This window comes from Pseudoalteromonas sp. SR43-3, from assembly GCF_014163875.1.
In the GTDB taxonomy this organism is placed as follows: Bacteria; Pseudomonadota; Gammaproteobacteria; order Enterobacterales; family Alteromonadaceae; genus Pseudoalteromonas; species Pseudoalteromonas distincta.
Genome location: NZ_JACJEC010000020.1, coordinates 1 through 57,671, shown reverse-complemented (window position 1 = coordinate 57,671; position 57,671 = coordinate 1). Strand labels below are relative to the sequence as shown.

Annotated in this window: 50 protein-coding genes, 1 tRNA gene and 1 riboswitch (1 of these 52 running past the window's edge); of the genes, 38 read left to right on the top strand and 13 right to left on the bottom strand. The window is 38.9% G+C overall.

Going from position 1 to position 57,671, the window contains the following annotated elements; genetic code table 11:
- Together cysE and H5088_RS17200 are read left to right on the top strand one after the other, a co-directional pair.
- On the top strand, nucleotides 1-86 hold the final stretch of the coding sequence (gene cysE, locus H5088_RS17205) for a serine O-acetyltransferase (protein ID WP_002958786.1). 733 nt of this gene lie to the left of the window's left edge; 86 of the gene's 819 nt are visible here — the last part of the coding sequence; its start codon lies off the left edge, out of view; the stop codon is at nucleotides 84-86.
- A 35-nt stretch (nucleotides 87-121) separates the two neighbouring features.
- Nucleotides 122-802 (top strand): hypothetical protein, encoded by a 681-nt coding sequence (locus H5088_RS17200; protein WP_182753907.1) that lies wholly within the window; start codon nucleotides 122-124, stop codon nucleotides 800-802.
- On the opposite strand, the gene xseA is transcribed toward H5088_RS17200, so the two are convergent.
- Nucleotides 799-2,130 carry an exodeoxyribonuclease VII large subunit gene (xseA, locus tag H5088_RS17195; RefSeq protein WP_149602214.1) on the bottom strand — a complete coding sequence of 444 codons (1,332 nt, stop codon included), beginning with the start codon at nucleotides 2,128-2,130 and terminating at the stop codon, nucleotides 799-801. The genes H5088_RS17200 and xseA overlap by 4 nt on opposite strands.
- 135 nt (nucleotides 2,131-2,265) lie before the next feature.
- Between xseA and guaB the strand changes: the two genes are divergently transcribed.
- The 5 genes from guaB to rimI all read left to right on the top strand — a co-directional run bounded on the left by guaB (nucleotide 2,266) and on the right by rimI (nucleotide 6,471).
- A complete protein-coding gene (gene guaB / locus H5088_RS17190) occupies nucleotides 2,266-3,735 on the top strand; it encodes an IMP dehydrogenase (protein ID WP_002958783.1) in 1,470 nt (489 codons plus the stop codon).
- 102 nt (nucleotides 3,736-3,837) lie between these two features.
- Entirely contained in the window at nucleotides 3,838-5,415 is a 1,578-nt protein-coding gene (gene guaA / locus H5088_RS17185) for a glutamine-hydrolyzing GMP synthase (protein ID WP_002958782.1), read from the top strand.
- Nucleotides 5,416-5,570: 155 nt separating this feature from the next.
- Nucleotides 5,571-5,647: transfer RNA gene (locus H5088_RS17180), tRNA-Trp, on the top strand.
- Nucleotides 5,648-5,711: 64 nt separating this feature from the next.
- Nucleotides 5,712-6,017 carry a hypothetical protein gene (locus H5088_RS17175; protein WP_182694285.1) on the top strand — a complete coding sequence of 102 codons (306 nt, stop codon included), beginning with the start codon at nucleotides 5,712-5,714 and terminating at the stop codon, nucleotides 6,015-6,017.
- On the top strand, nucleotides 6,004-6,471 hold the full coding sequence (rimI, locus tag H5088_RS17170) for a ribosomal protein S18-alanine N-acetyltransferase (RefSeq protein WP_182694287.1): 468 nt from the start codon (nucleotides 6,004-6,006) through the stop codon (nucleotides 6,469-6,471). Before H5088_RS17175 ends, rimI begins: the two co-directional genes overlap by 14 nt.
- Before the next feature lie 73 nt (nucleotides 6,472-6,544).
- On the opposite strand, the gene H5088_RS17165 is transcribed toward rimI, so the two are convergent.
- Both H5088_RS17165 and H5088_RS17160 read right to left on the bottom strand, forming a co-directional pair.
- Nucleotides 6,545-9,211: an ATP-binding protein gene (locus tag H5088_RS17165; protein WP_024596082.1), complete on the bottom strand. Its 2,667-nt coding sequence runs from the start codon at nucleotides 9,209-9,211 to the stop codon at nucleotides 6,545-6,547.
- 408 nt (nucleotides 9,212-9,619) lie between these two features.
- Nucleotides 9,620-10,270 carry a TetR/AcrR family transcriptional regulator gene (locus H5088_RS17160; RefSeq protein WP_182753905.1) on the bottom strand — a complete coding sequence of 217 codons (651 nt, stop codon included), beginning with the start codon at nucleotides 10,268-10,270 and terminating at the stop codon, nucleotides 9,620-9,622.
- A 246-nt stretch (nucleotides 10,271-10,516) separates the two neighbouring features.
- Between H5088_RS17160 and H5088_RS17155 the strand changes: the two genes are divergently transcribed.
- The 7 genes from H5088_RS17155 (at nucleotide 10,517) to H5088_RS17125 (ending at nucleotide 20,095) form a co-directional block, all read left to right on the top strand.
- The gene (locus H5088_RS17155; protein ID WP_182753903.1) at nucleotides 10,517-12,028 is read left to right on the top strand and encodes an efflux transporter outer membrane subunit; all 1,512 of its coding nucleotides are present in this window, start codon (nucleotides 10,517-10,519) and stop codon (nucleotides 12,026-12,028) included.
- Nucleotides 12,028-13,572, top strand: coding sequence for an MFS transporter (locus tag H5088_RS17150; protein ID WP_182753901.1), 1,545 nt, complete (start codon nucleotides 12,028-12,030; stop codon nucleotides 13,570-13,572). The genes H5088_RS17155 and H5088_RS17150 overlap by 1 nt, the downstream gene beginning before the upstream one ends.
- A gap of 29 nt (nucleotides 13,573-13,601) precedes the next feature.
- The gene (locus tag H5088_RS17145; protein WP_182753899.1) at nucleotides 13,602-14,636 is read left to right on the top strand and encodes an HlyD family secretion protein; all 1,035 of its coding nucleotides are present in this window, start codon (nucleotides 13,602-13,604) and stop codon (nucleotides 14,634-14,636) included.
- Between the two features lie 292 nt (nucleotides 14,637-14,928).
- Complete coding sequence (prfC, locus tag H5088_RS17140) at nucleotides 14,929-16,518, top strand: peptide chain release factor 3 (protein ID WP_002958776.1); 1,590 nt, start codon at nucleotides 14,929-14,931, stop codon at nucleotides 16,516-16,518.
- 60 nt (nucleotides 16,519-16,578) lie between these two features.
- On the top strand, nucleotides 16,579-18,321 hold the full coding sequence (gene argS, locus H5088_RS17135) for an arginine--tRNA ligase (protein ID WP_182753897.1): 1,743 nt from the start codon (nucleotides 16,579-16,581) through the stop codon (nucleotides 18,319-18,321).
- Nucleotides 18,322-18,667: 346 nt separating this feature from the next.
- Nucleotides 18,668-19,306 carry a pyridoxamine 5'-phosphate oxidase gene (pdxH, locus tag H5088_RS17130; RefSeq protein WP_002958774.1) on the top strand — a complete coding sequence of 213 codons (639 nt, stop codon included), beginning with the start codon at nucleotides 18,668-18,670 and terminating at the stop codon, nucleotides 19,304-19,306.
- Between the two features lie 21 nt (nucleotides 19,307-19,327).
- Nucleotides 19,328-20,095 (top strand): TatD family hydrolase, encoded by a 768-nt coding sequence (locus H5088_RS17125; protein ID WP_182753895.1) that lies wholly within the window; start codon nucleotides 19,328-19,330, stop codon nucleotides 20,093-20,095.
- On the opposite strand, the gene H5088_RS17120 is transcribed toward H5088_RS17125, so the two are convergent.
- Nucleotides 20,062-20,682, bottom strand: coding sequence for an AhpA/YtjB family protein (locus H5088_RS17120; protein ID WP_002958772.1), 621 nt, complete (start codon nucleotides 20,680-20,682; stop codon nucleotides 20,062-20,064). The two genes, H5088_RS17125 and H5088_RS17120, sit on opposite strands and share 34 nt — an antisense overlap.
- A gap of 152 nt (nucleotides 20,683-20,834) precedes the next feature.
- On the opposite strand from H5088_RS17120, the gene serB reads away from it, so the two are divergent.
- Nucleotides 20,835-21,863 (top strand): phosphoserine phosphatase SerB, encoded by a 1,029-nt coding sequence (gene serB / locus H5088_RS17115; protein ID WP_182753893.1) that lies wholly within the window; start codon nucleotides 20,835-20,837, stop codon nucleotides 21,861-21,863.
- Between the two features lie 20 nt (nucleotides 21,864-21,883).
- On the opposite strand, the gene H5088_RS17110 is transcribed toward serB, so the two are convergent.
- Complete coding sequence (locus tag H5088_RS17110) at nucleotides 21,884-24,361, bottom strand: PilZ domain-containing protein (RefSeq protein WP_024596075.1); 2,478 nt, start codon at nucleotides 24,359-24,361, stop codon at nucleotides 21,884-21,886.
- Nucleotides 24,362-24,725: 364 nt separating this feature from the next.
- Between H5088_RS17110 and radA the strand changes: the two genes are divergently transcribed.
- Together radA and H5088_RS17100 are read left to right on the top strand one after the other, a co-directional pair.
- Nucleotides 24,726-26,111, top strand: coding sequence for a DNA repair protein RadA (gene radA, locus H5088_RS17105; RefSeq protein WP_076923598.1), 1,386 nt, complete (start codon nucleotides 24,726-24,728; stop codon nucleotides 26,109-26,111).
- Between the two features lie 75 nt (nucleotides 26,112-26,186).
- On the top strand, nucleotides 26,187-27,119 hold the full coding sequence (locus H5088_RS17100; RefSeq protein WP_182753891.1) for a hypothetical protein: 933 nt from the start codon (nucleotides 26,187-26,189) through the stop codon (nucleotides 27,117-27,119).
- Nucleotides 27,120-27,172: 53 nt separating this feature from the next.
- On the opposite strand, the gene argE is transcribed toward H5088_RS17100, so the two are convergent.
- Nucleotides 27,173-28,321 carry an acetylornithine deacetylase gene (gene argE, locus H5088_RS17095; protein ID WP_182753889.1) on the bottom strand — a complete coding sequence of 383 codons (1,149 nt, stop codon included), beginning with the start codon at nucleotides 28,319-28,321 and terminating at the stop codon, nucleotides 27,173-27,175.
- Between the two features lie 224 nt (nucleotides 28,322-28,545).
- Here argE and argC point away from each other — a divergent pair, with 224 nt between their 5' ends.
- From argC to H5088_RS17045, 10 genes are all read left to right on the top strand, one after another.
- Nucleotides 28,546-29,556, top strand: a complete 1,011-nt coding sequence (gene argC, locus H5088_RS17090) for an N-acetyl-gamma-glutamyl-phosphate reductase (RefSeq protein WP_024596072.1) — start codon at nucleotides 28,546-28,548, stop codon at nucleotides 29,554-29,556.
- A complete protein-coding gene (argB, locus tag H5088_RS17085) occupies nucleotides 29,557-30,324 on the top strand; it encodes an acetylglutamate kinase (RefSeq protein ID WP_002958765.1) in 768 nt (255 codons plus the stop codon). It begins immediately after the preceding gene.
- Nucleotides 30,325-30,331: 7 nt separating this feature from the next.
- Nucleotides 30,332-31,264: an ornithine carbamoyltransferase gene (locus tag H5088_RS17080; RefSeq protein WP_002958764.1), complete on the top strand. Its 933-nt coding sequence runs from the start codon at nucleotides 30,332-30,334 to the stop codon at nucleotides 31,262-31,264.
- Nucleotides 31,261-32,463 (top strand): argininosuccinate synthase, encoded by a 1,203-nt coding sequence (locus H5088_RS17075; protein ID WP_007377844.1) that lies wholly within the window; start codon nucleotides 31,261-31,263, stop codon nucleotides 32,461-32,463. Before H5088_RS17080 ends, H5088_RS17075 begins: the two co-directional genes overlap by 4 nt.
- A gap of 51 nt (nucleotides 32,464-32,514) precedes the next feature.
- Nucleotides 32,515-34,380: an argininosuccinate lyase gene (gene argH / locus H5088_RS17070; protein WP_002958762.1), complete on the top strand. Its 1,866-nt coding sequence runs from the start codon at nucleotides 32,515-32,517 to the stop codon at nucleotides 34,378-34,380.
- A 258-nt stretch (nucleotides 34,381-34,638) separates the two neighbouring features.
- A complete protein-coding gene (locus tag H5088_RS17065; protein WP_182196484.1) occupies nucleotides 34,639-34,842 on the top strand; it encodes a hypothetical protein in 204 nt (67 codons plus the stop codon).
- A gap of 14 nt (nucleotides 34,843-34,856) precedes the next feature.
- Complete coding sequence (locus H5088_RS17060; protein ID WP_182753887.1) at nucleotides 34,857-35,390, top strand: hypothetical protein; 534 nt, start codon at nucleotides 34,857-34,859, stop codon at nucleotides 35,388-35,390.
- A 5-nt stretch (nucleotides 35,391-35,395) separates the two neighbouring features.
- On the top strand, nucleotides 35,396-35,854 hold the full coding sequence (locus H5088_RS17055; RefSeq protein ID WP_182753886.1) for a hypothetical protein: 459 nt from the start codon (nucleotides 35,396-35,398) through the stop codon (nucleotides 35,852-35,854).
- Nucleotides 35,847-36,356 (top strand): hypothetical protein, encoded by a 510-nt coding sequence (locus H5088_RS17050; RefSeq protein ID WP_182753884.1) that lies wholly within the window; start codon nucleotides 35,847-35,849, stop codon nucleotides 36,354-36,356. The genes H5088_RS17055 and H5088_RS17050 overlap by 8 nt, the downstream gene beginning before the upstream one ends.
- A 600-nt stretch (nucleotides 36,357-36,956) precedes the next feature.
- Nucleotides 36,957-37,463: a hypothetical protein gene (locus H5088_RS17045; protein ID WP_182753882.1), complete on the top strand. Its 507-nt coding sequence runs from the start codon at nucleotides 36,957-36,959 to the stop codon at nucleotides 37,461-37,463.
- A gap of 35 nt (nucleotides 37,464-37,498) precedes the next feature.
- Here the strand turns inward: H5088_RS17045 and coaD are convergent, their stop codons facing one another.
- Nucleotides 37,499-37,990: a pantetheine-phosphate adenylyltransferase gene (gene coaD / locus H5088_RS17040; RefSeq protein ID WP_024595945.1), complete on the bottom strand. Its 492-nt coding sequence runs from the start codon at nucleotides 37,988-37,990 to the stop codon at nucleotides 37,499-37,501.
- A gap of 198 nt (nucleotides 37,991-38,188) precedes the next feature.
- Here coaD and H5088_RS17035 point away from each other — a divergent pair, with 198 nt between their 5' ends.
- Nucleotides 38,189-38,854, top strand: a complete 666-nt coding sequence (locus H5088_RS17035; protein ID WP_165744837.1) for a TetR/AcrR family transcriptional regulator — start codon at nucleotides 38,189-38,191, stop codon at nucleotides 38,852-38,854.
- Between the two features lie 375 nt (nucleotides 38,855-39,229).
- Nucleotides 39,230-40,687: a tRNA uracil 4-sulfurtransferase ThiI gene (thiI, locus tag H5088_RS17030; protein WP_149602230.1), complete on the top strand. Its 1,458-nt coding sequence runs from the start codon at nucleotides 39,230-39,232 to the stop codon at nucleotides 40,685-40,687.
- Between the two features lie 25 nt (nucleotides 40,688-40,712).
- Here thiI and H5088_RS17025 read toward each other — a convergent pair whose 3' ends face one another.
- Complete coding sequence (locus tag H5088_RS17025; protein ID WP_182753880.1) at nucleotides 40,713-41,615, bottom strand: ketopantoate reductase family protein; 903 nt, start codon at nucleotides 41,613-41,615, stop codon at nucleotides 40,713-40,715.
- Nucleotides 41,608-41,961 (bottom strand): VanZ family protein, encoded by a 354-nt coding sequence (locus H5088_RS17020; RefSeq protein ID WP_002958754.1) that lies wholly within the window; start codon nucleotides 41,959-41,961, stop codon nucleotides 41,608-41,610. Before H5088_RS17020 ends, H5088_RS17025 begins: the two co-directional genes overlap by 8 nt.
- A 152-nt stretch (nucleotides 41,962-42,113) precedes the next feature.
- On the opposite strand from H5088_RS17020, the gene H5088_RS17015 reads away from it, so the two are divergent.
- The 3 genes from H5088_RS17015 (at nucleotide 42,114) to H5088_RS17005 (ending at nucleotide 45,683) form a co-directional block, all read left to right on the top strand.
- The gene (locus tag H5088_RS17015; RefSeq protein ID WP_002958753.1) at nucleotides 42,114-42,596 is read left to right on the top strand and encodes a YajQ family cyclic di-GMP-binding protein; all 483 of its coding nucleotides are present in this window, start codon (nucleotides 42,114-42,116) and stop codon (nucleotides 42,594-42,596) included.
- A gap of 188 nt (nucleotides 42,597-42,784) precedes the next feature.
- The gene (locus tag H5088_RS17010; protein ID WP_182753878.1) at nucleotides 42,785-43,579 is read left to right on the top strand and encodes an ABC transporter substrate-binding protein; all 795 of its coding nucleotides are present in this window, start codon (nucleotides 42,785-42,787) and stop codon (nucleotides 43,577-43,579) included.
- A gap of 54 nt (nucleotides 43,580-43,633) precedes the next feature.
- Nucleotides 43,634-43,818: riboswitch (cobalamin riboswitch) on the top strand.
- 35 nt (nucleotides 43,819-43,853) lie between these two features.
- Nucleotides 43,854-45,683 (top strand): TonB-dependent receptor domain-containing protein, encoded by a 1,830-nt coding sequence (locus H5088_RS17005; RefSeq protein ID WP_182753876.1) that lies wholly within the window; start codon nucleotides 43,854-43,856, stop codon nucleotides 45,681-45,683.
- A 77-nt stretch (nucleotides 45,684-45,760) separates the two neighbouring features.
- Here the strand turns inward: H5088_RS17005 and msrA are convergent, their stop codons facing one another.
- From msrA to H5088_RS16990, 3 genes are all read right to left on the bottom strand, one after another.
- On the bottom strand, nucleotides 45,761-46,297 hold the full coding sequence (gene msrA, locus H5088_RS17000; RefSeq protein ID WP_182753874.1) for a peptide-methionine (S)-S-oxide reductase MsrA: 537 nt from the start codon (nucleotides 46,295-46,297) through the stop codon (nucleotides 45,761-45,763).
- Between the two features lie 85 nt (nucleotides 46,298-46,382).
- Nucleotides 46,383-49,481, bottom strand: a complete 3,099-nt coding sequence (locus H5088_RS16995; RefSeq protein ID WP_024603401.1) for an efflux RND transporter permease subunit — start codon at nucleotides 49,479-49,481, stop codon at nucleotides 46,383-46,385.
- 3 nt (nucleotides 49,482-49,484) lie between these two features.
- Nucleotides 49,485-50,537 (bottom strand): efflux RND transporter periplasmic adaptor subunit, encoded by a 1,053-nt coding sequence (locus H5088_RS16990; protein ID WP_002958748.1) that lies wholly within the window; start codon nucleotides 50,535-50,537, stop codon nucleotides 49,485-49,487.
- 246 nt (nucleotides 50,538-50,783) lie between these two features.
- On the opposite strand from H5088_RS16990, the gene H5088_RS16985 reads away from it, so the two are divergent.
- From H5088_RS16985 to H5088_RS16960, 6 genes are all read left to right on the top strand, one after another.
- Complete coding sequence (locus H5088_RS16985) at nucleotides 50,784-51,488, top strand: DUF2982 domain-containing protein (RefSeq protein WP_182753872.1); 705 nt, start codon at nucleotides 50,784-50,786, stop codon at nucleotides 51,486-51,488.
- A gap of 22 nt (nucleotides 51,489-51,510) precedes the next feature.
- A complete protein-coding gene (locus H5088_RS16980; RefSeq protein WP_182196456.1) occupies nucleotides 51,511-51,843 on the top strand; it encodes a hypothetical protein in 333 nt (110 codons plus the stop codon).
- A 69-nt stretch (nucleotides 51,844-51,912) separates the two neighbouring features.
- Nucleotides 51,913-53,562: a DUF1566 domain-containing protein gene (locus H5088_RS16975; RefSeq protein ID WP_182753870.1), complete on the top strand. Its 1,650-nt coding sequence runs from the start codon at nucleotides 51,913-51,915 to the stop codon at nucleotides 53,560-53,562.
- A 9-nt stretch (nucleotides 53,563-53,571) separates the two neighbouring features.
- On the top strand, nucleotides 53,572-54,090 hold the full coding sequence (locus H5088_RS16970) for a DUF1566 domain-containing protein (protein WP_182720278.1): 519 nt from the start codon (nucleotides 53,572-53,574) through the stop codon (nucleotides 54,088-54,090).
- Between the two features lie 165 nt (nucleotides 54,091-54,255).
- The gene (locus tag H5088_RS16965; protein ID WP_024596878.1) at nucleotides 54,256-55,173 is read left to right on the top strand and encodes an ExeA family protein; all 918 of its coding nucleotides are present in this window, start codon (nucleotides 54,256-54,258) and stop codon (nucleotides 55,171-55,173) included.
- Nucleotides 55,174-55,184: 11 nt separating this feature from the next.
- Nucleotides 55,185-56,222, top strand: a complete 1,038-nt coding sequence (locus H5088_RS16960; protein WP_165723572.1) for a general secretion pathway protein GspB — start codon at nucleotides 55,185-55,187, stop codon at nucleotides 56,220-56,222.
- Between the two features lie 53 nt (nucleotides 56,223-56,275).
- Here the strand turns inward: H5088_RS16960 and H5088_RS16955 are convergent, their stop codons facing one another.
- On the bottom strand, nucleotides 56,276-57,469 hold the full coding sequence (locus H5088_RS16955) for an HD-GYP domain-containing protein (protein WP_165723571.1): 1,194 nt from the start codon (nucleotides 57,467-57,469) through the stop codon (nucleotides 56,276-56,278).
- Nucleotides 57,470-57,671 lie beyond the last annotated feature (202 nt).

Genomic DNA, 57,671 nt, shown 5'->3' with positions numbered 1-57,671 from the left:
GTGAGTGTCCGGCGCAAAGTATGAACCAAAACTTTTTAGCAAATCCTGAGCCTGAAAACGAATCGCACACGAGTGCAATGTTATAAGTAATTAAAAATAATAAAACTTAAAAGGAGTTAACATGAACAAGAATAGTTTATTGGCTCTAGGGATTGGTTTTATTGCGGGTGTAGGTTTAACTTGGAGCTACTTTAATGCAGCTTCAAGTCATCCAGAATCTGTTAAGTCGCAGCCAAGTTATGAAAAACAGAAAAAGCTTCATACTGAACAACAAAGTAATGAGGTATTGAGTAATGCAGACTCTGCAGTACCTGAGCAAGTCGCTAGTATAGAGCCCGCTGAAGACACGCCTACAACCAATTCAGAAACCCAAATGCTTGATGAACTACCTTTAGAAGAGCAAGTAACTCAGCTTAAGCAGCAACTCGCCGAACAGAAAGCGGCGCTCAAAAGTGTTTTAAAGAAAATGAGGGGCCCTTCAGATTTTGAGCAGGTTTTACGTGATAAATTTGAAAATCAAACGCGCGATGAAGAATGGGCTTATCGTACTGAAATGGCATTACAAGATTTTTTATTAACAGCTGATTTATCAATTATTCCTGACGTTGTTAGTGCAAAATGTAAAAAAACAGTATGTGAATTTGAACTTGCCGCCCCCATTGATAACGACACATTTGGTAATGCTCAATGGCGAGAGCTAAACGATAAGTTGATGGAACAAGAGTTTTGGCAACAATTTAAAAGCACTACCTCCACATCGAGCGATAGCGAACTTAAAATGTTGCTAAGTACAGAGCTTTAAATAATTTGTGATTCTATAGAGCCATCGACTAACTCTGTAACTAAAACATCGCCTGTTTTAATTTGCCCCACAGATTTAACTACTTTTCCTTGCTGTGTTTTAGTGATGCTATAACCGCGCGCTAAAACATTAAGCGGACTTACCGAGTCTAACCTGCTTGCTTGCAGTGCTAAGCTATTATTCGCTTGTTGTAACTGATGCTGTATAGCTTGGTTTAGCCTAGCTTGTAATTGCGAGAGTTGATGGCTTGCTGAAGCGAGTTTTTTATCAGGTGATTGGCGCATCAAACGAGGCGTTAAGTTATTGAGTGTGCGTTCTTGCTGATATAAACGATTACGCATAGCTTGTTGCAGCGCAATGCTTAGCTCATCCAAACGTTGTGATTTTTGACTAAGCTGATTACGCGGATGACACAAATTAAGGCGGTGTTGTAACTGCGTTGCTAATGCGCGTTTATCGGCAATACCGTGCTTAAACGCGTTAGATAAACGATTAACTAATTGTGTTACTTTGTTGTGTAACTCTTGCGTATTTGGGCTTACAAGCTCAGCTGCGGCTGATGGAGTGGCTGCACGAACATCAGCAACGTAATCGCTAATGGTTGTATCTATTTCATGGCCTACTGCACTTACTATAGGTAATTCACTTTCAAAAATAGCTCGTGCGAGCTGTTCGTGATTAAAACACCATAAATCTTCAAGTGATCCGCCGCCTCGTCCTAAAATAAGTACGTCAACTTCATCACGAGCATTAGCTAATTCAATTTGATTAATTAAATGTAGGTGTGCTTCTTTGCCTTGTACCATAGCAGGGTAAATGATTACTTCTAACTGCGGCGCACGGCGTTTAAGTACCGTTAAAATATCTTTTATAGCAGCGCCGGTTGCAGAGGTAATAACACCAATACGATTAATGTTTTGCGGAAGTGGTTTTTTATACGCAGAGCTAAATAATCCTTCGGCGGCCAAACGCATTTTAAGTGCATCGAATTCTTGTTTTAGCTGACCTTCGCCGGCCGGTTCCATATGCTCAACAATAAGCTGGTAGTCACCGCGAGGTTCATAAAGTGATACACGCGCTTTTACTGTAACTTGCGCGCCATTTGCAGGGCGATAGCTTTGGTTGCGATTATTCCCACGCCACATAGCGGCTTTAATTTGTGCTTTATCGTCTTTTAACGAAAAGTACCAATGTCCAGATGCAGGGGTAATAAAGTTAGAAATTTCGCCCGTGAGCACTAAAGATGCAAAACCTTGCTCAAGAATTGTGCGAATTTCTCTATTAAGGCGTGAAACGGTGTAAACCGCCTGCGAAGGCTTCGAAAACATAAAAAACAACCTAAAACTATTTATTGCACTACTTTATCATAAATATTTGCGAAATATTATTTACTCATGCCAACAACGCTGTTAAAATTTGGCCGCAATTCCTTATCTTAGATCCACATGTGAGAAGTTGCCAAAATGCTTAGAATCGCTAAAGAAGCTCTTACCTTTGATGACGTACTTTTAGTACCTGGTCATTCTACTGTTTTGCCACACACGGCAAATATTTCAACTCGCTTAACGCGTGGTATCAAACTTAACTTGCCGCTTATTTCAGCATCTATGGATACTGTTACAGAAGCTCGTTTAGCTATTGCCCTTGCGCAAGAAGGTGGTCTTGGTTTTATTCATAAAAACATGACTATTGAAGAACAAGCGAAAAACGTACGTAAAGTTAAAACCTACGAAGCAGGTATTGTTTCATACCCTGTAACGGTCACTGCCGATTTAACAATTGCAGATGCAATTGAGCTTTCGCACGAAAAAGGTTTTTCAGGCTTTCCGGTTACCGACAGCAATAATGTGCTTGTAGGCATTGTTACTAGTCGTGATATGCGTTTTGAAACTAAGCTTGAACAGCCTGTTTCTACCGTTATGACCAAAAAAGAAAAGCTTGTTACCGTTAAAGAGGGCGCAGCACGCGAAGAAATTTTAGGCTTAATGCACGAACACCGCATTGAAAAAATCCTTGTTGTTGATGATGAATTTAAACTCAAAGGCATGATCACAGTAAAAGATTACCAAAAAGCCCAAGACAAACCTGACGCATGTAAAGATGACCAAGGTCGTTTACGTGTAGGTGCTGCTGTAAGTGTTGGCGCAGGTACTGATGAGCGTATTGCTGCATTAGTAGAAGCGGGTATTGATGTTTTACTTATCGATACATCGCATGGTCACTCTCAAGGCGTTATTGACCGTGTTACTAAAACTCGCAAAGAGTACCCAGACTTACAAATTATTGCAGGTAACATTGCAACGGCTGAAGGTGCGATTGCACTAGCTGATGCCGGAGCAGATGCAGTTAAAGTAGGTATCGGCCCTGGTTCTATCTGTACTACACGTATTGTTACCGGTTGTGGCGTTCCACAAATTACCGCTATTTCAGATGCTGTTGAAGGCTTAAAAGGTCGCGACATTCCTGTTATTGCTGATGGTGGCATTCGTTTTTCTGGTGATATTGTTAAAGCACTTGTTGCTGGTGCATCGTGTGTAATGGTGGGTTCTCTTCTTGCTGGTACAGAAGAAGCACCAGGTGAAGTTGAATTGTACCAAGGCCGTTATTACAAATCTTACCGTGGTATGGGCTCATTGGGCGCGATGGATCAAAAAGAAGGTTCATCAGATCGTTACTTCCAAAAATCAAACGAAGCAGACAAGTTAGTACCTGAAGGTATTGAAGGTCGCGTAGCTTACAAAGGTCCTATTGCAACGATTATTCATCAGCAAGTGGGCGGCCTACGAAGCGCTATGGGCTTAACGGGTTGCGCAACAATTGAAGAGCTAAATACAAAACCACAATTTGTACGTGTTACTTCAGCAGGTATGGGTGAGTCGCACGTTCATGATGTGCAAATCACTAAAGAAGCACCAAATTACCGCTTAGGTTAAGCAGCGTAATTAATTTAATATACTGGGCTTGCTTTGCAAGCCCTCTTTTTAGTCGTTTACATTAACAAACGGCATTTAGCATCAGACTTTACGAGATACTCCATGAGCAAAGATATTCACGATTCACGAATTCTCATTTTAGACTTTGGTTCACAATACACTCAATTAATCGCCCGTCGTGTGCGTGAAATTGGTGTTTACTGTGAACTTTGGGCATGGGATGTGACTGAAGAGCAAATCCGCGAGTTCAACCCACAAGGTATTATTCTTTCTGGTGGCCCAGAATCAACAACACTTGAAAACAGCCCGCGCGCTCCTGAGTATGTATTTAATGCAGGCGTGCCTGTGCTAGGTATTTGCTACGGCATGCAAACAATGGCAGCTCAACTTGGCGGAAGTGTACACAGCTCTGATAAAAAAGAGTTTGGCTACGCACAAGTTGAAAAAGTAGGCAGCTGTGCATTATTTGATGCAATTGAAGACCATATTACTGATGGCGGCAACGGCATACTTGACGTATGGATGAGTCATGGCGATAAAGTAATGGACATTCCAGCTGATTTTACAACAACAGCTAAAACATCTACTTGTCCACATGCTGCAATGTCTAACGAAGAAAAGCGTTTTTACGGCGTACAATTTCACCCAGAAGTAACGCATACTCATCAAGGGTTACGTTTGCTTGAGCGTTTCGCTATTGATATTTGTGGCTGTGAAAAATTATGGACTCCTGCAAAAATCATCGATGATGCTATTGAGCGTATTAAAGAAACTGTAGGTGATGACGAAGTCATTTTAGGTCTATCTGGTGGTGTTGATTCATCAGTTGTGGCTATGCTTATTCACCGTGCAATTGGCGCAAAGCTAACATGTGTATTTGTTGATAATGGTTTACTTCGTTTAAACGAAGGTCAGCAAGTTATGGACATGTTTGGTAATAAATTTGGCTTAAACATTGTTAAAGTTGAAGCTGAAGAGCAGTTTTTAAATGATTTAGCTGGTAAGTCAGACCCAGAAGATAAACGTAAAGCCATTGGTCACACGTTTATTAATGTATTTGATGAGCAAGCCAAAAAGCTTAAAAATGCGAAATGGTTAGCGCAAGGTACTATTTATCCTGACGTTATTGAATCTGCGGCATCTGCCACAGGTAAAGCGCATGTTATTAAATCTCACCACAATGTGGGCGGATTACCAGATGACATGAAAATGGGCCTTGTTGAGCCATTGCGTGAATTATTCAAAGATGAAGTGCGTAAAATTGGTCTAGAACTTGGTTTACCGTACGACATGCTTTACCGTCATCCTTTCCCTGGACCAGGCTTAGGTGTACGTGTACTTGGCGAAATCAAAAAAGAGTACTGTGATTTACTACGCCGCGCAGATGCGATTTTCATCGAAGAGCTACACAAAGCTGAGCTTTACCATAAAGTAAGCCAAGCGTTTACTGTATTCTTACCAGTTAAATCGGTAGGGGTTATGGGCGATGCACGTAAGTACGATTGGGTTGTATCACTTCGTTGTGTAGAAACAATCGACTTTATGACAGCACGCTGGTCACATTTACCATATGAGTTTTTAGGTGTGGTTTCAAACCGTATCATTAACGAAATTGATGGTATTTCTCGTGTTGTTTACGATATTTCAGGTAAACCACCTGCAACTATCGAATGGGAATAATTAATTTTAGTTTTAATTAACTAATTTTAAGTGATTAAAAAACGGCGAATTAGCATGCTAATTCGCCGTTTTGTTTATTTAAAAAGCAGTTGAACTAAAAGAGTGATTTTTCTCTTTACCTTTGGCGAAACTTCTCTATAATTCGTCGTCATTGCAGGGGCGTAGTTCCAATTGGTAGAACAGCGGTCTCCAAAACCGATGGTTGGGAGTTCGAATCTCTCCGCCCCTGCCATTTCTTCTTTACATCGTTTTTATTACTTCTTATATTGTTCAAATGTCTAATCTACTGAGTTGTTATGCATCCACGTTACGCAGCTATTTTTGATATAGAAAATCTTGAACTCAATCAGCATTATTGTTCTCAAACAAATGACCAAGCAGATACTTTATCGCAAAGCACGACAGCTAGTTCTTTAACGATAAATGAGCAACTATTTGCAGACATTAAGCTCAGTGCAGGGGCTATTATTATAAATAGCGTTGTACAGGGTAGTGAGATGCAATTAAACGACAATCAGCTTACATTGCCAACCCCACAGCTCAACGCCTCTGAGAAGCGTGCTTTATGGGCTTTAATGAGTGAACACCTTGATAAACTTTAAATCAGTAGATGAAACTGCAATACCTCAATTAATGACCATCGAAACAGCATGTCATAGCCATCCGTGGACTTTAAATACAATGAGTTCATGTATAGGCGGGCGCTATTTTAATGTTGCCGCATTTGATGAGGTGAGCATGATTGGTTTTTATATTGGTGAAAAAGCAGGGCCTGATTTTACGCTTATGGATATTTGTGTAACACCAAGCCACCAGGGTAAGGGTATTGCAAGGCAGTTGTTAGCCCAGTTTATTGAATATGGTGAACAGCAAAATGCTGAAAACCTCTTTTTAGAAGTACGCGAATCTAATACGCGGGCTATTGCGCTATACGAGAACGCTGGCTTTACAGAGATGTCAGTGCGTAAAAACTACTATCCAAGTGATAATCCGGCCAAAAATGGCTTTGAAGACGCTATTTTAATGGGCATGGCATTAGGTTTAAACTTTTCATAATTAAAGTCGGTGGTTAGCGTTTTAAGCATAGAGCACTAACGCACCGAACTTGTACTATTTTGTAAGTTTTCTTTTAGGTTACTTTGCCACTAATTGCTTGCTCAATGGCTGCTATTAATTTATTTACTAGCTCGTCTCTTGGCACTTTATTGTTACTTTTTAAATTTTCTTCAAGTGCCGCAGCGCTGTGGTAAATCTCATCAAAATTAAAGCATCCAGAACTACCTTTAATACTGTGCGCTATACTTCTTAATGCTTCCCAGTCATTACAATGTTGCAGAGTTTTAACTTCTTCTAAATAAGTAGGTAAGTTGGCTAAATAGTTATCAGTAATTTGCTGAAACTTTTCGCTTTTTAATAAGCTGTCCCACTTATTTTGATTATCCTTTTCAAGATGTAGGTAGCTTACGAGTACATTTTCCAGAGCATCTTTATCAATGGGCTTAGCGAGTGCTTTGTTGCAGCCAGCTTCTAGGTAAGTGCCTATATCGTGGTTCATTACATTAGCAGTAAGGGCAATAATGGGGCCATCGTATGCTGCATGACGAAGCATTTTAGTCGCTTCTAATCCGCCCATTACAGGCATTTGCATATCCATTATAATAAGCTGATAGTCATTAACGAGTGCCATTTCTACAGCTTGTGCGCCATTACTAGCAATATCGGGTTCAAGGCCCCAAGTTTGCAGTAATAATTTAATTAATAGTTGGTTATCAGGGTTATCCTCAGCGACTAAAATATTAGCCTCAAAGTTATTGGTCGCAAACGATAAGAGAGGGTCTTTCTCTGGTATTAACTGGCTTTCTTGCGTTAAAAACTCAAGCATTGGTTGATCATCAGATAACTGACACGACACCCTAATTGTAAAGCGGCTACCAACGCCAACTTCACTTTCAAGCGTTACATCGCCACCAAGTAACAGTGCTAAATTTTTAGAAATACACAACCCAAGGCCTGTACCACCAAAACGACGTGTGGTTGTGGCATCGGCTTGCTCAAACGGTTTAAACACACGCTCTATTTGATGCTCAGACATCCCAATGCCGGTATCTTTAATTACAAATTCTAGCTTTTGACTTGCTTGTAAATAATGCACGCAAATAGACACACTGCCATTTTCGGTAAATTTAACAGCGTTATTTGCAATATTTATAAGTATTTGTTTTAAGCGGGTCACATCACTATAAATGGTGCGAGGTAGCGGCAGTTGGTAATCAATATTAAGGGTTAATTGTTTTTCTTGTGCCAGTGGTTGAATAATCGATTCAATGTCATGCACAAGCTGCACTACGTTTAACGCAGACAAATCGACAGCTAGCTTTTCAGCTTCAATTTTAGATAAGTCGAGTATGTTATTTATTAACTCTAGTAAGTGTTTTGAATTACGTAAAATAGTGCTTAAATGTTGTTTGTCGTTGGCTACTTTGTCGTTGTGGAGTAATTGCTCTGTAAAGCCCATAATAGCCGTAAGTGGCGTTCGTATTTCGTGACTCATATTAGCTAAAAAACGACTTTTAAGCTGATTAGCTTGCTCGGCTTGGCCAATTGCAAGCTCTAGTTGGCTGTTCATGGCTTCAAGTGCTTTAGTACGACTTTCTACTTTATCTTCAAGGTGGTGTTTATATTCTTCAAGCTGCTGCTGGTAGTGTCTAATTTGATTAACCATGTGGTTAAAGTCGTTAAACAAAACACCCACTTCGTCATTTGTATGAGCTGGTAAGTGCACCGACAAATCGCCATCACCAACACGGTGGCTTGCAGCACCTAGTAATTCAATTGGATTAAGTAGTAAATTACGTACCACTATAAAAATTAATATTGGCAGGGTGATTATCGAAATAATAACAATTAAGCCTGTTATTAGGCTTATGGCTTTACCAGATTGATAAAGCACACCTTTGGGAATGGTTGAAACGTAATAATATCCACCGGGCATTTGTACGGCAAAAATCATTCGCTCTATTTTATCTATGCTTGAGAGTTCAATGGTAGAAAGCATGCCTATATCGGCAAGATCATGTACTTGGTTAAGTTCATATTCGCTTATGTATTGGCCGCGCATGTTGTAGTCGGAGCTAAATAAAATTTTCCCGTCTTTGGTCAACATTAAATTAAGTGTGTTGTTATATGGCGCTTCTAAAATACTGGAGTTGAGTATTGAAGGCTCTATATGTATTACAATAAAACCAAGCTGCTGTGGACGTTTCAAGTAGTAATCAACGCTGTCAATTCGTTGAATGAAATATAAGCTCGTGGTGCCATCGTCCTTTTGAATCATAAATTGCTGTGTACTTAAATTACTTTGCAATACTCGATTAAAAAATGGATAGCTTTTAGGCGCTGTTGTTAGGTTATTAGAGTAGTAGGCATCACTTTTCCCACTTGCTGAAACTAAATTAATGCTAATTATATCTGGATAAGCTTCGCTGTAACTGGCAAATACATCCATAAGCGCGCCAAGTTTTCGGGTGTAATTACCGTTGGCACTAATATCGTTTGCTAAAAAGTCACTAAGTACTGGCGAATTTGAAAGTAGTTTTGCAGTAGAGTGAAAAGAGTCGATATAGTTGAATATTTTTTGCTGTTGTTGCTCAACAAAACGGCTCATTATTAAATCAGCTTGTTTTTGTGTTGAATTAGTGACATTGGTGAGCGTAAAGCCACCTAAAAATAGCAGTGGCAGAATAACAAGAGGTGTTATATACCATAATAATCTTATACTTAACTTACTGGTTTTCATGACCAAACGACTTATCCTCCATGCAATCCGCCAATAATATGCGTTACGACCTGATTACACAAGCTTATAGCGGTCTTGGTGGCTAAATTACAATCATTAGTTGCATGATCTTTAGCTCTTTTTTTTATGTTTAAGTTATTTAAATTTAACAAGTTACATGGATATAATATTAATTCGCTGTTTAAAAAACTTACATAGTTTTACATCTTTTAAAGTCACTAATTTTTTGCCAAGCTGCTCTCCATAGCCGATTTACTGCCACGAGTTTATATATTGATGCATAGGCGAAATGAGGCTGAGAAGGCATAGCAAGGTTTAATACGATGATTTTGAGTGTTTGTTTAAAACGAACACGTGTAAGAAATACGCATTCGTAATAATGTTATTACCCATTAAATAATTACATATTTAACAGCCGTATGAGCGTACTAAAAAGTCGATGGTTATTTCAACCCATCGATCAATCGCATCTTTAGTTATTGGTCTATCCGGGTGAGTTAGATATAACAAATGGAGCTCGCTGCGCATTAACGCAACAAATACATCGGTAGCTTCTTCAATACTAATAGTTTCAAAGTTAAGCTCGTTTGAAGCCACTGCATCTGTTAAATACTTAGACACTTTACCTTTTACTACAAGCGGACCTGAATTGTAAAACATATGACCAAGAGCTGGGAAGCGGGGAGCTTCAGCTATTACGACGCGGTATAGCGCCATTGCTGATTCCGCCAAAGCAACTTGTAAATAGGCATACCCTAAACGGCGTAAGTTTTCAGTTAAGTTACCAGGTTTAAAAGTAATATTATGAATTGAAGCCGTAAATACTTCGCATTCACTTTTTATGACTGCTAAAAATAATGTTTCTTTATTTGTAAAGTGAGCGTAAACCGTCGATTTTGATACCCCTGCTTCACGTTGGATCATATCAGTAGTTGCACCGTTAAACCCATGAGTTAAAAATATTTTACGAGCTGCTTGTAATACTGTCCTTGCTTTTGCCCCAAGCTCTAGCTCACTAGGAGGCGTAGTGCTTTGGGAATTAGTAAGCTCTTTTGTCATTACATTTCACCTTGACATGATATTAAATTATGAATAGCATACCAAACCGAGCGGTACAGTTCAATTTAAGCTTTGAGTTTACAGTAACTAGTCCACTTCAGTAACGCTAATATAACTTAGCTAATTGTTTCTAAAATACATTCATGATTGTGATCTTGCTAATATTGATTTGTTAAGTTTTTTGTTATTAAATCAAACCGAGCGGTACAGTACTGTTTGTTACATTGTTAAATTTGGGATATCGAAATGGCAACTCTGCGTTTTAATAAAAGGCTTTTTAACTATTCACGGCACACAGCCATAGCACTTACGTCAATTGCTATTTTATCAGGGTGTGTTGTAGGTCCTACTTTTGAAGAGCCTAATGCAAACATAAATAACGCGGCTGTAACGCCTACAGCCGACTTTGGCCAAGGCGAGCAAAGCAACAAAGCTGAATTAGTATGGAACTGGTGGACTATATTAAACGACCCTATTTTAACTGAATTAGAGCAAAAAGCGCAGCTGGGTAATCTTGACTTACAAATGGCTTCAAGTCGAATTGCACAAAGTCGAGCAGCATTGGGTATAGCATCATCAGAGCGTTTGCCAAACGTATCTGCTGGAGTTGATTACAAACGTGAAGGTCTTAGCGAAAACGGTAAATTTGTCGCACTTGGTGCGCCACCAGATGCTGATAACTTTTGGCAGCTAGGGTTTGATGCCAGTTGGGAGCTGGATTTATGGGGTCGTAATAAACGAATAGAAGAGGGCACAATCGCTATGTTGCAAGCGTCATTATTTGAACGTGAAGCTGTGCGGGTCAGCCTCGCGGGCGAAGTTGCTAAAGCCTACTTGTTGCTGCGAAGTGCGCAAACACAATTAGAAATTACACATGAAAATAAAAGCATTGCAGAGCGTGTATTAACCCTTGTGCAAAGTCGTGAAAGAAATGGTGTAAGCACGCGCTTTGAAACTATTAGTGCCCAGGCAGAACTAGCAACAATTAATGCGGGATTACCAGAGGTAACACAGCGTCGTAATGTATTAATGAATGCACTTGCATTATTAATTGGGGAGCAACCGCGTGCATTAAATGCTTTATTAGCAGCACGTATACCACAGCCACATATTCCTACTGACATACCTAAGGTGATCCCATCTGAATTTGTAAAACGCCGCCCAGATATCTTACAAGCTCAGGCAAATTTACACAGTGCCGTAGCTGCTATTGGTGTAGCACAAGCAGATTTTTACCCGCGTATTACGTTAACGGGTACATTAGGTGTTGAAGGTTATGCGCAGCACGATTTATCAACGTGGGACTCACGCGTATTTTCTGTTGGGCCCAATGTATATTTGCCTATTTTTCAAGGTGGACGCTTAAAGTCACAACTTAAATTAACAAAAGAACGCGAGAAAAATGCGGCATTAAATTATCGCCAAACAGTACTCAAAGCATGGCATGAAGTAGATAACGCAGTAGATGGCTGGGCGGCACAGCAAAACCACCACGATAAAGTAGAAATAGCATATAACTTTAATAAACAAGCACTACATAGCGTTGAGCGAGCTTACCAGCAGGGTGCTGCAGATTATCTTAGTGTACTCACTGCACAGCGCAACTTACTGGCAAGCCAAACTAATTTAAACAATAGCGCCACTAATGCATCACTTGCGGTGGTTAGCTTATATAAATCATTAGGTGGAGGCTGGAATCCTGATATTTTGCCTAAAAAAACATCAGCGAGAAATGAAATAGTTGCGGAGGGGGAGTAATGAATGCAGCCACAATTAATGTGCCCATACAAAACGCGGATCCCATTGTAAGACCCGCAGGACCTTCTAAACAAGCAATTGCCGGACTCTTAGGTATTTTTATTGCGGCAATGATGGCCGGTTTAAATAATCGTGTCGGTTCTTTAGGTCTTGTTGATATTCGTGGCGTGTTGGGCGCAAGCCTTGATGATGCATCGTGGCTATCGAGCGCTTACACCGTAGGAGAATTAATAGCAATGCCGTTTGCTTCATGGTTTGCTATTACGTTATCGGTTAGGCGTTTTCATATTAGTATGGTGACAGTATGTGGTCTTATAGCCGCAATATTGCCGTTTATTCACAACTTAGATTTACTGATCGCTTTACGCTTTATCCAAGGTGTAAGCAGTGGCGCGTTAATCCCTATTTTAATGATGGCCGCACTTAAGTTTCTACCTCCTCATATTCGTTTACATGGTTTAGCTTTATATGCAATGACTGCTACATTTGCACCTAATTTAGCTATTTGGTTAAGTGGCCAATGGGTTGATGGGTTATCTGATTGGCGCTTAATTTACTGGCAAGTTATTCCATTGTGTCTTGTAGCCGGCTCTCTAACAGCATGGGGCTTACCAAAAGAAGGTGTTAAGTATGCTCGCTTTAAAGAAGGTAACTGGTTAGGTCTAATATGCGGGGTTTCATCACTTGCGTTAATTGCTACAGCTCTCGATCAAGGAGTTCGGCTTGACTGGTTTAATTCATCACTTATTACCGTATGTTTTAGTGCTGGAATTGTTTTGTTTGGCTGTTATTTGTTTACGGAGTGGCATCATAAAACCCCATTTATGAAGCCTCAGCTAATCGGTAAACGTAATTTAGGTATTGGCGCGGTGATACTAACGTTATTGTTGGTGGTTTTTATGTCGGGTTCAATGCTTCCTTCAGTTCATTTAACAAATTTACATAACTATCGAGCATTACAGTTAGCGCCTATTGGGTTGCTTATTGCTTTACCGCAGTTAGTGCTGGGATCTGTTGTTGCACTTTTTTTATATAAAAAATGGGTTGATGCACGATTTGTTATGGCAATAGGCCTGTTCTTAATTTCTCTTGCTTGTTTTAGTGGTACTCAAATAACGCCGCAATGGCATGGCGATCAATTTTTAACAGCCCAGTTATTGCAGGCATTTGGCCAGCCAATGGCCGTTGTCCCTATATTATTCTTAATGACTAGCGTGTTAGACCCAAGTGAGGGCCCGTACTTTTCGGGAACTATAAATACCTTACGTGTTTTTGGATCGCTAATTGGTGGTGCAGTTGTTGGACAGTTGATCGTTGTTCGAAGTCGTTTTCATAACGAAATGTTATTAGATCATGCTTCACTAGTTGGTAACTCTCTACCACAAAGCGCAACACCTACGGAGCTTGGTAGTGTTATTGCTCAGCAGTCTTTAGTTTTATCTATTGCTGATGCGTATTTAGTGTTGGGAATTATAGCCCTTGTCTTAATTCCGTTGGCACTGTGCATGGACTTTGTACCTGCACCGAATCTAAATAAATCTTAAACCTTATTTTTAAAATTGAGTAATAAATTATGGCATTATCAAAAGCAGTTAAATTTACCGTGGTAGCAACCTTATTTGCTGTTGTTGCAGGTAGTATTGTTTATTTAAATACACCAGAGTCATCGGCTTCAACGCAAACAACAGATGACGCATATATACAAGCCGACTTTACGTTTGTATCGCCTAAAATATCAGGTGTCATAAATGAGGTATTAATTAAAGATAATCAGCGTGTAGAAAAAGGCGATGTGTTAGCAACGATTGATGACCGCGATTATGTAGTTGCTATTGACGCAGCTAAAGCACGGGTTAATAGTGCACAGGCAAATATTAAAAGCCTAAAAGCAAAAATTATTTATCAGGAGTCTGTAATATTACAAGCAGAGGCCGGTATTGAAGCTGAAAAAGCAGGGCTTGAATTAGCAAATGTAAATCTAACTCGATACAGTAATTTAGCGTCTGATGGCTCGGGCACTGTTCAAGCGCTTCAAGAAGCACAAGCAAAGCTAGCAATTCAAAAAGCTAACTTACATAAAAAAGAAGCAGCACTAGTTGCAGCAAAGCAGCAAACAGCTATTTTAAATGCTGATCAAGATAAAGCAAAAGCATTATTAGCTCAGTCAAATGCCTCATTAGAAGAAGCATTATTAAAGCTCTCTTACACAAAAATTAAAGCACCTGTTAGCGGTATTGTTGGTCAAAAGGCTGTGCGTGTAGGTGGCTTTGTAAGCCCAGGTAAGCCACTTCTCGTTATTGTGCCACTGGATAAAGTGTTTATAAGTGCAAATTATAGAGAAACACAACTAGCTAATGTAAAAGTTGGTCAACAGGTTGAAATTAAAGTTGATGCATTGCCAGGCGTGACATTAAAAGGACACGTTGACAGTCTAAGTCCAGCAAGTGGTGTAAGTTACTCCACTATTGGTGCGCATAATGCAACAGGCAACTTTACTAAAATAGCGCAGCGCCTACCGGTAAAGATTAGTTTAGATGCTAAGCAGCCTTTACTTAGTCAACTACGTGTTGGAATGTCGGTTGTACCTACTATTGATGTTGTTAAGTAACTACTCATTTTTATTTAAACGATCTACGACTAAATTGTAGGTCGTTTAAATATCGCTCGCTGTACACATTTATTTTAAAGCTAAGATATTTTTAAGTAGATAGCACACTTTTATACCGACTCCTGTTACAATTGCCATTATTAAAAAATCAACTATTGACGCTTTATTATCAGCTGTTTGCAACGTGAAAATCAGCGAGAATAGTAGTTAATTACGATCAACATAACGGGTTTACTCGCAGACGCTTATTAAAATGCATTCAACCCCGCATATAAACTAAAAGAATTTATCAATGGCAGACCAGACTATTATCAATGAAATCAGCAAGCGAAGGACCTTTGCTATCATCTCTCATCCGGATGCTGGTAAAACAACGATTACCGAAAAAGTATTGTTATTCGGACAAGCTATTCAAAGAGCTGGTACTGTAAAAGGTCGCGGCTCTAACCAGCATGCTAAATCTGACTGGATGGAAATGGAAAAAGAGCGTGGTATATCAGTTACTACTTCTGTAATGCAATTTCCATATAACGACGCACTTGTTAATTTACTTGATACGCCAGGACACGAAGATTTCTCTGAAGATACGTACCGTACATTAACAGCAGTAGATTCGTGCTTAATGGTTATTGATGCGGCTAAAGGTGTAGAAGACCGTACCCGTAAGCTAATGGAAGTTACACGCCTGCGTACCACACCTATTGTTACGTTTATGAACAAATGTGACCGTGATATTCGCGACCCAATGGAAGTGCTGGACGAAGTTGAAACAGAGCTAAATATTGCCTGTGCACCCATTACTTGGCCAATTGGTTGTGGTAAAGAGTTCAAAGGTGTTTATCACATTCATAATGATGAAGCTGTTTTATATAAAACGGGCCAAGGTCATAAAATTCAAGATGTTCGCACAATTAAAGGCCTTGATAATCCAGAATTAGATATTGCCATTGGTGAAGACTTAGCTGCGCAGTTACGCGATGAGCTTGAGCTTGTTATTGGTGCGTCCAACGAATTTGATTTAGATCTGTTTTTAGCCGGTGAGCTTTCGCCAGTTTATTACGGTACCGCACTTGGTAACTTTGGTGTTGATCACGTGTTAGATGGTTTAACTAAGTGGGCGCCAACGCCATTACCACGTGAAACCGAAGATAGACTAATTGTTGCAACTGAAGAAAACTTTACCGGGTTTGTATTTAAAATTCAGGCCAACATGGACCCTAAACACCGTGACCGTATTGCATTTATGCGTATTGTATCGGGTAAGTACAGCCAAGGCATGAAAATGAATCACGTGCGAATTGGCAAGCAAGTGAGCATTTCTGATGCGGTAACCTTTATGGCGGGCGATCGTGAACGTGCCGCAGATGCTTTCGCTGGCGACATTATTGGCTTGCATAACCACGGTACAATTCAAATTGGTGATACGTTCACGCAAGGCGAAAAACTTAAATTTAGTGGTATTCCTAACTTCGCCCCTGAACTATTTCGTCGTATTCGCCTTCGCGATCCGCTTAAGCAAAAGCAATTGTTAAAAGGTTTAGTACAGCTTTCTGAAGAAGGTGCTGTACAGGTATTTAGACCACTTATTAATAACGACTTAATAGTAGGCGCGGTAGGCGTACTTCAGTTTGATGTGGTTGTAGCGCGTTTAAAAGCAGAATATAACGTTGATGCTATTTATGAAGGCGTAAACGTGAATACGGCACGCTGGGTAAGCAGTGATGACGTTAAAAAGTTTGAAGAATTTAAACGTAAATGCGAAAGCAATTTAGCACTCGATGGCGGTGATAACTTAACTTACATTGCGCCGAGTCGTGTAAACCTTAACTTATCGGTCGAGCGTTACCCAGAAGTAACGTTTAGCCATACACGCGAAAACTAGAGCTCATTTACAAGAATTAAAAGAAAACCTGCTTTGGCGGGTTTATAAAGGTAAAAAAATATGAATATTCGTACTATTTTAATTGAAAAAGCCATTGCAGCTATGGTCGGTGCAGGCTTACCTGAAGATACAAACCCGGCAGTAACGCAAAGCACGCGTCCACAATTTGGTGATTACCAAATTAATGCAGCCATGGGCGCAGCTAAAAAAATGAAAAGCAATCCACGTGAGCTTGCACAAAAAATTATTGATAACCTTGATGTAAGCGATATTGCACAAAAGACTGAAATTGCGGGTCCTGGTTTTATTAATATCCATTTAAAGCCTGAGTTTTTAGCGCAAAGCGTTAAAGCGGCTAACAATGATGCAAAACTAGCTGTAAACGAGCACGCTAAGCCACAAAAAGTTGTTGTTGATTATTCATCACCAAACCTAGCTAAAGAAATGCACGTAGGTCATTTACGTTCAACTATTATTGGTGACTCAATTGTACGTGCGCTTGAATTTAGAGGCGATACGGTTGTACGTCAAAATCACATGGGTGATTGGGGTACGCAATTTGGTATGTTAATCGCGCATTTAGAAGATCAAATTAGCCAAGGCGTTGACTTAGATACTGTTGCGCTTGCTGATTTAGAAACTTTTTACCGCGATGCTAAAAAACGCTTTGACGACGAAGAAGGCTTTGCAGATAAAGCACGTGACTACGTTGTTAAATTACAAGGCGGTGATGCGCATTGTGAAAAACTTTGGAAACTATTTATAGCCACCTCAGTTAAACACTCTGAAGAAGTATACAAGCGTTTAAATGTAACGCTTACTCAAGCCGATATTATGGCTGAAAGCGCATACAATGCAGAGCTTAACGATATTATTAGCCTACTTAAAGATAAAAACATTGCCGTAGAGTCGCAAGGCGCGCAAGTGGTGTTTTTAGATGAGCTAGCTAATAAAGATGGCGAGCCATCAGCGTTTATCGTACAAAAATCTGGCGGTGGTTTTTTATATGCAACAACAGATTTAGCTGCATGTGACTACCGTTCAAATAAATTAGGTGCTGATCGCATCTTAATTTTTGTAGATGCACGTCAAAATCTACACTTTAACCAAGTAGAGCTAACAGCGCGTAAAGCTGGTTTATTAAGAGACGAAACAAGCTACGAGTTTTGCCCGTTTGGCACCATGATGGGCGCCGATAATAAACCATTTAAAACGCGTACTGGCGGCACAGTAAAACTTGCTGATTTATTAGAAGAGTCAATTAACCGCGCAGCAGCAAAATTAGCTGAACGTGAGTCTGATTTAAGTGATAGCGATCGCAGCGAAATTGCCCGTAAAGTAGGTATTGGCGCAGTTAAATATGCCGACCTTTCTAAGCACCGTACCAGTGATTACATTTTTAACTGGGACAGCATGCTAAGTTTTGAAGGCGCAACCGCTCCTTACTTACAATATGCTTATACACGCGTACGCAGTATTTTCCGTAAGTCAGGCGTTGATGCTGCTACATTAAATTCAGACGTTGCAATTGTTGAGCCTCAAGAAAAAGCACTTGCACTTAAGCTACTACAGCTCGAAGAAGTACTTGATTTAATGATCAGCGAAGCAACACCGCACGTACTATGTGGTTACTTATACGAGCTTGCAAGCTTATACATGACATTTTACGAAGCCTGCCCAGTACTTAAAGAAGGCGTAGAGCCAGGCGTGCGCGATAGCCGTTTAGTGTTGTGTAATTTGGTTTCAAGAACATTAGAAACGGGATTAGACTTACTCGGCATTGAAGTCATGGAGCAAATGTAATCACCTTCTGCTGCGTGTAGTTCGCTTTAGCTGCGTTGGTAAAACTATTTAGCCTAAGTCACATACAAACCGTATGCTCCTTGGCATAAATAGTTTTACCGCCTTGCTAGCACTCCTACACTTGCAGATATCTGAGCTGTGTAGTTTGCGTTGTAGGTTGGGTTGAGTGAAACGAAACCCAACGATACACCTGAGACTCTATGTTTACTGCTATGGAATACACCCGAGACTCGGTGTTATTGCTATCACATATACCTGAATCTTAATATTTGTTACTACTCAATATCTATTGTTTTAAGCTCGCTACTCTAAGCTCTTTTCTAAGTCTTTATTTAAAGGATTTGTTATGAAACTCGAAGATATCCGCCGTGAATACCTGCAAGACGCGTTAAGCGAAGATAACTTGCAAGATGACCCATTCAAGCAGTTTGAAACATGGCTTGAGCATGCTGTAGCAAGCCAATTACCCGATCCAACAGCGATGGTTGTAGCAACTGTTGATGAAACCGGTCAGCCTTCACAGCGTATAGTACTTTTAAAGCACCTGGATGATAACGGCTTTGTATTTTTTACCAATACAGGTTCGCGTAAAGCGCAGGAGCTTAAAGGCAATAACAAAATTTCCTTGCACTTTCCTTGGCATCACATGGAACGCCAAGTTATTGTTTATGGCGAGGCTAAACCATTACCAACTTCTGCTGTGGCAAAGTACTTTTTATCTCGTCCTAAAGAAAGCCAATTAGCAGCGTGGGCATCAGCGCAAAGCCGTCCGGTGTCATCACGTAAAGTACTAATGGAAACCTTTGCTAATATGAAAAACAAGTTTGCTAAAGGTGAAATTCCATTACCTGATTTTTGGGGCGGTTATTGTGTAGTGCCCACTAAAATTGAGTTTTGGCAAGGTGGGGCGCATCGTTTACATGACCGTTTTATGTATCAGCGCCAAGCAGATAACAGCTGGCAAATTACACGCTTAAATCCTTAATAAATAGATGAGTAAGTAACCGTGCAATTTATTGACTCTCATTGCCACCTCGATTTTAGTGAGTTTGATTCAAGTCGTGAATCGCTCATAACCGAGTGTGTCGCAAAGGGAGTTAATCAGTTTGTTGTACCGGGTATTACGCTTGCTCAATCGCATACTCTTATAGAGCTCAAAGCAACCTATCCAAGTATAAAAATAGCGGCAGGGCTACATCCTTACTTCTTAGATCAACATAAAGAATTGCACATAGAAGCGTTATTCGAGTTTGCAACTACAAATAAGCATCAGTTAGTGGCCATTGGTGAGTGTGGGCTTGATAGAAGCATTGAAAACCTCTCTAAACAAACTTATTTATTTGAACAGCAAATAGGGCTTTCTAATGAGCTAAGCTTACCGCTCATTGTACATCACAGGCAAAGCCATGATTTAATTGCGCAAGCGTTTAAACGTTGTAAGCCAAAAAATGGGGGAGTGATTCATGCATTTTCAGGTTCAATCCAACAAGCGAAGTATTATATCAAACAGGGCTTTAAGCTTGGCGTAGGCGGTGTTATTACCTATCAACGTGCAGCTAAAACCCGTGCTGTTATTGCCGCTATTGAGCCCGAGCACTTAGTGCTTGAAACGGATTCACCTTCAATGCCGTTAAGTGGCTACCAAGGGAAGGTTAACACGCCATTGCATATACCTGATGTGTTTGACGCACTATGTGATTTAAAGCCACACAGCGAAAAAGAGACGCTTGCAAAGCAACTTTATGATTCTTGTTCAGATGTTTTTTGCATATAACGATTTACCTGCCAGCGCTTTAATCCACGGCCTAACTGCCACGTAAAAATACAAGCAATCACTAGCATTAATAAAACCTGTCTGCCTAAGTCATGAAAATGATTATGGCTGTCGGATATTGCAGCGCGAGTTAAATAAGTAATAGATACAAAACCTATAGGGCGGTCATCATCGCTTATAACAGGTTCCATAAAAGGTGTTTTTAACTTACTTATTCCGGGGGTAGAATCAGAAAGTTGACCATAAACATGATGCGACTGCCAATTGTCGCTACTGGCTAATAAAATACCCTGTTGATCGTAAATAGTGGCCGAAAGCACGAACTCATCTTTACTTATATCGTTACAAATTGCATTGAGCTGGGGTTTATTTTTTTCGATTAAAGGTGTTTTAACATTTAAAGCCATAAACTGAGTGAGGCTTTTGGCGGTGCTGTCGGCGCTATCGTAAAGTAACTGGTGGCTCTGAAAACTACTATTAACACCCACCCAGCTTAGTAATACAAAACAGCCAGCCGCAAGAATTAAGCGAACGAGTCGCTTTCTTTGGGATGCGCTTATAGGGTTTTTAATATGGTTATTTTTCATAGTCACCGTTTATGCTACTGACAGCATTTTGATTTGATGTTACAACTACACTAACTATAACCTTAAACCCCACCTGATGGCGAATTTAGTGTTGAGAATAGCAGTTTTGAGATGCCAACTATCAGGAAAATAAAAATAAACACGGAGATCCCATGTCGCAAATCAACATGGCACAGCAAGCTGCTGAGCAACCATTACAACACTTAACTCTAAATAAATGGTTTAGCTATAGTGGTGGTGTATCTACACCTCTCGATTATATTCCAAACAAAGCATTAGGGTTATTTAGCATCGCATTTGCGGGTGATTTTGAAGAAAAACACATTGCCAATATTGTTGACTTTTTAGCGACACATAACCAAAACATCACCGCTATATGCCAATACCAACCTGATTTAGGGCTTGCACCAGCACTGTGTTTTTACGCGCAAAATGCAGATAAAACTATAAACCCGTTAGTACTACAAGAATTTTCAAACACGCTTGATTGTCAATTAGTGCAAGTTGATACGCCGCCTAATTTATATGAGCCAGGTTTATTGGTTATGGATATGGACTCAACTGCAATAACTATTGAGTGCATAGACGAAATAGCACGCCTTGCGAACGTATACGATGAAGTTGCCTCTGTAACTGCACTTGCAATGGCGGGTAAACTTGATTTTAGTGAGAGTTTATATCAGCGTGTAGCTAAGCTTGAAGGTATTGAAAAAAGCTTAATTGAAGAGCTGAAAAGTACATTACCATTGATGCCTGGTATTAAAATACTGTGCCAAATTTTAAAGCAACATAAGTGGTATTTGGCGATTGCCTCAGGTGGTTTTGTGCCTTTTGCAGAGCGTGTACAAGAGCTGATTAATTTAGATGAAGTGCACGCTAATGAGCTCGAATTTAAAGACGACAAGCTAACAGGTAAAGTACTGGGTACGATTGTCGATGCGCAGCAAAAAGCGGTCGTTTTAGAGGTACTTCAGCAAAAGCTAGGGCTTAAAAAAGCACAAACTGTAGCTATTGGGGATGGCGCAAATGATTTAGTAATGATGGCAAAAGCTGGCCTAGGTGTGGCCGTACATGGTAAGCCAAAAGTGGTTGAGCAAGCACAGGCGGCTATTTGTGATGGGTCATTATTGCAATTGTTGTATATGTTGGCTATTCCGTTAGAAAAACAACCAACACTTTAAAATAAATTAAGTTAAACCGCTTAACGTAAGCGGTTTAACCAAATTAGCTTACGGCGGCTCATTTGTGCTACTTGCTCTTTTTTTAGTTCTAAATGGCTTAGCGCTTCTTCAGTTATATCTACTACATCACCTACACCAGCTACGGCCCATAAGGCTTCTTCTAAATCTTTAGCTTTGTGCATTGCGTACTGACTTACGTATTTTAGCTCATTAGAAAGATAATCAGTATCGGGGCGACCTGTGCGCGATATATACAAACGCATTACGAATATAAGTTGCGATGTAATACCTTTACTAATTTGTTTATAAAAGCTTGAGTAGTCTTCACCTAAAGCGCATTGGCTAACAATAGCCTCTTCAATACTGCCTTTTCGAGGATCGAAGTTAATAGCAAGTGTAAAAGCAAGCGGTGCATCTTGGCGGCTGCGATCTTTAATATTTGGTGTTATTACATTAATAATTTGCTCTTCGGTCAGAATGCTCGAAAAGTCAGTTTTGTTACTTAATAAACCAAAGTTTTGCAAAATCACGTGCATAGGGCTGGCGTATAACCCATATCCAATTGCGCCGGTTTTAAAGTGTGCAGCTTCTTTGTGTAAATATAGCGGAAATTGGCAAACGCTTTTTGTAACCATATTTCTAAGTGCGGTAGATAAGCCTTCTACTTTAGGTGCTTCTTCAGATACTTTAAGTTTGTCTTTATTACCTTCTATTAGCTGAGTGAAAAAGGTCACGCCAGCATGGGGTAAATCAGCAATACGATTTGCTTTTAGGTTAATAGTAGTAAATGACTTACTGATGGCCATTACTTCGTACTTTAGTTCACTAAGCTTATGCTTTTTAGTTATTTTTTGAAGTTCAGGGAATGCTAAAAGTACTATATCACCTTTTTTAAATGTGGCAGGTTGTTCGCACTCTAACTGCAAACCCATTACCGAAAAGTCACGTGTATAGCCGTTAAATACCTCATCATTAATAGTGACACTAACTGGTGTTTTATAAAGGTAGCGCTTATGCGAGCGTAAATTTACGTATTCAAGTGGCACAATATCTAAGTAGGGTGGTGTTTTGTGTTTTGCGTGGCCAAAGTGCTTGAGCTGATTTACTAATGCTTTATCAAAAGTAAGTTGTTTATAATTTGCTTGTTCAGCTTTATTGCCAATATTTGTAAGTACAACAATATACTTAACATCTTTTATAAGGCCTTTTACACGAGGTGAAGGCGGCTTATTTAATTTTTCTATATTTTCACCGGCACTATTAGGTAGTGAAAGCGGTATAAAAGAATCATCTGGATGACTTGGCATTACTTGTATTTTAAAGCACTGCCAGCTCTCTTTTTGGCTACCAAAACCTAAAAATAGATCACGTAATTTAGGGTTGTTATTTAACTCTGTACGCGTCGCTGAGTAGTAATAAATTTTACCTGATGATATATGTGTAAATGTATAGAGGTAATCTTCTTTTACTGCGGTAATTTGAGTTAGTAATTGTGTAATACGCTGATGATTAAGTATATTGTACAAACACGGTATTTTTCTTTCATCGGTAAAGTAGCGCTGAATAAAAATATTATTTTCAGTGGTAAGGCTAAGGCTTGGGTAATATTGCTCATCTTTTTTACTTAAAAACACATATAAAGACGTTACGCGAGGAATGTAGTACTGCTCATACCCCTTTGATACTACAGCATCGAGCGTATTATCTAGATTTACTTTATAACGACGCTTATTACCATGAATAAAACTTTCTAAAAAGTCATTAAAGGCATCGTTGTTTTCTATATAAGTGCGCTTTAAGCGGATGTGATTAAATTCACGAGAGATATTTTCTACTGCAACAACTTCGTATTGAATACCGTTTTTTAGGCCAAGTTCAAAGTCTTGCTCAAGGCCTACTAAGCGCATTGCGATGAGTTCGCCTTTTTTTATAGAGTAGCGCGTTGCAAGCTTAACTTTACAACCGCTTAAAGATATATCTGAGGTGCTAGCAGCAATGTTCTTTTTATCTTTGTAATCAATCGTTACTTTTATTGAGTAATTCATCCGTTCTTCACGGCGGCTCTCGTAAGAGGCAAACTTAATTACTTCAGTGTTTAAGTTATTTTCTAACTCTTGTAACTCTGATTTTTCGGCTGCTTGTTTTTGTAATACGCGGTGGTTATTTTCTGTATTCATTACGGCTTCGTAAACAGCTAAGGTGTATTCACCATGTTGTTTAAGCGCTTTTTCAAACACTTCAATGGCTGTGTCATCCATAAAGTGTTGCTTGCCGTTATGCTCATATGGTTTTACTTGGCCTGTCACTAATCCGCGAAGATCAACAAAACGTGCCACTGGCTGAGATAAACGCGACATTTCCATTTTCATTAAAAATTGCTCAGGTTTAGTTAACCCTGCGGTTTTTGATTTGAAAATTAGATCAAATTTAGCGTTGCCTAAATATGTTTTTAACTCATTCACGAGGTCTTCGTGTTTGAGCATTATGTCATCAGCCATTTATAAAACCATCACCGTCTAATTGAAAAAGTAGGTATACTGTTAAGTCCATTTATTAGAAGTTCAATAAACGTTAAATCGCGCTATGTTATTAATATAGGTACAATCATTTGAGTTACTACTGTTTAGCTCTTGTTATGTATGTGTTATTTGCCATTTTATTGGCAAGTTACTTTAAACTATTACAAAGCAAAAAGTATGCCCTAAATTATAGCTAAAAAGAAACACCATGTGTATTTATTGATTGTGACGCTAGATTTTTAAGCAGGCAAGAGTTTGTTGCTAAGTAAATGCTTGAAATGGCAAAATAAGCGCCTAATAGTAAGAATTTTTTTAATTTAAAGAATAGTAGGTAAAGTTATCAATGGCTAAAGCGGCAAAAGTAGAATTTGTTTGTACCGAATGTGGCATGAACTATCAACGTTGGCAGGGTCAATGTCGCTGCGGTGCGTGGAACACATTAGCGGAATTTAAGCCTTCAGCAGGGCATAGTAAAAAAGCATCAATACGATCAAACGTTGGTGGTTATGCTGGTGGTGTTGGTGGTGGTTCTAAAAAAATCAATGATATTGCTACATCAGAGGCTGAAAAGCAGCTAACTGAAATCGGCGAGCTTGATCGCGTACTAAGCGGCGGGGTGACTACTGGCTCTGTTAATATAATTTCGGGCGATCCGGGGGCGGGTAAGACAACTTTGCTATCTGACTTAGTTGCCAGAATGTCTCAGCGGATGCCGTCACTTTACTGTACGGCAGAAGAATCTTTATCGCAGTTTAAAAACAGGGTAAATCGTTTAAAGTTAAACTATAACCCGGACGAGCTTTATTTACTTTCAGAAACGAGCGTTGAAACCATCATCGAAGAGCTCGAGAAAAATAAAATTAAGTTTGCTGTTATTGACTCTATTCAAGCTGTTGTAACCGATACGGCAAATGGTAGCCCAGGTTCGCCTTCGCAAGTAAAAAGCGCCGCCCAAGCATTAACTCAGTACTGTAAGCAAAATGATGTAACCATGTTCATTATTGCTCACGTAAATAAAAATAACGAAATAGCAGGCCCTCAAACACTTGTACATATTGTTGATGCGCTTTTACACATAGATACCAACGATGGGCAAATACGAACCCTTAGGGCAAATAAAAACCGCTTTGGTGATATTGATACTGTTGGCATTTTTAAAATGTGTGAACGTGGAATGTTAAGCGTTGATAATCCAAGTGAAATATTTTTATCGGGTTCAACCACCGACTCACCTGGCTCTACTATTACCTGTATTCGTAAAGGGAATCGTAATTTATTGCTTGAGATTCAATGTTTAACTACCGAAACAGAAGCTGAATTTCCGCAGCGTGTTTGTGTTGGTTTAAATATGAATCGTATAAAAATGCTGACCGGTATATTACGTAAGCATACTAAAACTAAAATATTTCACGATACGTTTTTTAATATTGTGGGTGGTTTAAGAATTGATGAGACAGAAACCTGCATCGATTTAGCATTAGTAACCGCGTTACTTAGCAGTTTAAACGAATTTGTTGTACCTCGTACCACGTGTATTATGGGAGAACTTAGCTTAAACGGCGATGTACGCCCAATAGACAGTGGTGTACCGCGTGTTAAAGAGGCTGCACAACATGGTTTTACAGAAATATATATTCCATTTCGCAATTACCATAAATCGATGGAAGGGCTAGGCGCTAAAATTACCCCTGTAAAAACCGTACATGAGTTACTTAGTTTGATTAATTAACACTTATCGGTGATGTTCTTCAGTGTTACTCTTAAGTTGAGACACTTTATAGAAAGAATTAAATAAGGAAATGACATGAAAAAATTAGTTATAGTTGCAGCTCTTGTGGCCGCAGGCGTTGGTGGTGTTAGTTACGCAAACTACGTAGCAACTCAAGAAGTGCGTGCAGAAGTAGATAAGCAACTTGCTTTAGTAAGCGAGCAAACTGGCGCTACATTTAAATACGCTGGTTTATCGGCAAGTGTTATTTCAAAGAGTGTAGAAATAACAAACATGGAAGTAATAAGCCCTGAAGGTGACAATGTTGCTAATATTCAAAGCATTGAAATAACTGGTTACGAGCCGGATAAAATATCACCACATACATCATTTGATGTAAAAAGCTTTCAGTTTGATAAAAGCTTCGTATCAAAATTACCAGCTGATACAAACGAAATGTTAGCGTCGGCAAGTTACGACTTACATTCATCACTTGATTACGATGAAGAGTCTGGCAATAGTGATGTAGTAGTTAAGCTTGATGCAAAAGACATTGTTAGTTTTAATATGGATATGGGTTTAGCTAATTCAAAAGCGTTAATGGATGCTTCATTGGCTATTAGCAAGGCGCAGCAAGAAGCGGGTGATCAACCGCTGACGTATGAGCAAGAATTACAGCAGCAAACACTTGTTATGCAAGCAATGAGTAAATTAGAGCCGCGTAATGTTAGCTTTGCCTTAAATAACCAGGGTAAATTAAAAGATTTACTCTCAAGCGAGCTTGAAAAGCAAGGTATGACGCTTGAGCAAATGGAAATGACGCTAGAGCAACAGTTACAACAAGCTCCTGTAACTGAAGATATTGCAAAGGCTTTAACTAGCTTTGCGAAAGGTTTAAATTCATTCAGTGTGTCTGCAAAGCTACCTGAAGGTAAAACTATGATGGAAATTAACCAACAAGTTATGATGCTAGTAGGGCAACCTGAAGAGCTAGTTAAGTTTATTAACTTAGAAGTTAAAGGTGATTAGGCCTTAGTTCTGTATTAATAAAGGCGCCAATTGGCGCCTTTATTGTAATCTTATTAGCTAAAGCAATTTGCTTTTATAAGATCAGTGATTATTTGTTGTGATGGTTTTATTTTTTCCATCGCTAAAAATTCATCAGGCTGGTGTGCTTGGTTAATTGAGCCTGGGCCCATTACAATCGTTTCACAACCGAGTTGCTGGATAAACGGCGCTTCAGTGCAGTAATTTACTGCGACCGCTTTTTGCCCCGCTATTTTTTCAGCCATTTTTACTAAAGCACTGTCGGTGCTCCCACTAAATGCCGGTATTGGTTCATGTAAATCAATAACGCTCACCGCATTTGGGTATTGCTGATTTATCTCTTTCGTTGCATCGAGTACGAATGCTTGTAGTTCTTGTACACTTAAACCTGGTAATGGGCGCATATCTATATGCATTTCACAGCAACCACAAATTCTATTCGCGTTATCGCCGCCATGAATATTACCTAGGTTTAATGTTGGATAAGGGATTTCGAAGTGGCTTATTGAATACTTATGCTTTAATTGTTCTTTTAAGATCATCAATTTTGTAATCACTTTATGCATTACTTCAATGGCGTTAAGACCACGTTCGGGATCGGAGCTATGCCCAGAGCGACCAACCACTCTTATTGCTGTACTCATATGGCCTTTGTGCATAAATACTGGAGTCATATCAGTAGGTTCGCCTATTATACAACGCGCAGGTTTTAAATTAGGGTGCTTACATATTTGTTGCGCACCAGCCATCGTAGTTTCTTCGTCGGCGGTGGCAAGAATTAAAATAGGCTGAGTTTGCTGCTTTTCATCAAGTTCACTAATCGCTTGTAATACAAAAGCAAAAAAGCCTTTCATATCAATACTTCCTAGCCCATACAATTTGTTATCGAGTTCGGTAAGTTTAAATGGATTATGATTCCAACGACTGTCATCAAAAGGCACTGTGTCGGTATGACCAGCTAGCATTAATCCGCCATCACCTTCTCCGCGTTTTGCTAATAAATTATAGCGCCCTTTACCTCCTTCCAATTCTATAATTTCACACGTAAAACCGATTGTTTCGCACCAACTGGCTAGGAGTTCAATTACGTTTTTATTGCTCATACACAGGTTGTCTTCAATAGCACTAATAGAAGGGGCTGCAATCAATTGTTGGTACATGGAAATAAACGAAGGCAAAGGCATAAAAAAATCCAAAATTATTATTCAATTTAATTGCATAACAATATAAAAGTATTTATGATGAATATCAATTCACTTTTTAAGCATAAATATATTAAAAGTAACGCCATGAAAATAATGCGACGATAATCAAAATTCATTAATAAAAAAGACTTAATTAGCGTCTAAGCTAGTTTAAGCGAACATTATAGATAAGTAGTAATTAATTTTAAGATAACGAGTAACAAATGAATGTAGTGATTATTGGCGCAAGCGGATACAGCGGCGCAGAGTTAGCAAGTTTAGTTGCTAAGCATCCAAACTTAACTTTAACAGGCTGTTATGTATCTGAGGGTAGCTTAGATAAAAATAAATTGCTAAGTGATTTATACCCAGAGCACCTTGGCTTACTAGACTGCCCTTTACTTCCTCTTAGCGTATCAGCTTTTGATGACATTCAAAGTGATGCTGATTACGTATGCTTATGTACCGATCACAAAGTAAGTGTTGATCTAGCGCCGCAATTTTTAGCTATGGGTAAAAAGGTATTTGATTTATCTGGTGGCTATCGTTTAGCAAGCAATGACGACTACGTTACTTACTATGGTTTTGAGCATCAACATCCAGAGCTTTTAAATGAAGCGGCTTACGGTCTAGCTGAGTGGAACCATGATGCTATCGCTAATGCAAAGCTAATTGCTGTTGCAGGTTGTTACCCAACAGCAGCGCTTAATGCGCTAAAACCGCTTAAGCAAGCAGGCTTATTGAGCAGCGAAAGTATTATTATTAATGCGGTTTCGGGCGTTACAGGCGCAGGGCGTAAAGCCAGTGTAGGAACGCATTTTTGTGAAGTGTCGCTTGCACCTTATGGTTTGTTTAACCATCGCCACGGCCCTGAAATTGAACAACACCTTGGCCACAAAGTGTTGTTTACACCGCATCTAGGTAATTTTCCGCGCGGTATTTTAGAAACTATTTATGTACAGCTTAAGCCAGGCGTTACCAAGGAAAACGTTGCATCGGCTTATCAAGTACTTTCGAGCGAGCCATTAATTCGTTTATTAGGCGATAAAGTACCTTCAATTAAAGGTGTAGCTAAGCAGCCATTTGTTGATATTGGCTGGCAGCAACAAGGAACGCAGTTAATTGTGATGTCTGCTATTGATAACTTATTAAAAGGCGCTGCTGGACAAGCTTTGCAGTGTATTAATATTTCTATGAATTTAGATCATACCACTGGTTTAAAAGGAGCGTTTTAAATGAGTAAAAAAACGTGGGTAATTAAACTAGGTGGTGCAGTACTTAATACAGAAAATGCAGCAAAAGCGTTGTTTGATGTATTAAATGAGCAAACAAATGATGAGTTTGTGATTGTACATGGCGGTGGCGCTTTAGTTGATACATGGTTAAAACAAGCGGGTTTTGCCAGTGCTAAACACCAAGGATTACGTATTAGCCCAGCAGAGCAAATGCCTTATATAGTGGGTGCGCTTGCAGGTTGCGCTAATAAACAATTAATGACTCAAGCTATTAGTGCTGGGCACAAGCCTGTCGGCTTAAGTCTTTTTGAGGCAGGTGTTACTGCCACTCAAAAGCTAAAAGCGCTTTGCTTGGTGGGTAAATGTAAAAGCAACGACGATTCTATTGTTAATGATTTACTTAAAATCGGTCGCCTACCCATTGTTAGCTCTATAGGCTTTGATGAGCAAGGGCTTTGGTACAACGTAAATGCAGATGAAGCAGCAGCGGCTATTGCTAGTAACTTAAATGCCGAGCTTATTTTTATGACGGATGTTGAAGCAGTGCTTGATGAAAATAAACAGCCGTTACATCAACTTGACACAAAACACATTGATACTTTAATTACAAATGGAGTAATTGTGGGCGGGATGGAGGTCAAAGTTAAGACCAGCCTTCACGCTGCCCAACATTTACGACGCGGTGTGTATATTTCCAGCTGGCAAAAGCCAGAAAATTTAACTGCTCTGCTACAAGGCGAGCATGTCGGAACTAAGATTACACCATAGGTTTATTATGTTTGAGAATTTTTTAACGGGTTTAGAGTTAGACCAAGAAGGCGCACTTAATTTATTAAAGTTAGCGCAAGATATAAAAGCAAAACCAGAAAAATACAGCAATGTATTAGCGGGAAAATCAATCGTAACATTGTTTGAAAAACAAAGTTTACGTACTCGCTTATCGTTTGATATAGGTATTAACCGCCTTGGTGGCCATGCAGTTTATTTAGATCAGCAAAATGGCGCTATGGGTGCACGTGAATCAATTAAAGATTTCGCACTTAATATTTCTACTTGGGCCGATGGTATTGTTGCGCGCGTAAATCAGCACAGCACATTAACTACATTAGGTGAATACGCATCAGTACCGGTAGTAAATAGTTTGTGTGATTTATACCACCCATGCCAAGCGCTTGCTGATTTTTTAACGCTTCAAGAAGTTCACGGCGATGTGAGCGAGCTTAAAGTGGCTTACTTAGGTGAGGGCAACAATGTAACTCATTCATTAATGCTTTTAGCGGCAACGCTTGGCACTGATTTTGTTGCTGTAACGCCAAAAGGCAGCTCGCCTGATTCGCAAATCCTTAAAAAGGCAGAGCAAATAGCGGCAATGAATGGCGCATCAGTGATGGTAAGTGACCGTGTTGAAGCGGCTGTTGGTGCAAACGTTGTATATGCAGATACATGGGTATCAATGGGTGATACAACACCGCTTGAGCAAGTTAAAGAAAAATATATGCCTTATCAATTAAATCAGGCATTGCTAGATCAAACCGGTGCAACTACGGTATTACATTGCCAACCGGCACACCGTGAATTTGAAATTACCTCTGAGGTAATGGATGGTCCAGCATCGAAAATTATTCAACAAGCAGAGAATCGCATGCACGCGCAAAATGCTTTGCTAGTTACATTACTAAATCCAAATTTTGTTAAGGAACACCTATGAGTTCAATTAAAAAAGTCGTTTTAGCCTATTCAGGTGGTCTTGATACATCGGCTATCGTGCCATGGTTAAAAGAAAACTACGGTTGTGAAGTTGTTGCGTTTGTAGCGGATGTAGGTCAAGGCGCAGAAGAACTTGAAGGCGTAGAAGCTAAAGCAATCGCTTCAGGTGCTTCAGAATGTTACGTAGTTGATTTAAAAGATGAAATGGTAAGTGATTACATTTATCCAACACTTAAAACGGGCTCGATTTACGAAGGTACTTATTTACTAGGTACGTCTATGGCGCGTCCTATTATTGCTAAAGCACAAGTTGAAATTGCACGTAAAGTAGGTGCTGATGCACTTTCTCATGGTTGTACTGGTAAAGGTAATGACCAAGTTCGTTTTGAATCATGTTTTGCAGCCCTTGCTCCAGATTTAAAAGTAATTGCGCCATGGCGTGAGTGGGACTTATCGAGTCGTGAATCATTACTTGATTACTTAGCAGAGCGTGACATTCCGTGTTCAGCATCTGCTACAAAAATTTATAGCCGTGATGCTAACGCTTGGCATATTTCGCACGAAGGTGGTGAGCTTGAAGATCCATGGTGTCAACCAACTGAGCAAGTATGGACTTGGACTAACTCTCCAGAGCAAGCACCAGATAAATCAGAACTAGTAACTTTAAAAGTTGTTGAAGGCGAAGTGGTTGCTGTAAATGGCGAAGAACTTAAACCATATGACTGTTTAGTTAAATTAAACGATATTGCATCACCTCATGGCGTTGGGCGTGTTGATATTGTAGAAAACCGTTTAGTAGGTATGAAGTCACGCGGTTGTTATGAAACACCAGGTGGCACAGTAATTATGGCTGCGCTTCAAGCCATTGACGAGCTAGTGCTTGATAAAGCAAGCCGTAAATGGAAAGAAGTACTAGGTGGTGAATTTTCACATTTAGTGTACGACGGACGTTGGTTTACACCACTTAAAGATTCTATTTTAGCCGGTGCAGAAGCACTTTCTAAAGTGGCAACAGGTGAAGTGGTACTTAAGCTATATAAAGGTCAAGTAACTGCGGTTCAAAAGCAATCACCAAATAGCTTATACAGCGAAGCATTTGCTACATTTGGCGAAGATGATGTATATGACCAGTCACACGCTGAAGGCTTTATTCGTTTATTCTCGCTTTCAAGCAGAATTTCAGCATTGGCTAAAAAGTAAATTATTTATAGCCCCTTATAAAAGGGGCACTACAGGGTTTGGAGAGATTTCATGGCATTATGGGGCGGACGTTTTTCTACGGGTCCAGATGAGGCGTTTAAGCAATTTAACGACTCTCTTCCCTTTGACTACCAGTTAGCAGAGCAAGATATTATTGGCTCTGTGGCATGGGCTGGTGCACTTGAACAGGTAAATGTACTTTCAAGTGATGAGCATACAAAATTAGTTGCTGCATTAAATGAGCTACTTGAAGAAGTTAAAGCTGATCCACAATCAGTTGCTACTTCAGGTGCAGAAGACATTCATTCACATGTTGAAGCTGCTCTAATTGAAAAAGTAGGTGATTTAGCTAAAAAATTACATACAGGCCGAAGCCGTAATGACCAAGTTGCCACCGATTTTAGACTATGGTGCCGTGATACAGCCGATCATTTATTAGATGCCATTGCACAGCTTAAAGGCGAATTTGTAGCGCTTGCAGAGCGAGAGCTTGGCACAATATTGCCAGGTTACACGCATTTACAGCGCGCACAACCAGTATTGTTTAGCCACTGGTGTATGGCGTATGTAGAAATGCTAGAGCGCGATGAAAGCCGCCTGCAAGATGCTAAAGCGCGCATGAATTTTTGCCCATTAGGCAGTGGTGCATTAGCAGGTACAGCTTATCCGATTGATCGCCAAGCATTAGCCCACGGATTAGGTTTTACAGCGGCTACAAAAAATAGCCTTGATGGCGTATCTGATCGTGACTTCGTGTTAGATCTTTTAAGTTGTGCGTCTATTTCGATGATTCACTTATCTCGTATGTCTGAAGATCTGATTTTTTATAATTCGGGTGAAGCCGGATTTATAGAGCTTGCTGATAACGTCACGTCAGGCTCATCGCTCATGCCTCAGAAAAAAAATCCTGATGCACTCGAGCTTATTCGCGGTAAAACCGGACGTGTATTTGGTGCATTTAGCGCTATGATGATGACATTAAAGGCGCTGCCACTTGCATACAATAAAGATATGCAAGAAGACAAAGAAGGCCTGTTTGACGCTATGCCAACATGGCTTGCATGTATTCATATGGCGCAAGCATGTATTAAAGGCGTAAAAGTAAATGGCGATAAAACGTTAGCAGCGGCAAAAGGCGGCCACGCTAATGCCACCGAGCTTGCTGATTACTTAGTTGCTAAAGGTGTGCCATTCAGAGAAGGGCATCACATTGTGGGTGTACTTGTACAGCTTGCGATTAGCGAAGGTAAAACGCTTGAGGAGCTATCACTTGAGCAGTACAAATCAGTAAACACTGTATTTGAAGATGATGTTTACCCAGTACTTGAAATTGATGCGTGTATAAAAGCGCGTCAAGCGCTTGGTGGGACGTCTATTGAGCAAGTAACTAATGCTGTTAAAGAAGCCAAAAAAAAACAGCAAATAACGGTACGTGATGCAAATTTAGATGATGTAGAGGCAATTGCAACACTTATACAGCATTGGGCAACGGTAGGCGAAAACCTACCTCGTGCAAAAAGCGATATGGTGCACTCTATTAACGAGTTTGCAGTTACTGAAATAAATGGAAAAGTGTCGGGCTGTGCATCGTTATACATTTACGATACCGGCCTTGCTGAAATACGCTCATTGGGTATAGACCCAAAAAGTAAAGTGACGGGGCAGGGTAGACAGCTTGTAGAGCACCTACTTACTAAAGCCAAAAAATTGGCACTTAACCGAGTTATTGTATTGACCCGTGTCCCCGATTTTTTTGAACAACAACGTTTTACTTTTTGTAGCAAAGACTCTTTGCCTGAAAAAGTAATGAAAGATTGTGAACTTTGCCTTCGTAAAGAAAATTGTGACGAAGTAGCAATGGAATATATTTTGAAGCTAAGTACACGTGCGGAGATCCCGTGTAAATACGTAGCTTAAACTCCCTGGATACAAAAAACGTACGGTTATCCCTGTGCGTTTTTTTATATTTGCAGTAAACTGGTCGGAGTTGTTTGGTTTGATTATATTTTTGAGTGAATTTTAATGCGTCAAAAAAAGTTGGCACATTGGTTGCTATGTATAAGATAGATAGCAAAATAGCTATCACTGCTTAAAACAGGTAATGCATTTATCTACATAATAATGTGGTTAAAAGTTGCACCAAATATAAATAAAACTTTTACAAGGATCAATCACATGCAAGTTTCAGCTAATAGCCAATTACAAATGCAAGCATACAACAAAACACAACAATTAAAGCCTGCAATGGAACAAACTGCTAGCCCTAAAACCCTGCAATCTGATACAGTAAGCTTCTCTCAAGAGGCTATCTCTGCAGCAAGTAGTGATAGCTTACAGCGCGGTTCTATCATATTGCCAGGTGGTCTCCGCCCTAAGTAATTTTAAGGTTTTTAATGTTTTTAACTGAGTTATTTGGTTTTTTCTCGCTTTCAGCTTTGATAATGTGGGCTTTTCTAATGGCCTTCTTTTTTAATATTTTTGTTTACAGCTTAGATGTTAAAAGAGGCACAACTTTATTACTCAGTTCATTCATTATGATGACTTCATACTCATCATCTGATTATTTTCTTACTTGGCTGTCAATATATAATATTACTTATTTAGATTGGGTTATTTACGATTTGGCTACAATTATATGTTTGTTTATAGCCTTTGCCTTCATTAGAAAAACTTCAGATTCTTTTTTATATTTAATAATAGGTTTGAGCGTAAACTTAGTTTTAACCTTATCAATGCATATTGATATGTTTATTTATGGCAATCAAGAGCCGTGGATATTTTGGGATATTTATACAATATCTGTTTTTATTATTGATTTAACAATGGTTGTAGCTCTTATTGTAGATAGAGACTTTCTCGGTTTTCATAAATTAAAAAATAAAACTCTCAGCTACTTCAAGTCAAACGATACCCATAAAGTAACCTAGCTTAAATGTACGTTACTGAAGCCCTGATGGATTATGTAGAAGCTTTCTCTCAATGGGGCTTTTTAATGGCCTTCTTATATTGTTTAGCCTCCAGTATAAATAAAGAAAATAAATCCTCGGTTTATTTATCTGCGCTTATGCTCTGCTCATATATTTCCAGTGGTTATATAAACTTATTAGAAAGTTTATATTTAAACTGGGCGCTTTATGATTTAATCACAATTTTAGCTCTATTAATTTTAGAGCACTTAAAAGTACTCCAACGTTCTGCAGCCTTTCACTTCATCATCTTTGCGTTAACAACAAATGCTGTACTCACTCTCATAATGCATTATGACCTATACGTTTTATATAACTATGAGCCTTGGTGGTATTGGAGTGTTTATTCTGTTGGCGTTAATATGTTCGATGTTTTAATGATTCTGTCACTAGTATTCAATACAAATCTCAAAAAAAATGGATAATATTCTAGTTAATCCAGTAATTTCTTTTTACATAGGTGCATTTGTACAGTGGGGCTTTTTAATGGCCTTTTTGTACTCATTAGTTGTAAGTATTAACACACCTAAAAAAGAAGCTGTATGGTTATCATTTGTTATGTCAATTTCTTACTCCTCAAGCCTGTTTATCGATATACAACACATATCGTACCTTGAGCTCTTTTTGTTTGATATAGCAACTATTTTAGCCATCTTTATTTTAAGGTTTTTCATTATTGAAAATCTTATATCGATCTACTTGTTGTTAGGGCTGACTATAAACTCATCATTATTTCTTGGTATGTATATAGATGTGTCAGTTTTTAATAATTATGAACCTTGGTGGTTTTGGTTTTTTTATTCAATTGTTGTTAATTTAGCCGACTTTATGATGGTAGCTATATTTTTTATAAACAAAGATTTTTTATATTTAATGAAATATAAAAATGGTTTGATTACGAGTTTGAAGAGGATAGTTGATGGCTGACCTGCTCTGGAGTCTTGTCGATTTAGGCGATAATATAGGGCTGTTATTTACTTGGTTTTTTTAATTTCATTTTTATATAATCTATCAGCAAGTATAAATAAGGCAGATAAAAGCCTGTTACAGTTATCATTCATTATGCTGCTTTCTTATACTTCAAGTCTTTTTATGGATCCTCGAACTTCTACTCCTCACTTAAATTACTTTTATTTTGATTTTGTTACCATAGGTACTTTATTACTTTGGCGAGCTGTATGTAAAAATCCTGTCCCCATTGCTTTTGTCTATGTAATTGTTGGTCTATTTATTAATGCGTGTCTGTTCCTGGGTATGCATTACGACATTGTAATCGTTGGCACTCTTTACTACTGGTGGTTTTGGACCATTTACACATTCGGAATGTACTTTGTCGATTTTACAATGGCATTGGTATTAATCATCAATAAGGATGTTTTAGGCTTAAACAAGCTCCTAAAGAGTGTTAAAAAGTTATATTTAAATGGGTGAGGCGGTAAAGTTCAACTGAATACAACAGTGGTTTTATGCCTTTTTTGATATTGCCGTAAAGCGGCATAATTTTTATTTATCTAGTGTTGGAGTAAGATGGTTGAGCTACTTTTAAATACAAATATCTCTTTTTATATAGGAGCTTTTGTACAGTGGGGCTTTTTGATGGCTTTTTTATATTCTTTAGTAAGTTCGATAAATAGCGCAGATAAAAGCATTGTTTGGCTGTCTTTCATCATGGCACTTTCTTACTCTTCTAGTATTTTTATTGATATGGATGCGATAACTTACTTCGATTTTTTCTTATTCGATATTATTACTCTATTTGTTATTATTTTATCTGGTTTTTTTATAAAAATTAGCGGTGTATACATTTATTTATTATTTGGTTTAGGTATAAACACCTTACTATTTTTTGCAATGTATATAGATAATGATGTTATGCACCATTATGAATTTTGGTGGTTCTGGTGGGTGTACATAGTAGGTATAAATTTTACAGATTTGACCATGGTTTTAGTTTTCTTTATAGGTAAAGATGTTTTAAAACTTGCTTGGTTAGAAGGAAAGCTAAATAAAGTGTTCAATAAAAGGGCCTATTAGTAATGGATTTCAGTGCTAACAGGCCTTATTTATTATTAACTGGCACCACAGCCCAATTTAGTTTTTAGCGCTTTGACAATTACAGGGTCTACAAACTCGCTTACATCACCATTGTGACGTGCTACTTCTTTAACAAGCGTTGATGAAATAAATGAATTTCGCTCTGCGGGTGTTAAAAATACACTTTCTAAATCAGGATTCAGGCGGCGGTTCATGTTAGCTAATTGAAATTCATAGTCAAAATCAGATACAGCCCTAATACCACGAATAAGCACATTAGCATTGTGATCGCGCGCAAGGTCAGCCAATAAGCCAGAAAAACCAATGACCTTAACATTATCTAAGTGACTTAAAATAGAGTTTGCAAGTTCAACACGTTCTTCAAGGTTAAAACAGGGTTTCTTACTTGGGTTGTTCGCAACCGCAACTAATACGGTATCAAACATTTTAGCTGCACGTTGAATAAGATCTGTATGACCATTGGTTAGTGGATCAAAGGTGCCAGGGTAAATTGCAATAACTTTCATAATGTTCACTATTTATGATTTTAGCGCTAGTTTAACAGTGTTTATGCCACAAAGCAGCCCAGCTAATAAAGCATATAAACACTTACTTTCTTTGAACAGGTCAGTCCAAGGTTTGAGTGTTTTAATGATTCATATTTGTTTATACTGTTTACCTCTTTTGAGTGTAATGTAGCCTGTAGATAATTTGAGTATTAGCATATGAATACCAAGGATAAAATAATACACACCAGTATTTTGTTGTTTAACGAAAATGGTGAGCGTGCAATAACGACAAATCATATTGCATCAAACTTAGGGATGAGCCCGGGTAATCTTTATTATCATTTTAAAAATAAAGAAGACATTATCCGTCATATTTTTGCGCTGTATCGCGATCATTTAAATACTCACTTTAAACCTATTAATAAAGATGATGATGCATTTAATCATTTAACGGCTTATTTAGATTCGTTATTTGAATTGATGTGGCGTTACCATTTTTTTTACGACAATCTTGGCGATATACTCGCCAGAGACACTGAGCTAAAACAAGCTTACATTGATTTTCAGTTAGAGTTATTAGAGCAAGTTCGTAAAATTATTCTAGGTCTTCGCGATAGTGAAATGATTGCTATTGATGAGCAAGATGTCATTGATTTAGCCCATACACTAAAGTTAACTGTTAGCTTTTGGACGCCTTATATTAAGGCTCGTAGGCCAAGCGGTACCCTTGCTGAGCAAGATATATATCACGGTATTTTAAAAGTACTAACATTATTTAGAGCGTACAGTACCGATAAAAGTATCGATAAAATGAACCTGCTACGCGAAAAATACACCGAGTTAGCACAACAAGCCTTAGGGGCTGTGACCCTTCAAGATTAAAATTTTTCAATCTAGGAGCGATTAAATCGCGATGCGAGATTTGTAAGCCAGTAGGGTAACTGCTCCTGCGTTACCTTACTGACTAAATCTATATAGGCAACAAAGAGTTAATTGCCCTAAGGCAGAATCCTTCGAGCAGCGTATGTTTAGCATTTATGCTACGTTATCGCCTATTTATAGGGAATAACCACGCTACATAGGCTCTGCCTTGCTAAAATACCAAACACACTGCTGCAAATTTAACCTCGAAAGATAAACAGGCCCTCGCGGTTGCTTAGTCGATAATTATTGGTTGTTTCCTAGACGCTGAATTTTTTGCTATAATCGCGCGCCAAATGCCTGGGAGCGCGAATTCCCGCAGTCTAAGAGTGAACTATGCTTAAATTTATCGTCAAACTACATCCTGAAATAGCCATCAAAAGCCGTTCGGTCCGTAAACGCTTTACTAAAGTGTTAGAAAATAACATTAAGATTGTATTGCGACGTCTTGACGAAAAAGTACAAGTAAGAAATAACTGGGATAATATTTCAGTTGTTACAAAGCTTGAAGATGCACAAGTTCGCCTTGATTTTATCGACAGCCTTAAACGCATACCTGGTATCGTTCAGTTTATTGAAGTAACTGAGACGCAATTTGAAACTCTCGATGATATCTATCAAAAAACAATAGCGTTAGTGGGTCATACAATTGTGGGTAAAACCTTTTGTGTGCGTGCTAAGCGTATAGGCCAACACGACTTTACCTCGACTGATTTAGAGCGTTATGTTGGTGGTGGGCTAAATCAACATATTGAAGGCGCAAGCGTTAAACTTAGCCGTCCAGAAGTAACAATACGCTTAGAAGTAAAAGACGATAAAGCTTATATTGTTTCGCAAACGCATTTTGGTATGGCGGGCTTTCCACTACCAACGCAAGAAGACGTGCTTTCGCTTATGTCGGGTGGTTTTGACTCTGGCGTAGCAAGTTACCAAATGATTCGTAAAGGCGCACGTACGCACTTTTTATTCTTTAATCTAGGTGGCGCAGCGCACGAGATTGGTGTTAAGCAAGCGAGCTATTTTTTATGGAAAAAATACAGCTCAACACATAAAGTTAAATTTATAACAGTTGATTTTGAACCTGTTGTTGCTGAAATTCTAGAAAACGTTGAAAACAGCCAAATGGGTGTTGTACTTAAACGTATGATGATGCGAGCTGGAAGTGTAGTGGCTGAAAAGTTAAACATTCAGGCGCTTGTCACTGGTGAAAGTATTGGCCAAGTATCTAGTCAAACATTAGCGAACTTAAGCGTGATTGACCGCGTTACTGAAACGCTTATTTTACGCCCGCTAATTCAAAATGATAAACAAGAAATTATTAATCTTGCTCGCCAAATTGGTACAGCTGAAATGGCTGAAACGATGCCTGAATATTGTGGTGTTATTTCTAAAAAACCGACAGTTAAAGCCAAAATTGAAGTAATAGAAGCCGAAGAAGAAAAGTTCGATTTTGATGTGCTAGATACCGTAGTAAATAACGCGCGCATAATGGATGTACGCGATATTGACGTAGAAGCCAAGCAAGAGCTAAAAGAGGCTGAGTCGGTTGCTGATTTACCTGCAGGCTCTGTAGTAATTGATATTCGCTCACCAGAAGAAGAAGAAGCTGCACCGCTTGCAATCGATGGTGTTGAAGTGGTGCATTTGCCGTTCTTCCGTTTGGCTACTAAGTTTGGTGATTTACCAAAAGACACCGACTACTATTTATATTGTGACAGAGGCGTAATGAGCCAACTACAGGCACTTATGCTGCACGAACAGGGCTTCGAAACTGTAAAAGTTTATCGCCCGTAAAGTTAAAAGCTTATATAAGCGTGGTTTATACCACGCTTTTTTTTGCCTGAATTTTGACTAACAACTCATCGTTGTAAGGCGTTGGAATACTGTGAAGTTTACCTTGTTGGCTAATATAGCCACATATAGCTGATATTTCAGTTTCTCTATTGTGAGCTATATCTTGCTGCATTGATGAGTAATTATTTGCGGTTAACTCCATTATTTTATAAGCGGTATTGAGAGCTTTAATTAATGGGATATTAAGCCCTTGAGCCTTTGCAATATTGCATGCTTCAGTGAGTGCATTAAAAATTATTGTATTGTACTTAGGTGCACGTAATTCGCCATTTTTTACATTACTTAAAGCGCTTAATGGATTAATGGCAATATTGACGAGTAGCTTTTCAAAACGAAGCTGCTGAATGTTATTAGTAAACTTTAGGTTGGGTATTACTTTAAAAGTATCAGCTATTGGCGCACTATTTTGAAGTGCAAGCTCATTACAGCCACCAATAACGCTTTGTCCTTCACCTGTGTGTTGCACAATATATTGGTTTGATTTAAAGCCCGCTATGCTTGTCGTTAAAAAGTAGAGTGCTTGATGGGTGTTTAGCTGGTTATTTATCTCATCAACGTTGCCCATTCCATTGTGCGAAAGTACAACAGAGCAATGTGTTGGTAAAAATGGCTTTATTTGAGAAAACGCATCAAGCACTTGAAAAGCTTTAACGGTAAATAAAATTACATCAAATTCAGTTGCTTTATCTAGCTGATTTAATGAAATAAATTTAGCGTCAATTTTTTTTGATGCACCCTTACCTCTGCTGTAAAAGCGGGTGTTTGTTGGGTTTTTACGAGTTAAAACACTGACATTATGCGATGCGCTCAAAAAGTGGCTCAGCAATAAGCCAATAGCGCCATCGCCAACGATTAAAATATTAGCCATGTGGGTTCTTTTTTCGAGGTGTAAAAATTACTCTAAGTAAAAAGTAGCTTGCAGCACCTGCAAAATCAGCAAAAAAATCACCAAGTGATGCTTGCCTATAAGGTAGTGCGTCTTGCATTATTTCTATCGAGGCGCCATAGCCTGCTAATAAGAGTATTTGAGCATATAAAGGAAGCTTAAAAGCCTTATCCATTATTATGGCTAATATAAAAAAAATCCCAAAATGGGCGACTTTATCAACATGAGGGAATAAATTTACAACGCCACCTTTTATTTCTTTAGCAAATAAAAAGGTGAAAGCCACTATGCTGATTAAAAAAACTGCTTGATAAACACGCCTTGTCACGACAAATCCTAAAATCGCTTAAAAAAGAGGCGCAAGTATATCAAACTAATTTAGTATCGCACCTGAACAAGATGCAGAAAAATGTAAAGATTTATAATTTTAGCGTTATAATTGCCACATAAAATTAAGATTAAATAGTTAGGAGTATACTAATGCCTTCATTTGATATTGTATCTGAAGTAGAAATGAACGAAGCTAAAAATGCGGTTGATAACGCAAACCGTGAACTAGAGACTCGCTTTGATTTTAGAGGCGTTGATGCATCTATTGAGCTAAACGATAAAACAATTAAGCTTAAAGCAGAAGCTGACTCTCAAGTTATGCAGTTGTTCGATATTTTAGCGGGAAAAATTTCAAAGCGCGGTATGGATGTAGCTAGTTTAGAACTTCAAGATATTAGCCGTGCAGGAAAAAATGTATTTCGTAACGTTGGGTTAAAGCAAGGTATCGAAAAAGACATGGCCAAAAAAGTGGTTAAAGCCATTAAAGATTCAAAAGTTAAAGTACAAGCCGCTATTCAAGGCGAAGAAGTGCGTGTGACAGGTAAAAAGCGTGACGATCTTCAAGAGGCAATGCAGGTAGTACGCAGTGCCGATTTAGGTCAGCCTTTTCAGTTTAAAAACTTTCGCGACTAATTTATAAACTGTTTTTAATAAAAATGCTTTAATTTGTCTATATTTGCAGACAGATTAAAGCTACTTAATTTTTTACAACTTTCCCACCTTATCCTCTCGTAGTTCTGCATGTATTAATCCACCTTTTGATATTTAAGCTATTATATTTAATTGAATATAATAAAAATTTCACTCTAGAAGGTATTAAAATGAGACCCCATCAATTATTTCTGTTATTTGTTTTGCTTATATTTACCAAGCCAAGCTTATCAAAGCCAGTTGATATTGATGTATTGGTCGAAGATGGCTACTTTCCGATTATTATTAACGCGCAAAAAAAGCAGGGCTTTGCTCCTGAGTTTATTAATATTTTAAACGACGCACAGGAGGAATTTAACTTTATACTTATTTCTTTACCTGTAAAAAGGCTTACTTTGTCTGTTGAAAAAAATAACTTCGACGTTTTATTTTTAATGGCAATGCAATGGCTGCCAAAAACAACGCAGAAAAACATTGAAAAAACTGAATTTTATACCATCACCAAAAACGAGCTTTATACACTCAAAGAGAATGCATCAGAACAAACTTATTTTGACAATCTGGACAAATTAACCAAAGTTGGGGTTTTAGGGTACTCGTATCGATTTGCAGGATTTAATACAAATGCCGAATACTTGAGAGAAGAGCACCAGGTAAGCCTTACAATCGATGAATTCAATGTAGTTAAAATGCTGCTATTAAGGCGCGCTGAAGTCGGGGTTTTAAACAGTATTGCTTATCAGTATTTTAAAAAGCAGAATATCTTAAATATGGATTTACTATTTAAGAGTGACGTACCAGATGCAGTGTATGAAACACATTTTTTGATTAACTCACAATCAAATAAAATATCTAGTCGCAAAATGGATGAAATATTAAATTTACCTACTACACAAATGCAACTTCAGAAGCTACTTGATAAGTACGGTATTCCGTCAAGCTATAATAATACAGCACTGAACTGAAATAGCTTTTAGCTATATAGACGTCCATTGACATCTGTAAACAAAATGCTCACAATGACGGCATATTTTCAAGGTGCTTGCTAGCCACTTCATGTAATGATTTTTTTAGCAGGATAATCGGGAAGTTGGTGCGTTTTCATGATGACTACAAGCCCAACACTGCCCCCGCAACGGTAGAGTATTGCATGTTTTTATGTGCTTACTGAGTCCGGAGACCGGCCTTGATGCAATCTTACTTACTAAATCTTTGCGGTGGGCAAAGGTAGGGGATCTCATGTTAAACAAAACAACTCTAGGCGTTGCAATTTCTGCTGCGCTTTCATTTTCTGTGTCTGGTGCAGAGCAATCAATTGAAAAAATAACCGTTACAGCTAATAAGTTTGAGCAATCAATTAACGAAGTTTTAGCGAGTGTAAATGTTATTGAACGTGCTGAAATAGAAGCTAGTAACGTACGCGATTTACCTACACTTTTAAGCACGCAAGTGGGTTTTCAAGTTAATCCAAACGGTGGTTTTGGTCAAAATACAGGTGTGTCACTTCGTGGTACGGGCTCTGGCGATACGTTGATTTTAATTGACGGTGTACGTACAGGCTCAGCAACACTAGGTCAAAAAGCATTAAATAATGTCCCTCTAAATAGTATTGAACGCATAGAAATTATTAAAGGCTCTCGCGCGGCTGTTTATGGCTCTGATGCACTCGCTGGTGTTATTAATATTATTACGCGTGAGTCAGATAACTTATCCCTAAGCGCTACATTTGGTTCTGACTCTTATCAAAATTATCAAGTTGCAGGCTCTGTAAAATCAGATGATATAACAACAGCATTTAATGCAGGCTTTGAAAAAACAGATAACTTTGATGCACTGCAAGGCGTAGCACCTGATGAAGATGGCTATGAAAATAAAAACCTTGGTTTTAAAGTAAACTACACCGATGCACATTACGGCGACTTTAAGTTATTAGGTCAATACAGTGAAGGCTATGCAGATTACGACAGTCGCTTTAGTCCAGCCACAAGTACTATAGAAACAGGTGATTTTAAAAACTATCAGCTTTCTGCAGGTTGGAGTAAAAACTACACTAACCAATTGCATAGTATTGATATTGCTATTTCAACAGATGATTCTCACGATACCTCAGCATTTGGTGTAAATGATTTTATAACGAAACGTGTGCAATTTGATTATAACGGTCAATATATATTATCTGAAGAGCTTAATATTAGCGGTGGTGTTAACTGGTACAACGATGATGTATCGCACAGTTCAACGCAGTATGATATGCAAGAGCGTGATGTATTAGCAGTATTTGTTGGGGCTTATTACAATGCTGAAAAAGTGTTAGCTAATTTAACAATTCGCCAAGACGATGATGAACAATTTGGCGACGAAACAACATATACAGCCGCTGCGGGTTATCATTTATCTGAAGACGCCACGTTCCGCATAAGCCAAAGCACTGGTTTTAAAGCACCTACATTTAACGATTTATACTTTCCGGCTTTTCCTGGTTTTCCACCTTCATCTAATCCTGATTTAGAGCCTGAGAAATCATTAAATCAAGAGATTGGGTTAAATGTAGATTTTGATATAGCAAGTATTGACGTTGCTATTTTTAGAAATGATATTGAAGATAAGATATCTTTAGATTCTAACTTTGTTCCTATTAACTTAAATGAAGCACGCTACGAAGGGGTTGAATTTAGCTTATCTCAGCAGTTTTTTGGTTTTGATAGCAACCTTAACTTTGCTTACTTAAGCGCTGAAGACGAAGAAACGGGCGCAGAGTTACGTAATGTTGCTAAACGTACTTTTAACTGGGAACTTGCAAAACAGTTTGGTGCTTTTGATGCAAGCTTAGACATGCAATACCGTAGCGACCGACAAGGTGTTGTGACTCGCTTAGGCTCTTATACACTTTGGAACTTAGCGGGTAATTATCAAGTAAATGAACATATTGAAGTTTCGCTTCGTGTAGAAAACTTATTTGATAAAGAGTATAACGCTGTTGATTCAAACGCTGATTTTACAACGGGTGAAGTGTATTACTACAACACGCCAGAGCGTCGCTTTTTTGCAGGCGCAAGCTACCAGTTTTAACGGTATTTATTAATATTAAAAAGCCCGACTTATGTCGGGCTCTTTAATGTGTAGCTAAGTTTAACAACTAAAATTAGCTAGTCAGCTAAGAGCTCTTTAAATACGGTTTCAAACTTGTGTAACTTAGGTGCTATTAAAATACTACAGTAACCCTGCTGTGGATTTTCGTTATAGTAATCTTGGTGATAATGCTCTGCTGGGTAATACGTAGTGGCAGGGCTGACTTCTGTAACAATTGGCTCAGCGACATGGCATTGCAGTTGAGCTATCACTTCGTTGGTTTGCTTAAGTTGAGCTTCATCGTGATAGTAAACCACACTTCTATATTGTGTGCCTATATCGTTACCTTGGCGATTCAATTGTGTTGCATCATGCAGTGTGAAAAACATTGCTAAGAGTATTTCAAAGCTAACTACAGTCGCGTCAAATTCAATTTTAACAACCTCAGCGTGACCGGTTGTGCCTGAGCATACAGAATCATATGTTGGGTTATTTGTTTCACCGCCGGTGTAGCCAGAGCTTACGGTTAGTGCGCCATTTACACGTCTAAATGCAGCATCTATACACCAAAAACAGCCGCCACCAAATGTTGCTACTTGCGTTGTTGAGCTCATAAGTATTCCTAAAATGTATATGGGGTTTAAAGGCGAGCATAAATTGTATGCGCCGCAACAACAAGGTTACGGCGCAATTAAGAGGCTAGATCTCTTCGAAAGGTTTTTCAGCGGCTTGTTTGTCTAATTTTTGCTGTAAAAATTCAGGTGATTGAGTGTTACGTGCAAGTGCATAATATGCAGCAGGTACAACAAAAAGAGTTAGTAGGGTCGATACAATAACCCCAGTAAACACGACTACACCTATCACCATACGGCTTTCAGCGCCCGGACCTGAAGCAAGTACTAAAGGTACCGAACTCATAACCGTAGTCAGCGAGGTCATAATAATAGGGCGCAAACGCTGAGTTGCTGCTTGCAAAATAGCTTCACTAAATTCAACGCCTTTATCGCGTAGTTGGTTAGTAAATTCTACAATCAAAATACCGTTTTTAGCACTTAGCCCTATGAGCATGACAATACCTATTTGGCTGTAAATATTTAAGGTAAGTCCTGTAGCCCAAAGTCCGAACATAGCGCCCATTAAACCAAGTGGTACGGTAAGCATGATGACGAACGGATGCATAAAGCTTTCAAACTGTGCTGCCAGTACTAAAAAGGTAACAGTGAGTGCAAGTATAAATACGTAGGTCATCGCTGATGCGCCTTCGTAATAAAGCTGCGACTCGCCTTTGTAATCTACGGCGCCATCTATATCGTTTTCTTGCGCGGCTACTTCGTTTAAAAAGTTAAGCGCTTGCTCAAGCGTATAACCGTCGGCTAAGTTGGCGCTTAATGTAATTGCGCGCATACGGTTGTATCGGTTTAAGCGCGATGCGGTTGCTTCTTCTTTTAAGCTGATAAGGCTATCAAGTGGGACTAGTTCACCGCTTCGTGATTTAAGATATATATTTGAAATGTCAGTAGGATTAGTAAAGTCTTCTTTAGTCCCTTTTAAAATTACATCGTATTCTTCACCACGGTCAATAAAGGTTGTAACACGGCGCTGGCCAAGCATTGTTTCAAGTGTACGGCCTACATCAGATACAGAAACGCCTAAATCAGCGGCCTTGTTTTTATCTATGCTGACTAAAAACTGCGGGAAGGTTTCTTTATAATCATGATCGATTCTTACTAAACCTGGGTTTTGTTCAGCACGCTTAATTATACGGTCACGCCAATCGGCAAGTTGTGCATAATCATTACCTTGCAATACAAACTCAATAGGGCGAGATGAACCACCACCGCCAATACCACGGCGCATAATGGCAAATGCACGAACATCGGTAACTTCTTGCATTTTACCGCTTATTTCGTCCATTACTTCCCATGTTGAGCGTTTGCGTTTATCCCAATCGGCCATACCAACAATAGCAACACCGCCGCTGCCACCCCAGCCAGGTACTCGAACAAGTACGCGACTTAGCTCACCTGCTTGCGAGTAAGGCATTAAGCGTTCTTCAATTTTAGCCATATTAGCGGCATTATTTTCATAACTTGCGCCCTCAGGGCCGCTCATCATAATAAAGAACGTGCCACGGTCTTCTTTTGGCGTTAGCTCAGAGGGGACTTGTAAAAACAACGAGTAACTAACAAAGCCCGCTAATAATAGGCTCACCATTAAACCCCATTTACGGGTTATGTTGGTGGAGAGTGAATTACGGTAACTTACTTCAATTTTAGTAAACTGGCGGTCCATCCATTGGCTAAATTTATTTGGTTTGTCTGATACTTTAAGTACTTTAGAACACAAGGCTGGTGCGAGAGTCAGCGCTGTAACACTTGAGAAAAATACGGCAGCACTTACCGCCATTGCAAACTCAGTAAATAATGCCCCTATACGGCCATCCATAAACACCAATGGCACAAACACCGATATTAGTACAAGCGTGGTTGCGACAATGGCAAAACCAACTTCACGCGCACCTCTATATGCAGCTAGTAATGGCGGCTCACCCAGTTCAATACGACGGTGAATGTTTTCAAGCATTACAATGGCATCATCTACTACTAAACCAATAGCAAGTACTAAGGCAAGTAAAGTTAGTAAGTTGATTGAGTAGCCCATTGCTAATAAAAACATAAAGCTACCAACAAGTGCGACCGGTACGGTAACCGCAGGAATAAGCGTTGCTCGTATATTGCCTAAAAACAAAAATATAACGAGTACGACTAAACCCATAGAGATGGCAAGTGTGCTGTAAACTTCACTAATTGATTCTTTAATAAATACAGACGAATCGTAGCTGTCTTGAATTGTGGTGCCTTCAGGTAGGTTACGTTTGATTTTTTCAAGTTCACTGCGTGCGTTATCTACTACGGTAAGCGTGTTTGCTTTAGCTTGTTTTACAATTCCTAGGCCAATCATGTTGCGCCCGTTACCACGAAATAAGCTTTCGTCATCGGCAGCTTCTAATTTTACGTCGGCAACTTCACCTAAACGCACTAAATAACCTTCTTCACCACGTTTAATAACAAGGTTTTTAAAATCGCGCTGATCTTTATAACTACGTGCGGTACGCACGGTAAAGTCGCGATCTATTGATTCTATTTCGCCGGCAGGTAATTCAACGTTTTCTGTACGCAGTGTATTTTCAATATCGCTTGAGGTAATACCGCGTGCAGCCATTGCTTGGCGGTTTAGCCAAATTTTCATGGCGTATTGGCGCTCACCACCAATACGCACGTTAGATACACCATCTACAACGGCTAAACGGTCAACGATAAAGCGCTGTGCGTAATCAGAGAGCTGTAACGAGTCCATTGTTTCGCTGTTTAATACAAACCATGCGATTGGGCTTTCATCACTATTTGACTTAGACACTTCTGGTGGGCGTACCTGATCGGGTAAACTATCAAGTGCACGTGCTACACGTTCGCGTACATCGTTAGATGCGGCATCTATATCGCGGTTAATATCAAACTCAATGGTAATGTTTGAACGCCCATTACGACTAGATGAGTTTATACTTTTAATGCCTTCAATACCGGAAATTCGATTTTCTATTATTTGCGTTATTTTTGTTTCTATAATTTCGGCAGAAGCACCTGTGTATTCAGTGCTGATATTTACTATTGGTGTTTCAATATCAGGGTACTCACGAAGTGGCAGCATAGTAAATGCAACCAGACCAAAAGTAAGAAGCAGTAAATTAATTACTATGGCAAAAACGGGGCGTTTAACGCTAGTATCAGTAATTTTCACGTATTACCCCTTTACGCTTACTTTACTACCAGAGCGAATTTTTATTAGCCCTTCAGTAACAATTTGCTCGCCATCATTTAAACCTTCATCGATAGCAACCCAGCCATTATTTCTGCCAGCAACATGCACTTCAACCTTATTGGCTACTCCGTCTTGAATTTGAAAAACAAAGTGTTTGTCTTGTAAAGGGATAACCGCTTTTTCTGGCACCATTAAAGCTTGGTTACTGCTTAGCTCAAGTGCTGTATTTAGTAACATACCAGGGCGAAGTAATCCTGATTTATTAGCAAAACTTGCAGTTACTTCAACACTGCGTGTTACCGAATCAATACGCGAGCTAATATGCGTTACCTTGCCGTTAAATGTCTGCCCTGGGTAGGCATCGTTTTGGGTAAGTACTTTCATACCTATGTTTAATTGTGCTAAATATTTTTCAGGTACTTTGAAGTCAACTTTAATAATACTAATATCATCAAGTGTGGTGATTATTGTTGTGTTGCTTACGTAGGCGCCAACTGATATTTCACGCTTACCTAACAGGCCTGAAAATGGCGCGGTAATAGTCATTTCATTTAACTTTGTTTTAGCGCTTTCTAGTTGAGCTTCAGTGGCATCAACACGAGATAATTGTTCTTCAAGTAATGACTTTGCCGTTGATTGCGAGCGTGAAAGTTCGGTAAGGCGATCTAACTGGCGTTTTTCCTCACGTAAGTTAATACCGAGTTCTTTAACTGCAAGTTGCTCTTGTTGGCTTTGTAACTGTACTAATTTTTGTCCTTTACTGACTAAGTCGCCATCTTTAAAATATATATCTGTGACATAATCGTTTTGCGCACTTTTTATATAAATAGCTTGGTTTGCACGTGCACTACCGATGGCCTCTATCATCACTGCGTTTTCCTCAGAAGTAACAGTATGAGCCGTTACTTGGGTAGACATTTGTGATGAATCGGCTTGTTCGCCGTGGCTAGCGGGTAAATATAAATAAACGCTAAATATTAGAAGTAACGTAATAATAAATGGAAAAAGTGCTTTACCTGATTGTCTTGAGTACATTGATTTCATACCTGAAAATGAATTGTAAGTATTGTACGAAATAAGACCGTGAAAAGACGGTTATGTATCTCATAAATTTGTGCGTTAAGCGTAAAAGTAAATAAGATTTATTCATTGTTCCTATTTTGTTGAGGAAAAAGCGGTAATGTATGAAATTTAAAACTAGCTGTAACTTATGTATAACAACAAGAAAGGTCATAATTTGGGGCATTATTATGTTTGTTTTTTATATGGTGTTTTACCGATATGGATAAATCTGACAATGTCATTAAGTTTCGGGCACAGGGCGCGCGAAACGCAATTGAGGCGATTGTTGTAGGTGCTATAGGCTTAGTCTTTATTATGTTATTTAATTTACTGAGGCCGGGTGAGATTAGCATACTTGAAATATTTTTAGTGAGCTTGTGCCTTGTGGCTATTTTTATTGGATTTTTAAAATCTCAAGAACCATACCATAGCCTTATATTAAGCGAATCTGAGCTCGTTTATTGCCACAAGTACGGAGCTTGGTGTATGCCTCATAGTAACTTTCATCACAGTGGAATACCCAAAGTAGAAGATGGTTTTGACTATTTAGAATTAAATGCGGTTGGCGTTAAGGTAAATGATATAGACGACTTTTTATCAAGCATAGCGCCTAGAATTGCAGGGAAATTATTAATAGAGCAGCGTAATTTATTTATGCAAGTTGTTCAAAAACATTGCAAAAATGGCAATTGCCCATCAGAATGGTTAATAGAAGATACACATTACACATCCCATAAAGGGATAAGCTATACTGGGCTTATAGCCATGTTTGCTAATAGAACTAAGTACCTTCAGCAGCTAACAGGTTACGATTTATTATTGCCTGCCAGCGTGTTAGATAGAGATATTTGGGCATTTAGTGCTAACTTAAATAAGTGGAAGCGCGAGCCTAGTCAGTTTATAGCGTCGCAGCTTAGTAATTAAGTTACGACTGTAGGAAAGAAAAATGAGTCAAGAGAGAGCCTTTTTAAAAAGTGGTCGAAACACCATAATACATAAAGATAAAAAGCATGATTTAGTGATTGTAAACTCTGAAATTCATCCTCGAATTAAAGTAACGCAACATGGTCTGGAGCCATTTAAAGAAGAATTACCTAAAAACCGCCGTGATGCAAAAGAGCGTTATTTAGAAATGGTTTATGTAAGTAGCGCTGATATATTTGGCGAAGAAAAGCAGTTGCTGTTTATTCAAGCTCTAGACGGGCGTGAATACAAAATAGATTACAGTAAAATCGGTACGAAGTTGTTTGTACGTATTCATCAAGACACATATATGTAGTACTCTAATGGCATCTTTATTGCTAGTGATTACACTATAGTAATTATTTGACATAATAAGGTGCTGCGTATGAAAGCGTTTGCTTTAATCCCCCTCATTTCGTGTGGTTTACTGAGTGCGTGTGGAGGCGGTGGCGGTGATATCGATAATACAGTTGTTGAAACGTCTGTTAATGCTGGAGCCGATTTACAAATTATCGAAAAATCTGAATTTACCATCACAGCACAAGGTTCCCCCGCTGATGGTACTTTTTCATGGCAACAAGTTAGTGGCCCAAGCATAGAAGGTTTCCCCCTTGAAGGCGCTGAGCAAACACTTACTGCACCTGACGTAAAAACTGATAGTGAAATAATATTAAGAGTGAGCTATCAAAGTACAGGTAGTAGCGCTGTTAGTGACGACATTTCTATTTCAGTGAGCTCTAATAACCAACTACCTCTTGCTGTTGTTACACAAACATCTCCTGAAACACTTCCCTCTGTATACAAAGATACAGTGACTTTGAGTGCCCTAGAGTCGAGCGATCCTGATGATAATGGTCAAATTGATAGTTATTTGTGGCAATTGCTATCGGGTCCTGATTTAGATATTGAGAGTTTTAATGAATCAACTCTTAGCTTTTCTCATCCATTACTTGAAAGCAACGTGAATTTATCTTGGCAGCTAACTGTCACTGATGATGAGGGTGGCGAGGCGAGCACTCAATATTCAATGACACTCAACAAAACAAATGAGTTAGTAGATGCAAATGCAGGCGCAGATCAAAATGTTGAAGAGTTTGAACAAGTAACGCTTGATGCAACAAATAGCGAAACAGTTACCGATACCTATAAGTGTAAATGGCAACAACTTACCGGTAATAGCGAAACATTAAGCAATAGCGACCAATGTACAACGATATTTTTTGCCTCAGATGTTGATACTGAGTCTACATTGAGCTTTGAAGTCACGGTAACCGACTCAAAAGGACGCACCGATACAGACTCTTTATTTGTTGATGTATCACCCAAAGCACTTGGACTCATCAACGATAGTGGTGTTGGTGAGTGTTATAACAATACTCAACGTATTAATTGTGAGAGTGATGACTTTCCAGCGCAAGATGCAGAGCTTGGACGCGATAGCTATGCAAACCGCTTAGATAAAGTTGGCAAAGGTAATTTAGCGTTTGATTACACTAAACTTAATGAGTTTGCTGATGAAGTTGGTGATGATAGTAGTGACTTTACCTGTATACGCGATAATGTTACTGGGCTTGTATGGGAGGTGAAAAGTGTGGCATCTGGCACGGTACCAAATACTTCGTTACGTGATGGTCAAAATCATTACTTTTGGGATGTAGGGAATACGACTTTTACCGATACCAGTACAGCCAATTCAACGTGTCCGGACAATACAAGTTGTGGAGTACAAAGTTATATAAACGAAGTTAATGATTTAGATTTTTGTGGTGGTACAAACTGGCGATTACCTACTTATACAGAGCTTTTGAGCTTAATTGATTACGGTAAACAAGGGCAAAGTATATTAATTGATGAGGCATTTTTTCCTAATATGCCAAGTGAAAGTGCATTAAGCCATTTACGTTACTGGACCTCACAAACAGCAGCTGATGGTACCAGTTTATCTCAAGCGTATATCATTGATATGAGTGATGGTAACGACCTTGCTTATCCAAAAGAAAATACTGCTTATGTACGTTTAGTTAGAAGTCGTTAGGAGAAAATAATGAAATTAAAATTACTCTATGCACTAGCAACTATAAGCTTGAGCTTTAATATTGCAGCGGCGCAAACGTGCTACGACGGTGCAGATACCACAACACCGACAGATAGATTTACCATAAATGCAGATGGCACAGTGTCTGATAGCGAAACAGGCCTTATGTGGCAACGCTGTAGTTATGGGCAAACTTACAATACAGAGACACAACTTTGTGAGGGCTCAACACCTTCTCTTACTTGGCAAGAAGCACTTCGTGGTGCTAAAAATGATACAACCGCAGATTACGATGATTGGCAAATGCCTAACATTAAAGAATTGGCGAGTATTTTAGAGCACAGTTGCACAGAGCCGAGTATTAATGAAGACGTATTTTTGGGCACTAAGCTTCAAAACTATTGGTCAAATACATCGGGTGTAAGCACAATGAGCTCAGCGTGGGTTTATCAATTTGATAGTGGGTTGAATAGCTTACATGCTAAAACCAGTAATGTGTATTTACGGTTAGTGCGCTACGAAGAGTAAAATGCATACTAAGATTAGACAGACAAAAGTGCAGCCTTAAAACAGCGCACTTTTTTTGTTTTACATAAATTTACGTTATTTCAATAATAAAGCGCTTACAACGTTGTCACTCAGCGCATTTTTTTGCCATTATAGGCCGTGATTTAATTACGAAGGAACATCACGGTGTATTTAAGCTATTTTGGCCTGAACGAAAAACCTTTTTCGATCTCGCCCAACCCTCATTACTTATTTTTAAGTGAACGACATAAAGAAGCCTTAGCACACCTTACCTATGGATTAGGTGAAGACGGTGGTTTTGTATTATTAACAGGTGAAGTAGGTACAGGTAAAACTACAATTACCCGCAGTATGTTAGAGCAGCTTCCTGAAAACACTCAAGTAGCGATGATCCATAATCCAGCGCTTTCAGAGCTGGAGTTATTAGCCAGTATTTGTGATGAGCTCAACATTAGTTACGATGTTCATAATGCGACGCTTAAAAGTCTTACCGATATTATAAAAAAGCATTTAGAGACTAATAATAAATCGGGCGGGCACACTATACTTATTATTGACGAAGCACAATTACTTGCCCCTAACGTGCTTGAGCAATTACGTTTGCTGACAAATATAGAAACCGATCATAAAAAATTATTACAAATAGTATTGGTTGGTCAACCAGAGCTGCAAGAACTTTTGAAGCGCAACGAATTAAGGCAACTTGCCCAGAGGATAACGGCTCGTTACCATTTATTACCACTTACGCAAGGCCAAACAGTCGCTTACATAAAGCATCGGTTACATATTGCAGGGTGTGATAAAGGAATCTTTTCGATGGATGCCATGCAAGCTGTTCATCAATTAACTGGCGGTGTGCCACGATTAATGAACTTGGTCTGTGAGCGTGCTTTAGTTGGGACTTTTGCAAAGCAGCAGTTGATAGTTGATAGCGATATAATAAAAAAATCAGCCCATGAGTCATTACCCATGGATTTTGTCGCACCGGTTAACGAAGCTAACAAAGCAACGTCATTTGTACCCTATAGCCTTGCATTCGCTGCTTTATTTGCCGTAGGCATTGGGCTTTCATTTATTTTATAGTTAGGTAAGTTATGTCTTATTTATTAGATGCGCTAAAGCAGTCGCAGCAATCAGATATGAGTGCTGAACAGTACGACTTACAATCTGAGCAGTTAAAGCAACAGCAAGCACTTAAGCGTTATAGACGATTAGCATTAGTATTTGGTACAAGCTTAGCTGCTTTTATTGCGGTAGCGGGTGGCTTTACCGCCGGAAAGTGGTTTCAAAGTACGACTTTATTAAACGCAGCGGAACCCGCTGTAATTAAGGTGGTGGAAAGCGAAAAATCATCGCCTAACAAAGACGTTAAAGAGGAAGATGCTGAAGCTGAAAAACAGCAAGTAGCTAAGTTGGAGCCTGCTAAAGTAGCTCCAACAAATACTGCAACGATTGAAGGGCAACTTGTGCATGTGCAAACCCCCAATGGTGTACAGCAAATGTTATTAACCCCAAATGGTCAGTATATTCCTATGCCGTCGAGCCAGGTCACGAGCGCAGCAGGTTATAATCAGCAAAACATGCAACAAGTAATGCCTGTTCAAAATTATAATCAGCCAGCGTTTAACCCACAAAGTAATTACAATCCAAATAATGCACAAAACACTGCGGTATTTGGGCAAAATCAAAATACCGCATCGGCTCAACTTGATATGAGTAAATATAAAGTATTGGGTAAGCCAATTAATGGCAGCACCCAATCTCAACAGACGAGTGACCCTGAGCTTGATGCTGTGCCTACAACTCTTAAAAATGCATTTGCGCAAGCTATACAAGATGTCGAAAAAAACCAAGATTATGAAGTTACTCAAGCGTCAAAAACGTCATCACGTGTTGAGCCTGTTGAGTTATTACCTGATGGTTTGCAATCAATGTTACCTAGTATTAAATATCAAGCGCATATATATTCATCGAGTGCTGATAAACGTTGGATCAAGCTAAATGGCCGAGAATTACACGAAGGAGAAAGCATAGGAGCTCTAACAGTCACAGAAATTACACCTGAGCAAAGTGTGCTAGATTTTGATGGTTATGAGTTTAGCTTAAAAGCTTTGCAAGACTGGCCGCAGTAAGCGCTTAGTTATCATGTTGAGAGCTCGGTAGAATATTGAGCTCTCAATAGTGCTTAGGATAATATTGAATTTTTATAAAAGCGTTCTAAATCAATGTTATATTCTTTAGGTTTAATCGCTGACTCAAGAGTGTCTACAGTTTTTTTATTAGATAAATCAATATCTTTTACTTCGGTGTAGCGGCTATGCTTAGCGCTGTAAAATGTTTTAACGACAGGTTTTAGTGGTGCCCCCGGATTACTCTCGGTGACCAAACCGACTCTTTGACTCGATAACCTTACAAGCGTTCCTACCGGATGGATGCCAATACATTGAATAAATTTATTAAGCAGCACAGGATCAAAGCTATCAGGGCACCCGTCTTTTAATATTTTAAACGCCTTTATTGGCTCCATGCCTGCTTTATAAACACGTTCTGCGGTAAGTGCATCATAAACATCTACAATTGACGCCATACGCACATACTGACTTATCTCGTCACCTTTTTTACCAAACGGGTAGCCTTTACCATCGAGTCTTTCGTGGTGCATACCTGCAATATCTACCGCGATCCCTGTTAACCCAGAGTCTTCTAATATCTCTTTACTGAAAAGCGAATGCATTTTCATTATTTTAAATTCGTCGTCTGTAAAGCGCCCAGGTTTGTTTAGCACTTCATCAGGGATTTTTATTTTACCAATGTCGTGTAATAGTGCGCCGGTAGTCAGCTCAACAATAGTGTCTTTCTCTATATTTAAGTGTTTTGCAAAAATACCCATTAATATTGATACATTAATTGAGTGCTCAAGTAGGTAGGCATCTTTTTGGCGCATTTGGGTAAGGCAGGCTAGGGCATCTTGATTTCTAAAAACAGAATCCATAAAGCCACTTGCCAGTTCTCTAAACGGCCCTATATCTATATCACGGCCAGCTTTTATATCTTTAAATGCTTTTATTTGCAGTGTTTTTGCTTCGTCATAAAGCTTTTTTGCTTTTCCCATTTCTTGCTCAGCGCTGTTTATTTTTTGCCAAGGATCACGCTTTATTTTTGTTGTAGGTGTAGCGATAGGATCTTTTTCAGGGACTGAATCAATGAGGGTTTTATCTGGGTCAATTTCTACTTCTAAAATACCTGCTTTTATCAGGTTATTAATACCAGCTTGAGTTTTAACCCAGCCTTGGTTTTTAATTTTAATACTGCCAGTTTGTTTGGTAACGCTTTGCACAAACATACCTGGGACTAACTTAGTAATAGGAATGGTTTTCAATTTTACGGCTTCAGTTGTTAATCTACTTTTAAACTAACAAACTTATACGTAACGACCAAATAAAAAAGGCACTTTACAGCTGTCTCTTATACACAAATCCCTGCTAAGAAATTAGCGGGGATTTTTTTGAACTAAATCTCAATGTCATGATCAGATCTTCAAATCTTGTTTGAGGGCACATTATGATTAACGAACATACTCA

Bases quoted from the DNA above. Each gene is read 5' to 3' on its own strand.
- radA (WP_076923598.1), top strand. From the start codon at position 24,726: ATGGCTAAAGCGGCAAAAGTAGAATTTGTTTGTACCGAATGTGGCATG.
- H5088_RS17035 (WP_165744837.1), top strand. From the start codon at position 38,189: ATGAATACCAAGGATAAAATAATACACACCAGTATTTTGTTGTTTAAC.
- H5088_RS17065 (WP_182196484.1), top strand. From the start codon at position 34,639: ATGCAAGTTTCAGCTAATAGCCAATTACAAATGCAAGCATACAACAAA.
- guaB (WP_002958783.1), top strand. From the start codon at position 2,266: ATGCTTAGAATCGCTAAAGAAGCTCTTACCTTTGATGACGTACTTTTA.
- pdxH (WP_002958774.1), top strand. From the start codon at position 18,668: ATGAAACTCGAAGATATCCGCCGTGAATACCTGCAAGACGCGTTAAGC.
- H5088_RS17050 (WP_182753884.1), top strand. From the start codon at position 35,847: ATGGATAATATTCTAGTTAATCCAGTAATTTCTTTTTACATAGGTGCA.
- guaA (WP_002958782.1), top strand. From the start codon at position 3,838: ATGAGCAAAGATATTCACGATTCACGAATTCTCATTTTAGACTTTGGT.
- H5088_RS17045 (WP_182753882.1), top strand. From the start codon at position 36,957: ATGGTTGAGCTACTTTTAAATACAAATATCTCTTTTTATATAGGAGCT.
- H5088_RS17150 (WP_182753901.1), top strand. From the start codon at position 12,028: ATGAATGCAGCCACAATTAATGTGCCCATACAAAACGCGGATCCCATT.
- H5088_RS17155 (WP_182753903.1), top strand. From the start codon at position 10,517: ATGGCAACTCTGCGTTTTAATAAAAGGCTTTTTAACTATTCACGGCAC.
- H5088_RS17060 (WP_182753887.1), top strand. From the start codon at position 34,857: ATGTTTTTAACTGAGTTATTTGGTTTTTTCTCGCTTTCAGCTTTGATA.
- serB (WP_182753893.1), top strand. From the start codon at position 20,835: ATGTCGCAAATCAACATGGCACAGCAAGCTGCTGAGCAACCATTACAA.
- prfC (WP_002958776.1), top strand. From the start codon at position 14,929: ATGGCAGACCAGACTATTATCAATGAAATCAGCAAGCGAAGGACCTTT.
- H5088_RS17005 (WP_182753876.1), top strand. From the start codon at position 43,854: ATGTTAAACAAAACAACTCTAGGCGTTGCAATTTCTGCTGCGCTTTCA.
- H5088_RS17080 (WP_002958764.1), top strand. From the start codon at position 30,332: ATGTTTGAGAATTTTTTAACGGGTTTAGAGTTAGACCAAGAAGGCGCA.
- H5088_RS16970 (WP_182720278.1), top strand. From the start codon at position 53,572: ATGAAATTAAAATTACTCTATGCACTAGCAACTATAAGCTTGAGCTTT.
- H5088_RS17075 (WP_007377844.1), top strand. From the start codon at position 31,261: ATGAGTTCAATTAAAAAAGTCGTTTTAGCCTATTCAGGTGGTCTTGAT.
- H5088_RS16960 (WP_165723572.1), top strand. From the start codon at position 55,185: ATGTCTTATTTATTAGATGCGCTAAAGCAGTCGCAGCAATCAGATATG.
- H5088_RS17165 (WP_024596082.1), bottom strand. From the start codon at position 9,211: ATGAAAACCAGTAAGTTAAGTATAAGATTATTATGGTATATAACACCT.
- H5088_RS17010 (WP_182753878.1), top strand. From the start codon at position 42,785: ATGAGACCCCATCAATTATTTCTGTTATTTGTTTTGCTTATATTTACC.
- H5088_RS16990 (WP_002958748.1), bottom strand. From the start codon at position 50,537: ATGTACTCAAGACAATCAGGTAAAGCACTTTTTCCATTTATTATTACG.
- H5088_RS17015 (WP_002958753.1), top strand. From the start codon at position 42,114: ATGCCTTCATTTGATATTGTATCTGAAGTAGAAATGAACGAAGCTAAA.
- H5088_RS17200 (WP_182753907.1), top strand. From the start codon at position 122: ATGAACAAGAATAGTTTATTGGCTCTAGGGATTGGTTTTATTGCGGGT.
- H5088_RS17145 (WP_182753899.1), top strand. From the start codon at position 13,602: ATGGCATTATCAAAAGCAGTTAAATTTACCGTGGTAGCAACCTTATTT.
- H5088_RS16975 (WP_182753870.1), top strand. From the start codon at position 51,913: ATGAAAGCGTTTGCTTTAATCCCCCTCATTTCGTGTGGTTTACTGAGT.
- argC (WP_024596072.1), top strand. From the start codon at position 28,546: ATGAATGTAGTGATTATTGGCGCAAGCGGATACAGCGGCGCAGAGTTA.
- argE (WP_182753889.1), bottom strand. From the start codon at position 28,321: ATGCCTTTGCCTTCGTTTATTTCCATGTACCAACAATTGATTGCAGCC.
- H5088_RS17055 (WP_182753886.1), top strand. From the start codon at position 35,396: ATGTACGTTACTGAAGCCCTGATGGATTATGTAGAAGCTTTCTCTCAA.
- argH (WP_002958762.1), top strand. From the start codon at position 32,515: ATGGCATTATGGGGCGGACGTTTTTCTACGGGTCCAGATGAGGCGTTT.
- H5088_RS16980 (WP_182196456.1), top strand. From the start codon at position 51,511: ATGAGTCAAGAGAGAGCCTTTTTAAAAAGTGGTCGAAACACCATAATA.
- H5088_RS17175 (WP_182694285.1), top strand. From the start codon at position 5,712: ATGCATCCACGTTACGCAGCTATTTTTGATATAGAAAATCTTGAACTC.
- argB (WP_002958765.1), top strand. From the start codon at position 29,557: ATGAGTAAAAAAACGTGGGTAATTAAACTAGGTGGTGCAGTACTTAAT.
- H5088_RS16985 (WP_182753872.1), top strand. From the start codon at position 50,784: ATGGATAAATCTGACAATGTCATTAAGTTTCGGGCACAGGGCGCGCGA.
- H5088_RS17120 (WP_002958772.1), bottom strand. From the start codon at position 20,682: ATGAAAAATAACCATATTAAAAACCCTATAAGCGCATCCCAAAGAAAG.
- argS (WP_182753897.1), top strand. From the start codon at position 16,579: ATGAATATTCGTACTATTTTAATTGAAAAAGCCATTGCAGCTATGGTC.
- H5088_RS17025 (WP_182753880.1), bottom strand. From the start codon at position 41,615: ATGGCTAATATTTTAATCGTTGGCGATGGCGCTATTGGCTTATTGCTG.
- msrA (WP_182753874.1), bottom strand. From the start codon at position 46,297: ATGAGCTCAACAACGCAAGTAGCAACATTTGGTGGCGGCTGTTTTTGG.
- H5088_RS17100 (WP_182753891.1), top strand. From the start codon at position 26,187: ATGAAAAAATTAGTTATAGTTGCAGCTCTTGTGGCCGCAGGCGTTGGT.
- H5088_RS17160 (WP_182753905.1), bottom strand. From the start codon at position 10,270: ATGACAAAAGAGCTTACTAATTCCCAAAGCACTACGCCTCCTAGTGAG.
- thiI (WP_149602230.1), top strand. From the start codon at position 39,230: ATGCTTAAATTTATCGTCAAACTACATCCTGAAATAGCCATCAAAAGC.
- H5088_RS17110 (WP_024596075.1), bottom strand. From the start codon at position 24,361: ATGGCTGATGACATAATGCTCAAACACGAAGACCTCGTGAATGAGTTA.
- coaD (WP_024595945.1), bottom strand. From the start codon at position 37,990: ATGAAAGTTATTGCAATTTACCCTGGCACCTTTGATCCACTAACCAAT.
- xseA (WP_149602214.1), bottom strand. From the start codon at position 2,130: ATGTTTTCGAAGCCTTCGCAGGCGGTTTACACCGTTTCACGCCTTAAT.